Below are 57,671 nucleotides of genomic sequence, written 5' to 3' on the forward strand. Positions count from 1 at the left end.
GTTTATACCCTGTATCGTAAACATCATGCTTAATTCTGGAGATATAGTGAGACCCTGTAGTCTCATTATGTAGCAACTGCCCGTCGCGCAAAAAGGCTCCCTAAAGGGAAGCCTCATCAATTCCAAATATTTCAACGAGCTTTCTGCCAACTCCATCATGGTCGTTGGTATCTGCAACAGCATCTGCCAGAAGCATCAGGGAATCCTTCGCATTACCCATGGCTATCAGCGTTCCTGATGAATCTGCCATCGACAGGTCGTTGTCTCCGTCTCCGAATGAGATCACATCCTCAATGGATATCCCGTGATGATTTGCAAGCATCCTTATGGCAGTTCCCTTGTCGAATTCCCTGGTAGAAATGTCAAATGCACCGGTGAATGGGGAAACTATGTTGAGGCTGCCAATTTGATCAAGCTCTTCCTTTGCTGACTGCAGCTTTGACTGGTCCATTCCCATAAGTGTGGAGAGCACATATTCATCAGAATGCAAAAGAAACTCATTTTTGTCCTGAAGTGTAACTCTTCTCTCGATCTCCTTCGGGAGAACCAGATTAGCTGCCGCATTGACCACAGCAGCCTGAAAGGATTTCGTAACATATAGGGCTTCGATGCCATGGAAGCCGGCAATAAGGCCATACCTTTCAGCGATGTCATAGATCATTCCGAGCTGCTTCTGGTCCTGGAATGTCCTGTGGATGCACGTACCTCCACTTAAGATCAGATTGCCCCCTGAGGCTATTACATCAGCATCAGGCCCGATAAGCGACGCATAATATGCAGCGGAGCGTATCTGCCTTCCAGTACAGACACTAAAGACATGTCCTTCGTTCTGAAGTGACCTTATAACGCTTATATTGTAATCTGAAATCCTCTTGAAGCTTGTAAGAAGAGTTCCATCGAGGTCAGAACATATCAGCTTTCTTGTCATGACCTTTACCTCCTCAAAATCAAAGCAATCAGAACCACTTCTTTTTCTTGAAGTAGATAATCATTGAGACTGCAATGACAATCATTACAATCCAGGTTGCATAATAGCCATATTTCCAGCCAATCTCCGGCATGTACTTGAAGTTCATCCCGTATACTCCTGCGATAAATGTAAGTGGGATGAATATTGTTGAAATTATCGTAAGTACCTTCATTACCTCGTTAAGCCTGAAGCTTACGCTTGAAAGGTTCAGGTCGATAAGTCCTGCAAGAAGCTCACGGTAGGTCTCCGTAGTGTCTATTATCTGGATGATATGGTCATAAACGTCCCTGATATAAAGCTCGGTGGCAGGCCTGATCAGCTCGGTGGAATCCTTCCCGAGCCATGATGTAACTTCTCGTAGAGGCCAGATGTATTTGTGTATGTACATGAGGTTGTTCTTGATTTCCCTTATCTCATGCAGTGTTTCCTTTGAAGATTTCTGCAGTACCACTTCCTCAACCTTGTCGATCCTCTCACCCAGTACCTCAAGCACTTCGAAATATCCGTCAACTATTGCATCTAGAAGAGAATACATAAGATAATCGGCTCCTGATTTCCTGATAAGAGTATTCTGGTTTCTTATCCTGTCACGGATATTAGTAAATACGTCCCCTTTAAGCTCCCCGAAGGATATGACGTAGTTGCATCCAAGTATGAAGCTGATATGCTCAATGACAAGTTCATCCTCGTTATAGTAGATCATCTTGGAGACTATATACAGATAGTCGTCGTAATCCTCGATCTTTGCCCTCTGAATTTTATTTGTAATATCCTCCGTAATGAGTGGATGGATGCTGAAGGTTCCGCTGATGCGTTCCAGTGTAGACTGTGGGCATCCGCCATCTATGTTTATCCATCTTGTGGTGCCTTCCGGAATCCTTCCAAGGTTCTCAAAATCCACACCTTCTTTGTCTTCCACCCAATATTCACTGAACCCATCGTTACTGTAGTCCATTATCTCAAAGATGCAGCCATTTCCTGGTATCACATTGCTTTCCATCGCTATCCCCCCGCCGTTTCGCCTCTCAAGTATATTTTAGCAAACTTCATGAATCTATAGATGCTTTCAAAGAAATAAAGGCGAGTGAGCATTGTTCATTCAACCCCTGCTGAAGCTCGAGACACTTATGTCAGCAAATGTCACAGGTCTTACTGAATTGATTTTGCTGTAAACCTCCTGGCAGGCCACAGCGTCGCAAAGTGCATTATGGTGGTCTTCAAGTGCAAGCCCATAGTACTCGCACACCGAGCTGAGTCCATGTTTCCTGAGTCCGGTATTCGCTGATTTCGATAGCCTGAAGGTACAGACATATCGGAATTCCGGCACAACAATCCTGCTTCTCCTTAGTGACTTCGCGAGCACGTTCAGGTCGAAGGTGGCATTGTGGGCTATGATCACTCCATCTGTAAAATGATGGCTTATCTTATCCCAGAGTTCAGGGAAGACAGGACTCCCTTTTACCATAGCCTTCGAAATTCCATGCAGCCTTGCATTGAACTGGTCAAAATAGTCTTCAGGATCCACCAGATGGTATTCCTTCGATACAATTTCATCGTTCTTCACCCTTATGAGCGCTATTGAACAGATCGAATCATTCTTGGCATTTGGTGTCTCCACATCGATCACTGTATATTCTTTTATCATATTAGTTTCCATTTGAACTCCTAATTTATGAGATGTTGATTTACTCTCTGATTCTACCATTCAATCTCCTCGGGATATTCATGCCCTCGGACCATTATTTCACCCGGAGGGCACTCGTATTGTTTCGCCCCCTCCCTGACTATTATGCTGATTTCCTTATGTTTCATGTCATATTCGAATTCAGCAATCCTTTTGGCAAAGACATTGAGATTTTTCAAACGTTTTTCCTTTGGCATTGAAATGAACTTGAGGTTAAGCAGGTCAATATACTGGGTGGTGAGGGATTCGATAACTGAAAATCTGCCGTTCATAAAATTAAGCCACCTGGAAAAGGACCCTTCTGAAAGGGTTCCTTTCATGCACTCCGCGAATGCTGCCTGCAGAAGCCTGACCTGTGTGATTGTCATATCCCATACTACCTTTTTGTCTAAGGCTTCACTGAATATGTAGGTATTCTTTGTCAGTGCTCTTATCCTTAACTCAACGAGCTTGTTAAGGGCAAGCATCACAAAGAACATTTCCGGGTAAAGACAATTGCAGCTGAAGTATACATTGTTCTTTGGGGCAATTATCGAATGGACTTTCATCAGGTCTTCATCCATTCCGTTCTCTGCAAGCATTATCTCCCTGTCACCCTGGAAAGCGTGCCTGATATCGTAGCACAACCCTAGAATCCTGTTTGACATCTCAAGGTATCTGGAATTCCTGATATCGTCATCGAGGATTGCTATCTCATGGAGAGCGCCGACAAGCACGTACAAATCGTTATAGTCTCCGCTTATTTTGACTCCAGTTATATTTGGTGTTGTCTCAACCTTAATCATATGAAGCCTCCTGAAGGTATTATAATAGATAGTTTATGGATTCTGTACTCAGATCAGAACAAAACACACGCCGGATTAAAGTTAAATCCTGCACATACCATAAATTATACATGAAACAGATTCATTTCAAAAATATTGCACTATGACGGTATAAAAAAATGAGCAACATCAAATGCTGCTCATTTTAAATATCCAATTTGGAGCTGAAGAAGGGACTCGAACCCTCGACCTGCTGATTACGAATCAGCTGCTCTACCACCTGAGCTACCCCAGCATATAGGTAAACGTGCCTTCACACTCATTACCTTTACTATAATAGTGCGTTTTTTGTTTTTCGTCAATTATTCTGAATACTGAATTGCTGTAAAACTACCAGACAATCAGACAATTCCCGAAGATTTTTTCGGCTTTTCAAATGAATATCAATGTCATATGAAGCAAACAGGATGCCACACATTTGTGTAGGCATCCCAATATTCACTCTTTCTGCCTTGTCATTCCGAGTATCATAATTGCCATGGATATAGATATTACGCTTAGCACAAGAGCTGCTCCCTGAGATGCTGCGCTGTCCATGAAGAGGCTCTTAGCGTTGAACAAGTCGATGATGTAGAAAACAAGGATAATGCCCGAGAGGATTATCCCTACGTGTGCTGTCAACCTTTTGATCTTGTCCATCTGTCATTCACCATCCGTTATGAATATGATGTCGCTGGTAAGGCGTCCGCCCTTGTAGGGCTGGTTTGCTATCTCATCACCGAAGGTCATTGTTGATGTCTGTCCCCCATCCAGATTGTATGCAACCTGGCACCCTAGAGATTCCATTGTCGCTGCAAGCTGCTTCAGAGTCATTCCGCTTGAATATCCTGCCTGCCTTCCATCGACTGTAATGAACACATAGTGGCCAGGTTCTATGCAGCCAATAGCGGTCCTTGGATTCGTTCCGCTTATCCTGCTGGAGAAGCTTGTCAGTGCAGTCCCCTCCTCTACAAGCAACGGGCCGAAGTTCCATGCCTGATACGCACCGTTTGCCATCTCAAGGTCAGCATCGAATTCAGCTGCTGAAAATCCCTTCATTGTTCCGTCATAGTATAGGACAAGCACATCTGCATTGGCATCATCCCTGTAGAGCACACCGTTCCTTATTACTACACCGCCGCTTTCAACTCCGTAGTAGTCTCCGTTTATTGCTGCCACAGCATCATTTTCTATCGCCATATCCAGAACCCAGTCTGTAACTGCCTTGCCATAAGTATCTTCAGCAAAAGCAGTCTGCAGGTTTTCAATGCTCCTGACATAAATATCCTGCACGTAATAGGTTACACCATCTTCCTGTACCGTAGTCATGGTCACATTGACATTTTTACTCATATATGAGGTATCTGTCTCAATGATCTCGCCTTCAGTGAACTTGTCAGCAAATGCTTCACCCCAGTCAGTTGTTCCTGTGTCTGATGACACAGCTTTTTCACTTGTATCAGCTGCTGAAGCTGCTGTAGAAACAGCTTCAGTCCCAGATGCGTTAGCCACATATGTTTCAGGGATGAGCAGCCTGTAGGCAGCTATACCGCCAACTATTACCGCTACTGCCAGAATATCCAAAATTATCATAAATGCCGGGTGTCTCTTCTTTTTCATCTATTTAAGCCTCCCTGTGATCGCCGCATCCATTTTCGCCTTGATGCCTTTTTCTTCCCTGAACACCAGATTCCTCTGGATGCGATAGCTTGCAGCATATAGAAGCAGCTCAGTCACAACCTTGGCAATAGCAATGTTGATTCCAAAAGTAATATTGAGCAGGTATAGTAATCCGTAGTTAGCGGCAAGGATCCCGCCTGCCAGTGTGAAATACCTCATTGCCTCAGGAGCGGCACTACCTTTGCTCTTAAATACAAGGCTCTTGTTCAGCATGAAGTTGAATACTGAGCTTGCTGCCCTTGCGCCTGAAACGCTTAATAGAAGTGACAACGACGGCTCAAGTGATGATGTAAGTTGTCTCAGGATCAGAAGAATCGTGAAGTCAAGGGCGAAGGATACCAGAGATGAAAGTCCGAATTTCAATATCCTACCGTAGATCATCACAGAATCCCTTACCGCCCTGAAGTGTGAGGACTCATTTCCCCTTATATAGACCGTCCTTATCGGTACTTCCCGGATAACTGTCTTGCCTTTTGCAGCGGACAGCAGCATATTCATCTCGTATTCATACCTGTCACCTTCAATCCTAAGCATTTCAGGTATCAGCCTGTATGGAATCCCCCTGAGGCCTGTCTGGGTGTCGGTAACCATTTTTCCAGAGGATGCGGCGAATATCCATCTTGTAAGGAGATTTCCGAGCCTGCTTCTAATCGGAACCTTACCATCAAACCGCCTGCAGCCTAATATAAGGCTGCCCTCATTCTCTTCCAGCTCCTTCGAAACCTTCATAATATCCTCCAGCAGATGCTGTCCGTCGGCATCTGCTGTCACAACTCCCGCTATGCTGGGAAAGTGCCTGTGTATGTATTCGAGTCCGGTTTTAAGTGCCCTGCCCTTCCCTCTGTTCGTGGTGTGGTTAAGTACCAGAGCCTCAGTAGGAAGCATGCTGAAGTAGTAATTGTATAGAGTGCCGCTTCCGTCGTTTATAACTACCACCATGAATCCCATGCTTACAAGCTGCCTGGTGAGCCTTACCAAAGCTTCTCCCGGCTTGTATGCCGGTATAAGCACAACTATTCGTCTTCTTGTTTCCATCTATATCCACCTGCCTTGTTTTCTTTGATGTCTAAATCATAACCCTCAAGGCATTTATAATCCCCGAAAAACAGCCTCCAATGTACCGCAAAATCAAGGCAAAAAAAGAAGGCCTTTGAGCCTTCTTCGATTTTTTTATTTGTGACGTATGAATGAACCGTCGCGAAGCTCAGAAAATGCCTTGTCAAGCTCCTCCCTGGTATTCATTACGATGGGTCCTCCCCATGCAACAGGCTCCTTGAGAGGAGCACCTGAGAATATGATCGCTCGTAAGCCTTCGCTTCCTGCAGTGAGATTAACCACTTCACCTTCAGATGTCAGGTTTGCACTCTTTGCAGTGATTTCACCACCATCCATGCTTCCAGAGCCCTTTACCATGTAAAAGAAAAGTGTATTCCTTTGAGGGACTTCTACCTTAAGGCTTCCTCCCGGCCTGATGTCCGCATCCAGCATCAGGGTCTTCACGTAATCTCCCTGTATTGCTCCTTCAACCCCTCTGAATGTACCTGATATTACGGAGACTGTTGCATCAGGCTCCTCTACCTTCGGAACCATTGCAGAAGTTATGTCCCTGTACTTTGGTTCTGTCATCTTGTCCTTTGCAGGAAGGTTCAGCCAAAGCTGGAGCCCCAGCATCCTTTCAGCTTCCTTTGGCATCTCCTGATGGATGATACCGCTTCCGGCTGTCATCCACTGGCAGTCGCCATTGCCGATGACTCCGCTGTTGCCAAGGCTGTCACCGTGCTCAATCCTGCCTTCGATAAGGTAGGTTACGGTCTCAATTCCCCTGTGCGGATGCCACGGGAATCCTTTGATATAGTCCTTCGGATCCCTTGAATCAAATGCATCAAGCATAAGGAAGGGATCGAAGTCTGTTACAGTGTCATGACCAAGTACCCTTACAAGCCTTACACCTGCTCCATCCACTGCATCTGAACCCCTTACAGTCTTGATTAGTTTTCTTTCACCCATATCATTTCCCCCTTTGCAATATTATCCGTTAATGATCTCTACCTGGCAGACTTTCATCGCATCCAGAGCATTCTGGTGGCTTTCAGGCGACACCCCTGCACAGCAGGAAGCATCCACCCTGATCTTAGCCTCAGGCAGAAACGCCTTTATGAGCAGAGCATTGCTTATTACGCAGATGTCAGTGCAAAGTCCAACTAGCTCGACAACGTCAGCACCATCAGAACTCAGGTCCATCGCAAGCTCCTTGGATCCGAAGGTGTCCTTGTCGTAAATCTTCTTTTTCCCTACTGCTGCTTCAAGCACGGTTTTTTCTATCTCCCAGCCTGGCGTTCCGGAAATGCAGTGCATTACAGGAAGGTTTCCTCCCTCATTGGTCTGAAGGTATTCTTCCTTATGGGTATCCCTCGTGAATACCACATCGCCGTTCCAGGTGGAAATCTTCTTTACTACCCTTGGAACTATCTCAACAGCTTCACTGGTACCAAGGGCACCATCGATGAAGTCCTTCTGCATGTCGACTACCACGAGCACCTTTCTCATCCGATCCACCTCCTCTCATTCAATCATACCCTCATGAAAATGTTTTCGCAAGAAAGGGAATCTACCATGAATACAAAACAAAGGGAGCCATATCCGAAATGAATCGGAGATGGCTCCCTATATTTCTAGTTCTCGATCAGAGCATTCAGCTTATCCTTGACCTCAGAGAATGAAAGTCCCTTATCCAGGCAATAATCCTTTATTGGGAGATTCGTAGCCGGCATGGCGGAGCCTAAGATTTCCTCAATCTCTGCCTTGGTTATTCCTGCATCGAGCACCTGTTGGAAGGTCGTAGCGCCCTTTACAAGAGGTTCGACCTCTTCAGTGGCCGCTGCTTCAGTTGGTGCCGTATCTTCTCCTGCCGGCTCAGGAAGTACCGCAAGATGTGATTCTATGTATGCCTTTTCTTCTGCAGTGAGCTTTTCGTTCACCGTGTACAGTATGTCCTTTGCCTGAGCTGGCAAATAGGTGTCATCATACTCAGCGGGCAGTCCCTTGTAGAATGCCACGAACAGCTGTACTGAACCGTTGCCGATCTCATTTGGAAGATTTGGATACATCTCCTCCAGGACCTTTGTCTGTATGGTTGTACCGTCCGTACCTTCAGGTATTCCGAAGGCTTCAAAAAGATCGTCCAGTTCCACTTCAAAAAGATCTGAAACCTCACTGAAGGTGTATGATCCCCTTATGTCTTGGGGATTGTACTGGCCTTCGAATTCCCCTTCCTTGTAGGTAACCGGGACCTTTGTGGATTCAGTTGTCCATACATCGGCAAGGATTGTGGCTCCTATACCGCCGAAGATTACAAGAAAAACAGTTAATGCCATGAATTTTGAAGATATCTTTCTCATGCCTTTACCTCCCCGCCTGCTTTAGGCACTGATATGAACAGTCCGTTCATCAGGTTGACAGTATCAGGTATCGGGCAAGCCTTTTCGGAGGTACACTCCATGCAGCTGATGCAGCGTAGGTCAGTAACCTTGGTCTTGTCTGATATGACTATTCCCATAGGACAGCTGGTGTCGCACTTTTTGCAGCTTATGCAGGTTGACTCGTTTCGCTTTATCCCAAATATCCTTACCTTGTTCGACAGACCAAGGAGTGCACCGTAAGGGCAGGCATACCTGCACCATGGCCTCGAGATAACGAGGGATGCGCCCATTGTCACAAGGAGCACTATGAGACCTGGAATTGCTACCTCGCTGGACCAGAAGGAGAAGAGTGCGTTATAAGGGTCAATTTCAGCAAACATGAGGTATCCCGACCTTGCAGTCACATAGACAACCCAGACGAGCACAACATACCTGAAGTATTTCAGTACATTGTCGACCTTCTGCGGAATTACCTTCCCGAACCTTTTTCCAAGGATCTTCTTGCCAAGCTTTCCTATCCATTCCTGGAATGAACCAAGCGGGCATACCCATCCGCAGAATACCGGCCCGAACAGAATGGCAAGGATGAATACTAGTGTCATCAATATGACTGAGGACATATGTATCTTCGAAATGAAGGTGCCTAAAGTGCCCAGGTTATAGAGTGTTACGACTCCACCGAAGGGACAGATTGCGTGAAGCGAAGCATCGGCGATAAGCGGAATGCCAAGACCGGATTCTGCAAGCGTGTGGTTTATTGCGATAAGTCCGATAAGTGCAAAGAAAAATATCTGTACATAGAGTCTGAGCTTTGATTTCTTTTTCATTTTGACATCTCCCATAAGACAGATTCAGGAATTTCCATGTACTCATATTAATTGGAAGATGTGAGGGATCTGTGAGGGAATGTAGTCAAAAATGGTGAATTAAGAACCATTTAAGCTGACCTGGCTGAAAACCAGAACCTGGCTCCTCCTGAATCGTTGTTCGAGGCACCATATGCGAACCCATGGGATTCGAGGATGCTTTTTGCAATGGCAAGTCCAAGACCTGTGCCCTTCGCCCCTTCACCCTTGCCTTTGTAGTACCTTTCCCATATTCTTGGGAGGTCTTCCTCACTGATCCCCTGCCCGTCATCGACGACACTCATGGTTACTTGGCCAGATGACTTAATTACTTTAACAACTACCTTCTCTCTGCCATGCTTGAAGGCATTTCCAATAAGGTTTACTACCACCTGCTCCATGTACTTTCGGTCAGCCAGGATCATACAGCCCTTTTCAGCTTCAAATTCGAGACGTATTCCAGTCCTTGAAGAAAGGTCCCGGAACCTTTCTGAAACAACTGAAGCTGCTTCTGAGAGGTCCATGATTCCCAGTTCAGGCTTTGAAGCTCCCGAATCGAGCCTGGACATACTGAGGATGTCATCAACGAGCTCGGAGAGCCTGTCAGACTCTTCTATTATGATCCCAAGCTGCCTGTTCCTCTTTTCAGGGTCGTTTCCCGTTACATCACGCAGAGTTTCGGCATAGCCGCGAATGAGGCTTAGCGGCGTCCTCAGCTCATGCGATATGTTTCCGATGAGGTCCTTCCTCAGCCTTTCAGTCTTCCCAAGCTCAATGCCCATTTCCCTCATATCCCTGGCAAGTGCTGAGATTTCATCTTTTCCCCTTACCTCAAGGTCGACATCAAAGTCTCCCTTTGCCATTTTTCTGGCAGCATCTGTTATCTTTAGAATCGGCTTTACGAACCTTCCGGAGAGGATGTAGGACAGAAGGAATGAAACAAAGAGAAGAATTGCCGTAATGTAGAGGAGCTGTACCTTGAGTATGGAAACAGTATCGGAAACAGGGGCTAGAGGTACTGCAGCGGCCAAAGCGCCACTGCCTGCCGGAGTCGCAAGAAACAGGAACTTTCCGCCTGTCCTCGTCTGCTCCTCGGTCTTGTTTATTGTATTGCCATTAAGTGCCTCAGATACAACCTCCATGATATGCTTGTCGAAGAAATTCTGTGTTCCCGAAGATGTTTCACCACCGGCCTTATATACCGAAACACCTGAGTTGTCGAAGACTCCTATCACCAGGTTATAGACCTCGGAAAATTCAGCCATATCAGAGTGAAGCTCAGGATCATCAAAGCCCTTCTGCCCTATCTCGACGGCAATCTCAGCCACCTTGTCCTCCATCAGTCCAATCTGCCTTGTGCTGTAAAAATCCTCAAGGAAGACGACCTGAAAAAGCCAGAGTACAGATAGCATCACTGCCACGAGCACCATCATGCCCTTGAAGAGCCTCAGCGTGATTCCCCTCATGATCCCACCTCCGGGTCAAACTTGTAGCCGGTTCCCCAGACAGTCACTATCATCTTCCTGGATTCTCCGAGCCTTTCCCTCAGCTGCTTGATATGCGTATCGACCGTCCTGTCGTCTCCTTCGAAGTCATAGCCCCATACTGCGGACAGGATATGGTCCCTTGTGAACGCCTTGCCGGGATTCTCAGCAAGGAATGACAGCAGCTCGAACTCCTTCGGTGTGAGCTGCAGAGCCTCTGATGAGTTCATTACCTTTCGCCCATCCAGGTCAATGACCAGGCTTTTGAACTCGAGCCTTCTGCCGGAGGAAATGACTTCCCTCCTTCTTCTCGCTGTCAGAGCCCTGATCCTTGCAAGCAGCTCTTTTGGACTGAAGGGCTTGACCATGTAGTCATCGATTCCCATGTCGAAGCCAAGAAGCTTGTCATACTCCTCTCCACGCGCTGATAGCATTATGATTGGAATGTCCGAAGTCTTCCTTATACCTTTAGCCACGCTCCAGCCGTCCATGCCGGGCATCATGATGTCCAGGACCACAATGTCGTACTTCTTCACCTCCAGCATCTCAAGAGCTTTAAGGCCGTCTCCTGCTTCATCAGGCTCATACCCGCCTCCGGCCATATATTCCTTTATCATATCCCTTATCCCCGGCTCGTCATCAACCAGGAGCACCCTTATCTCTTCCACAAAAGATCACCTCTTACTGATGATTATAGCATCCAAACGCTGCAAGGTTTCAACACAGGGTTCATCACAGGAAAATTTATGGGGACGGTACTTGACTTATACTTGAATCGCTGATATATTGTTAATGAAGGCAGGTGGTAAGGTTGGCACGGACAGCACGTATAAAGGACGATTTCGGAACCTTCCTGATCCGCCAGACCGGAGGCGGTGAGAGGGTGCTCTTTGAGAATGAGGGCGACAGGTACCGTTTCATGGAGATCCTTAAAAGGACCCAGGCAAATTTCAATTTCAAGCTATATGCATACTGTCTCCTTTCAGACAATGAGTACCAGCTTGTACTGGATACCAACGGCAGCGACCTGTCGAAGGTGATGAAGAGCATAAACATAGGCTACGCAATGTACGTAAAGTGCAAGGGAAGGCTATTCAGGGACAGGTACAGGAGCACTCTCATGAATGACAAGGATGAGACACTTAAGACCATAGGTGCTCTGCATGAAAGGAGCAAGGAAGCCACAGAGTGGAACAGCTTCTGCGTCTATGGAGGAAAATCTCCTCTAAAGCTTGACTGGGTGACACCGCTCAAGAAGGAAGACTCAGAACCGATAAGCGCACCAGATGAGGACAAGGAGTGCAGAGACTGTCTCCACACCCTCGAGGAAGCTAAAGTAAAGCTTTCATCGCTTGCACAGGACTCCGGACAGACTATAGAAGAACTGCTTAAAGACCGCGAGCTGCGCAATCAGATGATCCATGATTTCAGGAAGAGGACTACCCTATCATTAAAGGAAATCGGAGTGCTTTTCGGTGGCATAAGCGAATCTACAGTATGCAAGATAATAAAGAACACATAGATGCAGAAGCAGCAGTACCAATTGCTGCGAATGCATCTTCTAAAAGGGACAACCCTCAAGTTCCGTCCCTTATAAAGGAGGAAAACAATGAGTTTCAAGCTTAATCTCGACTTCGGGAGCACATTAGCACAGGCAAGTCAAAACACTCTGAATCCTGAGATTGTATATGACATTCTGGTGGTCGGAGGAGGACCGGCAGGACTAAATGCCGCTCTATATGCCTCACGGAAAGGTCTGACAACCGGTATCCTGACCAAAAGGAAAGGCGGACAGATCCTGGATACCTCTGATGTAGACAATTACCTCGGTATAAAGTCAATTTCAGGCGAAGGCCTGGTACACGAGTTCCTGTCACATGTTGACCAGAACAATATTCCAGTCCTCTCTGATGTTGAAGTTCTTGGAATAACTACAGAAGCCGGAGTACACAGCCTTTCACTTGACAGTGGCGAGATCTACAGGGCAAAATCCCTGATAGTTGCCACAGGCTCAAAGCCAAGGACTCTTGGTGTTCCTGGTGAATCCGAGTATTCAGGCAAGGGCGTATCGTACTGCGCCATATGCGACGGCCCCTTCTTCAAGGGCAGGGAGGTATTCGTAGCTGGCGGTGGAAATTCAGCTGCCGAAGCTGCAATAGACCTTGCCAAGGTTGCTTCGAAGGTAACCATAGTCCACAGGAGCCAGTTCAGGTCAGACAAGGTTCTCACAGACCAGCTGTACTCGAATCCGAAGATAAGCGTGATGCTCGGCACTACAATTACAGAGGTACTTGGAGATGGCACATTCAAAGGGCTGAAGGCCAGGGACAACTCTACCGGCGAGGAAAAGACAATCCCAGGAGACGGACTGTTCGTTGAGATAGGACATGACCCTTATACAGGGCCATTTGGAAAGATCCTACACCTTAACAGCCATGGAGAAATCATTGTAAGCCAGAAGAACGAGACAAACGTGCCGGGAATATTCGCAGCAGGTGATGTTACAGAAGTGCCCTACAAGCAGATAGTCATAGCAGCAAGCGATGGTGCGAAGGCTGCCCTCTCTGCCAGCGAATACCTTAACAGGCTGAAGGCCTGATGAAAAGTTAGAAATATATTAATATAAAATATCGATAAATGGAGGAAATGAAAATGAAAATGTTCAACGAAGAATTGAGAAGCCAGCTAAAGGAGGTCTTTAATGACCTCGGAGGTGATGTTACAATCGCCCTGTTCACAAAGGAAGGCGAATGCTACAGCTGTGAAGAAACCACAGGCTACATGGAGGAGATAGAGGAGCTAAGCGACCTCATACACCTAAAGAAGTTTGACCTTGACAAGAATTCCGAGCTTGCCAGGGAATACAATGTCACCATGGTTCCAAGCATAGTCCTTCTCAATAAGGATGGAAAGTACGAGGGTGTTAAGTTCAATGGAATCCCAGCTGGACATGAGATAAACTCATTCATCCCTGCCCTGCTTGAAGTATCCGGAAGGACTTCGGAGCTTCCTAAGGACCTTGAAGAAAGGATAAGGAAGATCGACAAGCCTACCAATATCAAGGTTTTCGTCACTTTAAGCTGCCCTCACTGCGCAGGAGCAGTACAGAAGGCTCATAAGATGGCACTCATGAATCCATTTATCGATGCTGAGATGGTCGAGGCTGAGACATTCTCTGACCTTTCAAACAAGTTCAACGTATCTGGTGTTCCGAAGATAGTCATCAACGATAAGCATGAGCTTCTCGGAAACCAGCCCATACAGGCATTCCTTGCTGAAATGGAGAGAGTTTAGACTCTGCCGGAATAAGCAAAAAAGGTCAGGATCAGGCAGATGCCTTTTCCTGGCCTTTACTGTTTAATTGGGTCTATGAATGAAACGACCAGTTTTCCTGAATTTCTTCACTTATCTTCTGACAGGAAGTCCAGTGCAATCTGTGCCAGTCCCTTGGAAAGAAGCTTCATGTTCGAATCATCGAACGAGAAATAGGGATTGTGGTGAAGGACCGGATCTGCTTCATCCTTAGCAATGCCTATGAATGCGTAGGCGGAAGGAACATGCTGGCCAAGGTAGGCGAAATCCTCACCGCCCATTGACTGAATCTGGTTGTCAGATACGTTTTCGTTGTCCGCATGCTTTTTGAATGATTCCCTTGCAAGGTGTGCCATGTCATGATCGTTTATGAGGACAGGGAACCTTTTGCCATATGTGAAGCTGGCTGTTGCTCCCATTGACTCGGCAATACCGGTTGCAAGCTTCTCAAGTTCCCTAGGAATCCTCTTTCTCGTTTCTTCGTCAAGAGTGCGTATGGTACCCTTCATCACCACCTTATCAGGTATGACGTTATGTGCTTCACCGCCGTTTATACTGCAGACGGAAACCACTGCCGGAACAAGTGGATCAACTCTCCTGCCCACCATATTGTGAAAGGCCGAAATTACGGCAGCTGACACCGCTATAGGGTCAATTGTGAGGTGAGGCTGAGCGCCATGTCCCCCTTTGCCTTTTATGACAAGGTCGAACACATCAGGCGAAGCCATGATGGGTCCGCCGGAAACAGCTACCTTTCCTTCCTTCATCAGTCCCCACAGGTGGCATCCAAACGCTGCATCCACCTTCGGCGATTCAAGGATGCCTTCCTCTATCATCGGCATAGCTCCACCATCCTCTTCTTCAGCTGGCTGGAACATGAACTTGACGCATCCGTCAAATGAATCCCTAAGCTCAGACAGAATCATGGCAGCACCAAGAAGTCCTGCGGTATGTGCATCATGACCGCAAGCGTGCATCTTCCCCTTTACCTTGGACCTATACGGAACATCAGCCATCTCATCAACGGGCAATGCATCCATGTCCGCCCGAAGCAGCACTGTCCTTCCTGGTCCTCTGCCATGGAGCACTCCAAGTACACCGGTTTTCGCAATCCCTGTCCTTGTCTCTATTCCAAGCTTTCTGAGGGTCTCTGCAACGAGTGCAGACGTCTTCACCTCTTCAAATGCGATCTCAGGCTCCATGTGTATGCTGTGCCGTATGGACACTATCTCGTCATAATTTTTTTCAAGTATCTCCGATATCCTCTTTGACAGATATACCCCTCCCTTCAAATTCAATTACACTGATTATATATCCTTTAGGGCAGTCACTTCAATCACCATACAAGAAAGAATCCGGGCATCGCCCGGATTCTCATATTGTCTTCAGCCCCCGCCTACTGGCGGGAAAACTGAAAGCGTGTCCTTATCCTCAGGAAAATCATCAAGAGATGCATCCCTTCCGTTTCTAAGCAGTATTGCCACATCCTCCTCCATGATTCCCATGGAGCCGAGTATTGTACGGATGGATTCACCCTCCGACACCTCAAGGTTAAGAATCTTACCCCTGTTTTCACGCAGTGTGGCGAACAGCCTTATCGTAAGGTCCAATGGTTCCTCCTTACTTCAGTCCAAGTGCTGAAAGCTTGTCTTCCGATGGAACTCCAGCCTCCGACCAGCCTCTGACCTTGTAGTACTCAGGAAGAGTCTCATTAAGCTTGGTTACCCAGCCCTTTGATGGTCCTTCAACAATCGGCTCCTCAAGAAGTCTCTTTGGAAGTGTATCCTCTGATGCAGCTATGCCTGCCTTCATGTTCCATACTCTCTCAAGATTCCATACTCTCTCTCCAGCCTCGATGAACTCAGTTCCTGTGTATGTTGAGCCGGTGATCGCGTTTATGAGGTCAGCATAGTCGTCTGCACCCATAGCAAAGGATGTGAACAGGCAAAGTCCTGATGAATCTATGGCTGCTGTGAAATCCTGGAACAGCTTGGTCCATTCTGCCTTACCTTCAACTGAGAACCTGTCAAGCTTCTCTGGAAGTCCAAGGATCTCAGGGGAGATCATGTAGCCTCTTACGTGGCATCCGCCTCTGTTTGAGGTTGCATATGAAATTCCGTGTCCCTGTATTCCTCTTGAGTCGTATGCAGGAAGCTCCTGCTTCTTTACTGTCATTGAATACTCTGGAACGCCGTAGCTGTCGCAAAGTCTGTATGAGCCTTCTGCAAGCTTGATTCCGAAGCCTTCAACCGCTCCCATTCTCTTTGTCCATTCTACTATTGCGTCTGCACTTCCCCAAAGAAGCTCAGGTCCGTCGCCAAGCTCTTCCTTGGTGATGTAGCCTCTCTGATAAAGCTCCATTGCAGCGGCGATGGTTGCGCCGGCAGAAATTGTGTCAAGTCCGTACTCGTTGCACCAGTAGTTAGCCTTTATTACGGCTGGAAGGTCCTTTACGCCGCAGTCAGAGCCGAAAGCCCATACTGTCTCGTATTCTGGTCCCTGTCCCTTTATGTCGTCAACTTCGCAGTATCTTCCGCAGCCTATCGGACATCTGAAGCATGGATCCTTTCTTGTAAGATACTTCTCAGCAAGAGTCTCTCCACTTATCTCTTCAGCAAAGGAAAACTGTGACTCCTGGAAATTCTTGGTTGGCAGTACGCCATTCTCGTTGATTATGTTTACGAGCACAGCAGTTCCGTATGCAGGAAGTCCCTGTCCGGTAACGCCGTTATCCCTGATCTTCTTGGTGCATCTTGCAAATACTTCCTTGAGCATTGCAGGATCCTTGACCTCTACCTTCTTAGATCCCTTGACAACGATAGCCTTAAGGTTCTTCGATCCCATAACGGCACCGACTCCTGACCTGCCTGCTGCCCTTCCCTTGTCGTTCATGACTGCAGCCATGAGTGACATTCTTTCGCCTGCCGGTCCTATGCATGCTACCTTTACCTTCTCGCCATGGATTCCTTCGAGAGTATCAGTGGTATCTGCAACAAGCTTTCCCCAAAGCCCTGAAGCATCCTTTATCTCAACTTCGTCATCAACTATGTTCAGGTATACTGGCTTTTCTGATTTTCCTTCAAGGACTATCATGTCATAGCCGGCAAACTTCATCTCTGCGCCGAAGAATCCGCCTGAATTCGAGCTTGCAACCGTTCCTGTAAGAGGTGACTTGGTTATTACCATGTACCTGCCGCCGGTTGGGGTATTGGTTCCTGTAAGTGGTCCTGCAGCGAAGATAAGCTTATTCTCAGGACTGAGAGCATCTACGTTAGCATCAATCTCATCAATGAGCATCTTAGTGCCAAGTCCTCTTCCCCCAAGGAACTTAACTGCATCATCAAGATTCAGCTGCTCCTTCTTGACTGTCCCTGCGGTCAGGTCGACCCTCAGTACTGTACCCTGGTATCCGTAATAGTTTGACATACGATCCCTCCTATGGTTGTTCTGTACTAATATATAAGCAAGAATCATGCCAAATATTGTCAAGCCTGAAAACGTTTGAATTGCAATGGTTTACATTTTGATCAAAAAACAACCGCTCCATAATGGAGCGGTTATGCATATTATTTAGTGTTCCATTCTGGGACCTTGTCCCGAAATGATACATCGAGTCCGTAACCCTCAAGCTTTCGATATAGGGTATTCCTGCCAATCTCAAGTGATTTGGCAGCCTTTGATATGTTCCAGTCCTCATGCTCCAGCATGAAGAGTATATGTTCCTTCTCTATTTCACCGAGGCTTGCTACCCTTCGGGATGGTCCTGAAGCTCCAGCCATCGGCAGATCTCCTCTTCCACGGTTGACCTCGAAGATGTCCGGTGCGCTCTCCGTATTGACAACAAGCTCCACATAGTTCTCCAGTTCCCTGATATTTCCTGGCCAGTCATAATCCATCAGCCTGTCCATCTGGTCCCTTGTGAAATCAATCCTCTTCTTGTTGTGCTTCTTGGAGATTCTACCCATGAAGAAATCAAAAAGTATTGGGATATCAGACCTTCGTTCCTTGAGTGAAGGAAGCCTCAGCGGCAGTACGTTAAGCCTGTAGTAAAGGTCCTTCCTGAACGTTCCCTTCTCAACCTCATCCCTCAGTTCCCTGTTTGTCGCCGCAATGACCCTGACGTTAACTACATTGTCATTGATGCTTCCGATCCTTGAGACAGTACCCTCCTCGATAACCCTGAGAAGCCTTGTCTGAAGGTCGATGGGCATCTCACCTATCTCATCGAGGAACAGTGTCCCTCCGTCTGCAAGCTCAAACTTTCCTGGCATCCCCTTGGACTTTGCTCCGGTAAACGCACCCTCCTCATATCCGAACAGCTCCGATTCGATCAGGTTCCTCGGTATGGCACCGCAATTGAGTGCAATGAACGGTTCCCTTGAACGTGTAGACCTGTTGTGTATGGATTGGGCGAAGAGTTCCTTTCCGGTTCCGCTTTCACCCATTAGAAGCACTGTTGACTTGCTGTCAGAAATCTTCTTTGCAAGGTCCAGGACCTTTACGAAATTCGGGTCCTGTCCAATTATCTTCTCAAAGGTGTATATCGCCCTTCTGCCCATGAGCTTTTCAGCGAGTTTCCTCTGTTTCCTGACTTCCTTAAGGACCATTACAATTGAATCATATTTCCCACGAGTCAGTCTGTAGATGCTTACATTGTACTGCAATCTGTTCTTCCTTGAAAATACGTCAGTATCAGCCTCGTATTCCGTACCGTCCTCGATCAGGCTCCTTCGTATGGAATCCCAGTCCCTGAGTAGCTTCCGGGCATTGATTCGCCTCATGTCGTCCTTGTCGTATCCGAACATGTCGCATGCCATGTTGTTCGTCATGTCTATGTTTCCGCTTAAGTCCATTACAACGACTCCAACCTGGAAGGTGTCGAGTATTGCCTCATGGAACATCTGCCTTTCAGAAAGGTCGCTTTTAGACTTCTCGGATTCCATCATCTTGCTTATGGAATGGGCGGCAGCAACCACCATTCCTAATGTGTGGGAATGGACTCCATCGCTGTAGCCAGTAAGGTCCAGAGTCCCGATCAGATTTCCTTCAGGATCCCAGATTGGCGCTGCTGAGCACGTCCACCTGTGATAGACACTGACAAAATGTTCGCTTCCTGATACCTGAAGAGGAATCCGTTCTTCGATGCAGGTACCCATGGCATTTGTCCCGATGCTCCTTTCATCCATGTATGCACCTGGAACCATATGGAAAGAGAAGGCTTCAGTCAGAATGTTCTCATCACCTATTACGGAGAGTATGCACCCTTCCCTGTCTGTCAGTATCGTGAAGAAATCAGAGCCCCTTACGAACTCGTGAAGGTTGTTTATGAACGGAGCGGCGGTCAGAATGAGGCTGTTGTTTTCCTCCAGCTTCTCGAACAGCTCGCGTCCCTCAAGAATCCGCTTCGAATATACCCTGTCGCTTCCGACCTTGTATCTCCTGCATCTCTCATGGGACCTTTCGATATAGTCCTTTATTCCAGGTACTCTGGCATCAATTGTGCCATATGACTGTTCTTCCAACAAATCCACCTCCGGCAATAGAAAAAACTTGAAGCATATACTCCAAGTTTACAGCAAATGTCTCTAACTTACAACGCAAACCGTTCCATTACGGTACAAAGATTCAACCACCAGCTGTCAGGAACTTTATCCGGTAATCCTTCAGCAGGCCTTCGAAGACTTTATCATCCGCTTCAATCGTTACCTCGACCTCAGGAAACGTTATGGTTTTAAGCATATACACAGTCTGAGGGCCGATTTCCGCCATCCAGCCTTCGCCTTTGAAAAGCATGGTCCCATCAGATTCTTCCGAGGATATCCCTCCGAGCCTTGAAAAGTATTCAAGAAACTCCTGCCTTTCCTTTCCTCTCATGAGGAATGTCTTCTTAGTCATATGCATCCTCCAATTATAGATAGACTGATCCTTTACCCGTCCCGTATCGTATTTTCCAGTCAGGTGTGCCAATATAGCGGTCATAAAGGTCGTCAGCAGTCCTTATCAGAACATCCTTCAGCTCCAAGGTATCTATCCAGTCATCTGGAATGACTTCAACACCATACCTGGCACCCAGAAGGTTTCCTGTTATCGCACCGGTACTGTCGCTGTCACCGTCGTGATTGACAGAAGCTGCAAGAGCTTTCCTGAAGTCACTTCCATATCGTATGGCACAGTAGGTTGAAATCGCCAGGGCTTCTTCTCCGACCCAGCCTTCTCCAATTTTTGCTATGGCATCCGCATCATTGGATTTAGAATCTGCCAGATCTATTGACAGTCTGAGCTTCGCTGCTGTTTCCAGGGAGCCATCCCACAACTCAATTACATCAATGGCTTCCTCAGCTGCTTCCCTGATACCAGAGCCAGATATTATCGAGGCAATCATGAAGGCTAATGCCCCACCGGGTAGATATCCCGATGGATGGCCATGTGTTATCGCAGCGAATTCAACACCTTTTAGAAATGCTTCACCTTTCTCATAGAAGAGACCTGCCGGTGCAGTCCTCATGACTCCTCCGCAGCCTTTGCTCCAGTTGTGAGGAGACTGCCATGTACCCTTGATGCCTGATAACAGCGACTGCAGGCAGGTGTTCCCTGGTGCTCTCTTGTTATGGAGATCCACATGGTCGAGCAGCCAGCCTTTCATTTCAGGCTTTAGCCTCTTTTCCCCCTGAGTGAACAGCCATCTTCCATATGCGCTGAAAACCTCATCTGAAGGTTCGCTCACTTTCCCCTGTCGTCTCAGCATCTCGCTGCAAACTATGCCTTCAGCCGTGAAAAGCGCCATCTGCGTATCATCTGAAATCAAGGCTTTTCCGCCTTTTGAAACGACAAGGTCGGTTATCCCGTCCTTCCCGTACTTCTTTTGAATCATATCACGGCTCATGAATTCAATGGGATATCCCAAAGCATCTCCTATTGCTCCCCCCAGAAGGCATCCTCTGTAAAGGTCTCGCTCTCCCATACAACCACATCCTTTCGTTATCCTTAGGATATCAGGACAGGTATACCACTAACCGGACATCAGAGGAGCTTTGCAGAATGAAGCGGCAAATATTCAAGGACACCGCTGCGGCTGGTGCTCTCAAATACCGTGATCTCAGTGACTTCTGCCATCCCGATTCCTGATAGAGGAGAAACATCAACCGTATCGAGTGGCTTTTCAAGCTTTGCTTCCCTCGCAAGAGTCAGGTGAGGGGAATACGGTCTCTCCTCTTTCATGAAGCCAATCTTCCCGAATTTTTCAGAAAGCCTGTCGTACAGCTCGTAAAGCTCTTTACTGCCTTCCATTCCAAGCCAGATTATCTTCTTTCTCCCTGACGGGAACTGGCCAAGCCTTCCTATTGCAAGTGAGAAGAATTTGGTTTCAGCAGCAACCTCATCAACAGCTCTGAAGACATCACTAAGCTTAGCTTCATCGACTTCTCCCAGGAAATTCAGCGTCAGATGAAGATTCTGCGCCCGCGTGAACCTTCCTTGGGCAATATTCCTGAGGCTTCCCTGCACCTTCATTATCGCTTCCTTTTGTCCTTCTCCGAAGTCAATCCCAATGAAGATCCTCATTGTTCTTCCTCCACATCCATGAGGACAAATTCCTCGATCTCGAAGTTTTCAAGTACATCTTCAAGCGAGCTTTTCCTGACGACAGCAATGACATCCTTGCCGCACAGCAGCGCCTCAGTGAATGCATCATATAAGCCCATGCCGCGGAGTTCCAAGGGGCCTATCTCATCGATGATTATACCTTCGCACCTTGGATCCCTGCATATCTCATCAATTACCTCATCAGCCCACTCGAAGGCATCAGGATCAAAGAACAGATTCCCTGACTGAAGCCTGAATACCTTGGATTCCTCCTTTACTGCAAGCATCCTCTCTGTCCCATCGGAAAGCCTCTTAAGGGTATATCCCATCAATTCATCACCCACAAATACCTTGAGTGACACAATCCCGTCATATCCCAGGTCCTTCAGGTCATCCCAAAGGACAAGTACCCTTGCAGTCTTTCCCTTGTCAATACCTCCAGTAACTATCCAAACCATACTATCACCTGCCAAAAAATCGATTCATGATTACATTATACTTTGTAATGCAAGATAAAGCTTCAGAATACACCACTTTTCACTTTTTCAGGAAATGCAAAGGGACCGTCAGACTGACGGTCCCTGGGAAACTGATACTATTCTATTACTGTGTTGAGTATCTTTTCCTTCTGCTTTGTTCCATATGTCCTGATGAACAGGGCATATCCTGCGGTAAGAACACCTGCTGCTATGTACGAAGCCGTGTAGCTTGCAGGATCCATTCCAAGCTTGGTCTCAAGACCTAAGCCTATCGGTGCATGGATTATGTAGCTAGTGACCACGAAGCAGTAGAACATTCCAGGAATAAGCGATATGAGGTAATTCTTCCCGTGGATGAGAAGGTATACCGATATCATCGCAAGTGCGAATACTGCTATTGTCTGGTTTGTGAATGCGAAGTATCTCCAGAGGATGTTGAATCCTGCAGTATTTGACTTAGCATAGTAGAGGATTGCTATAGCTGGTACGAATATGCCTGCTGTAAGCGTTACTCTCTTAGTGTAATTGACCTGGTCGATGTGGAAGGTTTCAGCAAGCATTAGTCTAAGCGACCTGAATGCTGTGTCTCCTGAAGTTATCGGAAGTACTATTACGCCTGCTATTGCAAATATTGCGCCTATAGGTCCGAGGAATTCCCTTGAAACAAGACCGATCATGAGTGTTGCGCCAGTCTTTATGTCTGTTCCTCTTCCGAAGAGTATCATTGCACCGGCTGCCCAGCACATTGCTATGAAGCCTTCAACAAGCATCATGTTGAAGAATGTCATTCTGCCTTCCTTCTCGCTCTTTACAGCTCTGCCTATGAGGGTAGCCTGTGTCGAGTGGAAGCCTGACATGATTCCGCATGCTACTGTTATGAAGAATACTGGTACGAACGGAAGCTTTGAAGGATGGTTTCCAAACAGTTGTGAGAAATTGAGGTTCTGAAGGTTTGCTCCACCGTCAAGCATGATTCCAGCAAATATTCCAATTGCTGAGAATATGAGGATAGCTCCGAATATCGGGTATACCCTTCCTATTATCTGGTCAATCGGGAAAAGTGTAGCTATAAGATAATATAGGAATATTGCTGCATATACTATCCATGTTGTTGGATTCTCGAACAGAGGCTTCTGCCCGATAAGCTCATTTACTATGAGGTCTCCAGGTGTATATACGAAAACTGCTCCAACAAGAAGCATGAGTATCCATACTACTATGTTGTATACATTGAAGACACCCTTTCCAAGGTACTTCTGTATGAGCTTAGGCATCTGGGCTCCACCGTTTCTCATTGAAATCATTCCTGAGAAATAGTCATGAAGTGATCCAGCGAGTACGCAGCCTACAGGTATGGTTATGAAAGCTATAGGCCCGAAAAGTATTCCCTGTATAGGCCCGAGGATCGGTCCTGTACCTGCTATGTTCAAAAGCTCTATAAGACTGTTCTTCCATTTTTTCATTACGACGAAGTCAACTCCGTCTGCCTTAGCTACTGCCGGTGTCTCCCTGTCATCAGGTCCGAATACTGTTTCGCAATACTTTCCGTAAGCCAATCCACCTACTAACAGAATTGCAAGTCCAACCAAGAAAGTTAACATAATAATCCCCCTTATGAATTATTAAGAATAGTGCTTGTGACCCTTTGTCACATACCGATACGGAAAATTGCCCTGTCTGTCTTTTTTTCCAGGATGGTTCTAAGGTGCTTCTTTTCTTCCTTGAGGATAGTCTCCAGATCCCCTTTGGCTAGGTCCGGATAGACTCTGGCAAGCTCTGTTACGAACATCACAGAATCCGTCTCTACCCTCTCGGCGATATCGAAGACCTGACTCTTGTCAAAAAGCGCCCTTGCTTTGGCAACAACCGCTTCGGAATCGTTGAGAAAATTATTATCGATCAATAAATCCAAGTACCTTGCATCATCCTCATCCAGTTCCACGTCGCCAACATCAGGGACCTTGCCGAGCAGAGCAACGTAGATCATGTTGTGCCTCTCTTCATCTTTTGCAAGATTTTCGAAGAACTGTACACCAATTCCCTTGTTTACCTCCTTAGCCATAGTCCTGTAAAGTTCCGCCACCTTGATCTCATTGTCAGCTATAAGCTTGACGAGTTTGGTACCGTTCCATTTGACAGACATTATTACCCCTCCTTTCAAAACTTCTTAATATTATTTTAACTATTTATGAACTCAATTGTCAATGGTATGACCATAATCGTTTACATTTTACGACTATTAAATTTATATCTAACATGCTCAATGAATCAGTCCAATTGTCATATTTTTGCCAATTAAACAATTAATACCCTGAAGATTTCATATCAGAAAACTTCAGGGTATATATTCATGCTAAATGTATAAATGATTGAAAATCACAGAATGTTCGACTCAGGCTTTCAGGCGGATTAATTCAAAATATGCAAACCTTCGAAATGCGTTTTCAGGAATGTTTATACACACTCAAAATCTATCCAAACCGACTTCTGGTTATGCTGCCAAGAGTTCCATGAACTCCTCGCCTGTTATTGTCTCCTTCTCAAGAAGGAACTTTGTCAGGTCATGGAGCTTCTGCTTGTTCGCTTCAAGTATGTCCGTTGCCTTTATGTGGCATGACTTTATTATCGCCAATATCTCTTGGTCGACCTTGGCTGCGGTGTCGGCTGAAACCATAAGCTGAGTATCTCCTCCAAGATAAGGATTTACCACAGTCTCAAGCGCCATCATGTCGAAATTCTCGCTCATTCCGTACCGTGTGACCATTGCCCTGGCAATCTTTGTTGCCATCTCTATGTCATTTGAAGCGCCAGATGTGACCGTCCCGAAGATCAGTTCTTCAGCTGCACGTCCTCCCATGTATGTTGTGATCTTGTCGAGAGCCTGCTCCTTTGTCAGAAGCACCTGCTCCACTTCGTCAATCTGCATGGTGTAGCCAAGAGCTCCAGATGTCCTTGGTATTATGGTTATCTTGTGGACCGGGGCAGAATCCTTCTGCATCGCCGCAACAAGGGCATGCCCAATCTCATGATAGGATATTGTAAGCTTGTCCTTCATGCTTATTACCGCATTCTTTCTCTGATAACCTGCTATTACTACCTCAACCGACTCCTCAAGGTCCTCCTGTATGACAGTCTTCCTGCCGAGCTTTACAGCTCTCAGGGCACCTTCGTTTATAATGTTGGCAAGGTCTGCTCCGGAGGCTCCGGATGTCGCTCTTGCGATCACATTGAAGTCAACTCCTGCATCGAGCTTTATTTTTTTCGCATGTACCTTGAGTATCGCTTCCCTTCCTGCAAGGTCTGGAAGCTCCACCGGGATCCTCCTGTCGAACCTTCCGGGTCTGAGAAGCGCCTTGTCTAAAGTCTCGGGCCTGTTGGTCGCAGCAAGGATGACAACTCCCTTGTCGGCTGAAAATCCATCCATCTCTGAAAGGAGCTGGTTCAGTGTCTGCTCCCTCTCATCATTACCGCCGATTCCGCCGGAATCCCTTTTCTTGCCTATAGTGTCTATCTCGTCTATGAAGACTATGCAGGGAGCCTTCTCCTGGGCCTGTTTGAAAAGATCCCTGACCCTTGCTGCACCCATACCTACAAACATCTCAACGAACTCAGAACCTGAGATCGAGAAAAACGGAACCTTTGATTCTCCGGCTACGGCCTTTGCAAGCAGAGTCTTTCCTGTTCCGGGAGGTCCTACCAGGAGAGCTCCTTTAGGTATGATGGCTCCAATATCTGCATACTTTTTGGGATCATGCAGAAAGTCCACAATCTCCCTTAGAGCATCCTTAGCTTCATCCTGACCAGCCACGTCCGCGAAGGTCTTGCCTGTCTGGGCTTCAACATAAACCTTGGCACTGCTCTTTCCGAATGACATTGCATTTCCCATTCCACCCTGGTTAAGCTTTCCGGAAAGCTTCTGTCCAAGATAAAGGAATAATCCTATTGGGAGTATCCATGTGAGGAGGAATGACATGATCGGTGACGCCTCCTGCGGAATAACCTTGCTGAAGCTTACGCCCTTGGCGTAAAGCCTGTCCACAAGCCCTGTATCTTCCATCCTGCCTGTCATGTACACGGCATCCTTGCCCTGCGCATCAGGTGCGTTATAAAGTATCTTGGTTTCCTGTATTTCAACTGTCTTGACTGACCCTGAATCTACCATGGAAAGGAATGTTCCATAATCCACTTCGCTTATTGAAGCGTTCATGATGGCCGGAACTACGAACGTATTGAACAGCAGCATTATAATCAGTACTATGCTGTAGTAGAACATCAGTGATTTTTTTGGCGGTTTAATCTCTTTCATCAATTTTCTCCTTTGTCATTTCGATAATCATTACCGAGAGCTTCTCAAGACCTTCTACCATAAGCATCAGGTCCTCACGATTCAGAGGCATGCCCTTTTCCATTCTCCCTGTAAGCCAATCGTCAAGCTTGGAGGCTATTTCCTGGCCTTTAAGGGTAAGCTGCATCAGCACCTTCCTGTCATCAGACGGATCTCTTCCCCTCTCCACAAGCCCTCTCTTCTCAAGGACCTTGCAGATGTTTGTCAGGTTTCCTCCTGCTATGGATGCTGAATCAGAAATCTTGCCCATGCTGGCAGATCCTTCAATATTCATGATCATAATGATCCTTGCCTGGTTGGGTGTAAGGTCTTCTAAGCTTCCCATCCTGTCAAGACAGCCGTCCATGGCCTCGTTAAGCTTTCTCGTGCTTTGAAGAAGCTTTGCCTTGAATTCGTTCATCTCCATCATTATCCCTCAATTTGCTTATAATTTATAAATATTATAGTTCATAGTAAAACTATACCCCCGGAAATCATCTTCCGGGGGCTTTTAATCGATTTTTAACTTTACAGCCAGGTCTCATAAGGTCTGAGTGAGTCCTCCACTATCTTTCCGAAGCTTTGGGAAGCACCCCAGTCGAACCTGAAGAGTCCTTCTCCGCCTCCACCGCCTACATAGTGGACCCTTGTGGCACCGGCAGCGTCGTCGATTGTTACAGTCAGTGTAAGTCTGTTGCCAACCCTGTAGAAATGCTTCTCGTATACCATTACCACTACCCTTCTGTCACTGAACCTGACCTCGTAGTGATCGAGCTTTTCTCCTGTAATGCTTCCGTTGATCACGGCATCATCAAGTGTTTCTATGGCTTCATCAATATCGAGTGAAACATGTATGGTGGTTTCCATCTTTCCCTCCTAATCCTCTATCTTTACGATCCTTCGCTTGGCCTTGTAGGTACGTCTCTTTTTCTTTACAACAGGCTCAGGCGTCTCTTCAGGCTCCTTTGGAATATCAGATTTGAGTGACACCCACATTGATGTACCCTTGCCTTTCTGATGTATCTCAAGGAAATCGAACTTCTTGAGGAACTTAGACAGCTTGGTGTCTCCGTAGTTCCTGACGTCGAAATCCGGATACCTTTTAACCAGCCGGTTTCCGATTTCTCCCATGTTCATGCTCTGGTCCTCTGCATCGACCTCATTCATCATCCTTATGATTGCGGACTTTATGACGCTGATGTCAGTCATATACTTGCCAGTCTCGGTCTGTTCCTGAGGCTTTGTGCCGTTTGTTGCGACCTTGGTATCAGGTTTTCCTTCAACAGGCTTTGATTTCATATCCTGATTGGATCCTTCTTCAAGTGCTTTCTTCTCTGACTCAGCCAGTACATCAAGATACTTGAACTGGTTGCAGGCAGCAATGAATGGTTTGGGGGTCTTCTTTTCTCCCATTCCTACCACCATCATGCCAGATTCTCTCAGTCTTGCTGAAAGCTTGGTGAAGTCGCTGTCCGAGGAGACAATGCAGTACCCATCTACATTACCCGAATAAAGGATGTCCATGGCATCGATTATCATGGCAGAGTCTGTCGCATTCTTGCCTACTGTGTACCCGTACTGCTGTACCGGAGTCACGGAATTTTCAAGAAGGACGTCCTTCCAGGATGCTACCTGTGGTTTGGTCCAGTCTCCGTATATCCTCTTGTATGTGGCTACCCCATAGTTTGAAATCTCATCAAGTATGAACTTTATGTACTTCGCCGATACATTGTCGGCGTCGATAAGTACTGCAAATTTTCTATCGTCAATCATATTTTGCCGCGCGTTTTTTGCAACGCGCACTCCTTTCCGTGTGTTACCTAAGTATCAGTATAGAGCATTTTTTTGTACTTCGCACGAATTTTGTAAACGATGAGATAGATTTGAGGCTGTACCTTCAGAGCCTTAAGGGTTAAAATGGGAGATATACTTTGATGGGAAGTGGTCGCATGATAGCAGTAATAGCAGGTACACCAGTGGATACGTCAATGGGAAAAAGCCTTCTTGAGGAACATGGATATGAGGCGAAGCCTTTTCCGATTTCAGATACACCTGAAGAGCAAAGCATACTCCAGGTCCTTTATCCTGAAAGGCTCCGAAAGATCATAGAAGATAAGGTGGATGAGATCAGGGCTCAGGGAATGGGCACGGTTTTCGTATATTGCAATTCCATTTCAGCGGCAGTTGACATGGAGGACATAGGTAACAAGAAGGGGGTCAGGATGATCACCCCTCTGATGGTCTACAGGGACCTCGGTAAGAGCTACAGAAGCCTTGCGGTTATCGCCGCAAACAGCCAGAGCGCCTGCGGCATAGAGAAGGCACTCCAGTCCGGCAAAAGCGACACTAGAGTCACTGGATTGGGTTCTTTGGAGCTCGTTGATGCGGTGGAGACAGGAATGGACCCTGAGAAGATAGTTGATGCATTTGACCTTGAAAGCCTAATAGGATTCTTCAGATCCTCAGGCTGTGAAGCCCTTGTTCTTGGATGCACCCATTTTTCCTGGTTCAGGGACGCTTTGGTGAAAAAAAGTCCTATAAAGGTAATAGACCCTGCGCTTATGATGCTGGAAATGCTCGAAAATTGAGCATTTCCAGCATTTCCAGCGTTACGGATGTTTTGATTTCAATTGAATTGTGGTATCATTTATTCAAAATGGTAAACGTTTAGAATAGCACGAAAGAAACATTCGAGGAGTGATAAAGATGAAGCTTGAAGGAAAAGTAGTAGTTGCACAAGGCGGCGGACCTACAGCCGTAATCAACCAGTCCCTGGTGGGAGTTGTTCTCGAATCAAGGAAGTTCCAGCAGATAACCAAGGTGTACGGAGCGGTCAACGGAGTCAAGGGAATAGTGAATGAAGACTTCCTCGACCTTACCCAGGAAACCACCCATAACCTTGAACGGGTGGCTGTAACACCATCATCTGCCCTGTTCTCAACAAGGGACAAGCCTGATGAGGCGTACTGCCAGGAAATATTCAAGGTTTTCAAGGCACATGATGTAAGGTACTTCTTCTATATCGGCGGAAACGATTCTGCGGATACAGTAAGGATAGTAAATGAGCAGGCTGAGAGATCCAACTACGAATTCAGGGCCATTCACATACCAAAGACCATAGACAATGACCTGGTGATAAACGACCATACTCCGGGATACCCTTCTGCAGCTAAGTTCGTGGCACAGGCCTTCATAGGCATAAACCTGGACAACAGAGCTCTTCCAGGAGTACACATTGGTGTTGTCATGGGCAGGAACGCCGGATTCCTTACTGCAGCTGCTTCAATCGCGCAGAAGTATCCCGACGACGGACCTCACCTGATATACCTGCCTGAAAGGGCATTCAAGACCGATGAATTCCTTGCTGATGTCAAGTCGATATACGACAAGTACGGAAGATGCGTCATCGCGGTCTCAGAAGGCATCCAGGATGAATTCGGAGTGCCCATAATAACAAAGCTTGAAGAAAAGGAACGTGATTCCCACGGCAACCTGCAGCTCTCAGGAACTGGAGCGCTGGGAGACCTGCTTTCGAAGCTTGTTAAGGACAACCTTGGAATAAAGAGAGTCAGGTCCGACACATTCGGATACCTTCAGAGGTCTTTCCTCGGCTGCGTCTCTGATGTTGACCAGAGGGAAGCCAGGGAGGTCGGTGAGAAGGCTGCCCAGTTCGCAATATGGCACAACATAGACGGGTCAATAACTATACACAGAACCGGCTTCTACTCAGTAGACTATAAGCTGTCAAAGCTCAAGGATGTTGCAGGACTTACCAAGCTCATGCCTCCTGAATTCATCAATGCAAGGGGCAACAATGTGACAAATGAATTCAAGTATTACCTTACTCCCCTTCTCGGGACCGGGATGCCTTCCGCAAGCATGCTGAGAGCGCCAAGAGCGGATAAGCTTCTCATAAAATAAGGATGGTGGACTGATGCTGTTTTATGCTGACAAGGATAAATGCACGCTTTGCGGCGACTGTATGAAGGCTTGCCCAAGGTATATTGTCAAACCAGATGAAGATGGATATCCTCAGGTTTCTGAGGAAGATGAATGGTACTGCATACGCTGCGGTCATTGCGTAATAAACTGCAGGTTCGAGGCTGCTAACCTCTCCTTCTACAAATGGGAGGATGCTGAAGACCTTTCGGCTTCAGATTTTCCATCTCAGGATGAAGCGAGGAGGCTTATCTGCACAAGGAGAAGCACAAGAAGCTTTAGGAGCGACAAGGTGGAATCTCAAGCCCTGATGAGGCTTATGGACATGACAAGGTATGCCCCTTCTGCTTCAAACAAACAGCCTGTAAGATGGGTAATCGCTGAAAAGAAAGAGACCATGGACGAACTTAGAAGGCTTTATGAAGAGAACCTCAAGACAGACTCCGGAATGATCACAGACAAAAGATATGCGGTTCAGGAGGATCAGATCAAATCAGGACTTGACCCCGTATTCAGAGGTGCCCCCATGCTCGTAGTCGCTTTGATACCCTCATCACATGAGTGGCCAGAGGATGCAGCAATCGCACTTTCCTATTTCGAGCTTTCAGCTCATTGCATGGGAATCGGCACCTGCTGGGCTGGCTTCATAACAAGAGCCTTGAGGAAGAACCAGGAAATGAGAAAACTCCTTGGTATAGCAGATGATGAATGGGTTGGAGGAGCTACATTATTCGGATACCCTTACCTTAAGAATCCAGACCGGCTTCCGCTGAAGAAGGAACTGGAGCTTGACCTCAGGTAACCACACAGGAAAATTTGAAGCCCGTCATCAGCTCAATGAGCCGATGGCGGGCTTCGTTTCATATCAAGTTCCTTATGATTTCAGCGATTGCGCTTTCTTCATTGGATACAGTTACAATATCGGCGATATCCTTGATTTTTTGATTAGCATTTCCCATAGCGATACCAACATCTGCAGAAGTAATCATCTCAAGGTCGTTCATGTAGTCCCCGACTGCGTATATCCTCATATTTGACCCCATGATCCCTCTAAGCTTTTCAAGCATGAAGCCCTTCGTAGCTGTTGGAGGTAGTATTTCAAGATATACATCCGACGAGTACACATGATGAACATCATCCTCTATTTCCATCTCAATAAGCTTTTTTTCAATTTCCTTGAGCTCATCTGCCTTTCCATAGGCCAGGATCTTAAGCCATTGTTTGTTCAGGACTTCCTCGAAACCTGAATACAGAGCTGGCTGATGGTCAGAAAATATTCCTGGATTACCCTTTTCTTCTGAAGATACGATATGGCACGAGTCAGGGGTATATATGTGCATCATAACCTCAGGATGGACGTAAAGACAATATTCTACCCATTCCTTTAGCCTTTCTACAGGCAAATAGACTGCATCAAGGAACATGTCCTTCTCACTGTCATAAAGGGCACACCCGTTGTATAGGATGCAGGGCGCGTTGATATCAACGCCATCCATGAATTTCCTGAAATTCTGATGGCTTCTCCCGGTAGCCACTCCAAAGAGGCCCCCATTTTCAATAAACTCTCTTATCGCAATTTTGTTATCCTCTGACACTATGCCGCCATTGTCCAGCAGAGTGCCATCAAGGTCGCTCAGCAGCAGCTTTCCGCTGTATCTACCCATTTGTCACCTTCCTTTATTGAATACCTTTTTTCTTTGTGTATGTCATAGGAGACATTGAAGTGTATCTCTTGAATACAGTACAAAAGTGCTTGTAATCAGTAAATCCTGTCATTTCAGAAATCTCGTAGACCCTGTATCTGCCTGTCGACAGAAGTTTGACTGCCTGTTGTACTCTGAAAAGGTTCAGGAAGTCCAGGAATTTATGGCCGGTGACCTCCTTGAATTTCCTTGTCAGGTAACTGGAGGAGACCAGAAGGTCATCAGATATGCTCTCTATGCTTATCTTTTCCCTGTAGTCACTCTGAATCCTTCTTATCGCCTCTGCCACATAACCGCTCTCTGACTTATCCATCTGAATGTACTTTGCAAGGTCAAAGGAATCCTTCTTCGCATTCTCAATGGCAGCCACAGCTGACCTTTCGATTTCAATCTCCTCATGCACCCTACCCATGAGCGCTCTGACCTTATCCTCATCAACAGGCTTCAGGAGATAGTCGCAGGCTTTTAGCTCAATCGCCTGCCTGGCATATTCAAATTCCGCATAGCTGGTAAGTATGATGCTCTTGAACCTGAGCTTGGAGGATGCCTGTCTCAGCATTTCAATGCCATCGAGTCCTGGCATCTTAATGTCAGTTATCACCACATCCGGCTTAAATTCGAGAATCATTTCCAGGCCTTCAATACCGTTCCTGGCATCAGCCACTACCATACAGTCCATTCCGACCCAGTCCAGTGTTGATACAAGTCCTTTTCTTATGATATCCTCATCTTCTGCTATTATTACCTTAAGCAACCCGTTCATCCCTCCTTGCAGGCAGAATAATCCTCAGCATTGTCCCCTTTTCCTTTTCGCTGAAAATTTCCACTCCGTACTCCGGTCCGTATGCAAGCTGTATTCGCCTGTGTATGTTGTAAAGCCCGGAATGTCCGCTTCTGTTGGTCTGCTGTTCCAGGAGCCTTCTAACCTCATTAAGGTTATCCGGTTCCATCCCGGTCCCGTTATCTTCACAGGTTATCTCAAGAAGTCCGTCCGATACTTTTCCATTAATTGTCACTTCAAGGCAGTCCCTTCCGCCAAATCCATATTTGACTGCATTTTCAATCATAGGCTGAATGATAAGCTTTGGGATCACACAATTCTTTGCATCCTCTGAGATATTTATGCTGTAGCTGAACCTATCGCTGAATCTTGCCTTAAGTATGCTCATATAGTTTTCTGTATATGCTGCATCCTTTTCGAAGGTCACTGTTTCCTCCTGTGTATCAATGCTGTACCTAAGCAAGGTGGATAAATTCAATATCATTTTGCTTGCTGAATCCGGATCAAGCTTTGACATGAACCTGATGTTTTCAAGCGTATTGAACAGGAAATGCGGGTTGAACTGGGACTGAAGCTGCCTTGACTGTGACACGGCAACAAGCTTTCCCATTTCCTTGTTTTTCTCGATCTGCTCCTTGAGGCTGTCGACCATTATGTTGTAGGAGTCGCTGATTACCTTGAACTCATCACTGGCAACAGAGTCGATATATGAGTCAAGGTCTCCGCCTCTTACCCGCTCCATGGCATCTATTATCGTATACAGGTCTTTGGTCTTCTTTGCAGCCATGTTCTTCGTGCTCATGTATACAAAGGCAATTAGCATAACGAATATCAATAGGAGAACAATGGAAATGGACTCGAAGAATCTGGTCTGGCTTCCCATAGAAGCTATGGAATGCACAACCAGCCTGCCATCAAGTATTCCCTTTGATATGATATAGTATTTGTCATTGTCGTCCTCATGGATTCCATCGGAATCCGGGTTTACTATGTATCTTTCCATTGAATCGAGCAGACTGTAATTGTTGCCTGTAAGCACCCAGCCATATTCATCAGCTATGACAGTCTGTGATTTTAGCCTTGCTATTTCCATTCCAAATTGGATGCTGTCCATTACGAAAATAACGTAACCCATGACCTCGCCGTCAAAGACCATGGCTTTGCCAAGCAGCAGCTTCATTGAATCAGAGTTATCATCTCTTACTAGCTTGAGCTGGACCTGGTCAGGCTGATTTCTCATGGACCTGAATATTCCCCAATCCAGGTAATTTCCCATGTCCAGAAAATGCGGGATTTCCGAAGTGCCGCTTACTACGCTTTCCATATGTCCATTGAAGACATACAGGTAGCCTCTTCTGTCCAATTTGTTCGAAATATCATAAATTTCCCTGAAAATAGCAACACGCTGGTCTGCAGTCATGCCCTCCAGGATATACCTTTCTTCCGAGATCATCTCGATCACTGAAGAATATGATTCAACGGCAGTTCCAAGGCTATCTGAAATTTTAACATTGTCATCGCTTGTCGACCTTTTAAGGTCATTTTTCCAGACTGCCCATGACGCGGTTAATCCCAATACTGTGAGGAGAGCGACTGGAACCATGGCATAAAGGAAAAACATCTTCCTGATGTCCTTGAAATAGCTGTGCCTTACTTTTCCCATCATTGCCCTCCCCTTAATCATCTTAGTTTCTGACCAGACAATTATACTACAGCTGCACCTAAAATTATAAGCTGATCTCCTTTTTCCCTGAAACCTTGAAGAACAGCATCAGTGAAGCGACTGTAGTAAGCGTAAGTATACTTGCAAGTGCAGCTGCAGTTCCATAACTTGCTCTTATTACCTCCGTATATATCGCAACAGACATTGTCCTTGTGCTTCCTGTATAAAGTATTACGGATGCCGACAGTTCATTGATTATGGTGATCCAGCTGAGTATCGCTCCTGACATTACACCAGGGAGCATCATGACCGCAGTTACCTTGAAGAAGGTTCTCAAGGGTGAATCCCCGAGGCTGATGGCAGCTTCCTCCATGCTTGGGCTTATCTGGTAAAGTATTGCAGCGCTGGACCTTAAAGTGTAAGGCAATCTTCTTATGGTAAATGCCACTATTATGATGATTGCCGTACCGCTTAGAAGCAGAGGCTTCTCATTGAATGCCAGAAGAAGTGTTATTCCAAGAACAGACCCGGGTATGATGTACGGGAACATCGTCATCGAATCAATAAGGCTTGTGAATTTACTCTTCCTTCGTGTTGTCAGATATGCTATGAACATTGCGAGGAATATGATGACTACAATGGCAACCAGCCCATAAAGATAAGTGTTCAATATCGGCTTTGCCAGGTTCCTGAAAATGGTCCTGTAGCTGTCGAGTGAGAAGCCTTCTGCGAACATCGCACCCCTTGTCGCCTTGAATGATGTATAGACTACTGTAAGCTGAGGTATTATCGACAGGAACACAATGACATAAATCGGGGCATGTAGGAAAAGATTGCTGATTCCCTTGAGCTTCTTCGCCTGTATAGGTCTCAGCGAGCTCATCGTAAATGATTTCCTGTTGACTACATATTTCTGTCCCAAAAACATTGCACCCGTGATAATGACCATTATGACAGCAAGAGCCGCAGCAAAGTTTGCCTGGCCTCCGGTTTCTGAGATGAATTCACTGTAGATAAGGACCGGCATTACCGTATAGCCCTCACCGATAAGCATTGGAGTTCCGAAGTCCGCAAGTGAATTCATGAATACGAGGAGTGAACCTGCAAGTATAGTCGGAGTCACAAGCGGGAGAACTACTGTGAATATCTTCCTTATCCCGCTGCATCCAAGACTCTCTGCAGCTTCACTTAGGGATGCGTCAACCTTCTTAAGGGCTCCTTTGGTATACATGTAAATATAGGGATAAAGCTTCAGAGAAAGTACCAGGAGTATTCCACCGAATCCATATATTGAAGGTGCTGTTATTCCAAATATCGAAGAAAGCAGCTTCGTCAGTATTCCGTTTCTTCCTCCGAGCATTATCCAGGAGTATGCTCCAATGAATGGAGGTGAAAGCATGGATATGATGATAAGCACATCCACCAGGCCTTTTCCTTTCAGCTCGTATACCGTGGTGAAATAGGCCATGGGTGCTCCGATCGCTACAGCAATTAGCGTTGTGCAGGTAGAGACCAGGAAGCTGTGCCCAAGTGTCCTGTAATAGTATTTCTTAGTAAAGAACCTTGTAAAATTATCCAGCGTGAATTTCTGGGTCTCCGGGTCCTTGAAGCCGCTCGAAAACAGTGAGAACAGGGGATACACCAGGAATATTGCAAATAGAACAGCTATTGCAATTGTTATAACTGTCCAGAAGTCGAATCTGAACTTTCGCTTAGTCATCACCGGCCTCCTTCATGAGGCTTCTTTTGCCGTCTTCAGTGAATACATTTATCTTTTTAGGATTGGGCTTAAGTGTCAGCATGTCACCTACTGATGATATGCCTGAAGCCATTCCAATATCCTGCGAATATTCTATGGACGGCTGATTTGGAAGTATCATATTGTCACTGAAATCAAGCTCATAATTAGTGTACTTTCCAAGGAATGTCCTGCCCTTTATCCTGACCGTCAATCCAGCGCTGTCAATTGAGAATTCTTCTGGCCTTACCGAGATTGTGACCTTCATGCCAGGAACACATTCATCAGAAAGGTTATCCATATGTGTGCGGTAGCCATCTGCGAACTCCACGTATTTTCCTTCAGTGTCCTGTCCGACTATACCTCTGAACAGGTTTGAATGTCCAATGAAGGTTGATACGAAGACATTTGACGGTCTTGTGTAGATATCCTTTGGAGCGCCAACCTGCTGGATAACCCCAAGATTCATCACTGCTATCCTGTCAGATATAGCAAGTGCCTCTTCCTGGTCATGGGTTACATAGACTGTAGTAATGCCTACCTTGTCCTGTACCTCCCTTATTGCGCCTCTCATTTCGATCCTCAGCTTCGCATCCAGGTTTGAAAGAGGTTCATCCATCAGCAGCACGCTTGGATGTATGACTATGGCCCTTGCAAGTGCAACCCTCTGTTGCTGTCCTCCGGAAAGCCTTTCAGGAAGCCTGTCCTGCATCTCGCTGATCCTTACAACATCAAGGATGTCATCCACCTTTTTCTTCATGTCAGCCTTGGGAATCTTTCTTATCTTAAGCCCATATTCGACATTCTGTCTCACCGTAAGATGAGGAAATATTGCATAATTCTGGAATACCATACCAATGTTCCTCTTATGGGCAGCTATGTCGTTGATCACAACATCATCAAAGCTGATTTCACCGCCCTCTATGGAGTTAAATCCGGCTATCATCCTGAGGAGTGTCGTCTTTCCGCATCCTGAGGGTCCCAGGAGAGTGAAGAATTCACCGTTTCTTATTTCAACAGACAGATCCGGTATAATGACAGACTCTCCATATTTCTTTACTACCCTGTCAATCTTGATGGAATTGCTCATACCTTTTGCTCCTTACCGCTATATAAAAGCTTGATTCATTTATTCCGCCATCTTAGAATTCAAGCCCACAACAAGAGTTGTGGGCTCTACTGATTTCAGCTATTCCCTTTTGTTATTTGCTTATGAATATCTCGTTGAATTTAGTCAGCCATACAGACTTATTTGCAGTTACGACTGCTTCTTCATCGAATATGATATTGATGTCTTCCTTCTTTGTCAGATACTCAGGTGCAGGAACGTCTGTCCTTACTGATCTTCTGTTCAGCTGCTCTACGATAATCGTCTGAGCTTCCTTGCCTGTTATGAAGTCGATGAACTTCTTGGCATTGTCCATGTTCTTCGCACCATTAATTATGTATATTCCGTCAGGCTTGGATATTACTCCCTCTTCCATATATACAAGCTCAACAGGTGCTCCGTCCTTGACATACTTTGCTCCGCCTTCTTCAAACGTGAGTCCTACGACATATTCCCCGTCAGCAACGCCCTTGTAAACCGCTGATGAACCGCTGAGAAGCTTTCCGTCAAGATTTTCAGCAAGCTTTTCTACATACTCCCAGCCCTTGTCAGGGTCTCCCTTGCCCATTGCATAGAGCATGTTTATGAGATGCTCATAGGATGAAGATGATTTCGAAGGGTCTGCAAATGCGATCTTTCCTTTTAGCTCCGGATTCAGAAGGTCTTCATACCCTTTTATCTCTATGCTTCCGACAAGGTCTGTATTGACCATGAGAACACTTGGAATGTCTGTGAACCTTGTAAGAGAGCCTTCAGTATTCTTGAATGCTTCCTGCACTGAGCCTTCATTTGCAGATGTATATTTCTCGAATAGAGACATCTGCGGCTTCATTGTTGAAAGGGAACCTCCCCAGAATATATCACCCAGAGGATTCGATTTCTCAGACTCTACCCTCTTGAGCAGTTCTCCGGTTCCGGCTGCGATTACTTCAACCTTTATGCCAGTCTGTGTCTCGAATTCGCTTACAAGCGGATTTATGAACTCAAGTGGATGAGGACAGTAGATAACCAGGTTTTTCGAGACAGCAGCCGGTGCTGATGTTGAAGAAGGTGTTGTAGGAGTTTCTGTTTTGCTTCCGCATGCAGCAAGCGAAGCTGCTGTAATCACGGAAAGGCAAAGTGCCAGTACTTTTTTCATTGCTAGGTCCCCCTTAGGATTTATGATGATGTAATCGTATACTATTTGGATGATTGCCAGAAACCCATTTTTCAGGACAATTGTCTTAAAAAATGAACCTGGGAAAATTATGAATTCCAGAGAAAAAGCCTTCCAAAGCCCATTATAGGGCTCTGGAAGGCAATTTTACCAACGCTTTTTTTCACATGTCCACAGAAACTGTGAGGACAGCAATGACGATCTCAATGGTTTCTCCTGCTCCAAATACAGGTACCTGGAGCCCGTGCGCATTAAGGCCGCCCTTCACCACCTCAATCTCCCTGTTTCCAACCGGCACCGCCTTAAGTACAGCAGCCTTATCAACCCTTTCCGGGTCTGTGCAGCCTATCTTGACATGGACATGCATTTTAAGCACATCCTTCTCCAGTATATCCTCTATACCGCAAAGGCAGGACCTGGATACTGCGTCCTTGACTGCCTTGACCGCTGCCTTTGTTATGTCACCGCCATGAAGGTCGGCACCCATTCCAATTTCAATCACGTATCTCTTAAGCATTGACATACCTCCGATTACACTGGTTTGACACTAGGACCTATTCCAGTATCTGATCAGGCTTTTCAAGGATCTCACAAAGGGTCTCAAGATAAAGCGATGCCGGATAGCCGTCGATTATCCTGTGGTCTACTGTGAGGCTAATATAAAGCCTGAACCGGTCAGCTATCTCTCCATTTAGCCTTTCAAGCCTTGGCACCACCGCTCCCACACAGAGTATGGCAACCTGCGGAGGGTTTATTATGGCTGTTGCCACCTCTATCTTCATCTTGCCTACGTTGGTTACCGTGAATGTTCCGCCAACCATGTCCTCTACTGCAAGAGCTCCGGTTCTTGCCTTATCAGTAAGGTCCCGTGTGACTGCCATGATCTCACTTACCGAAAGTGAATCTGTATTCCTTATGACCGGTGTCATGAGCCCGTTTGGAATTGCTACAGCCATGTTGATATTGATATCCTCGTAGGTCCTTACAATCCCGTTTTCATATGTAGAGTTAAGGGCAGGATGCTTTCTGAGAGCAAGGGCTGCAGCCTTCAGAACCATGTCATTTATGGAAGGAGCCTTCTCGCCCTTAGCTTCTGCTTCCTTCTTGCTTTTTTCGTGAAGCTCCATTAGCTCAGTCACATCCACTGCCCTTGAAAGCATTATCGCCACATTTTCATGTGCGCTGATGGACATTCTTTCAGCTATTATCTTTCTGAGTCCCCTTACCTTCGTTTCTGTAAATTTTGCTTCTGACATATCTTCTCCTCCCGTTGGAATTGGTTTCCGGAGACGTCTTTGTCTCCGGAAACCTCTAAGCTTAAAGCTTTATCCGAGAGCCTTCCTTATTCCCGCAATGATGTCATCCTCGTCTACGAGCCATTCCTTTTCAAGTACAGGCGAGAACGGTATAGGGGTATCAGGTCCGCAGACCCTTACAGGCGCTGCCTTCATGAATTTGAACGCATGCTCTGCGATCTCAAGGCCTATCTCAGTAACTGAGTTACCAAAGCATGGTGCCTCATTTACAAGTACTACCCTTCCTGTCTTCTCCACTGACTTTGCAATTGTTCCAATATCAAGAGGCTTCAGGCTCCTTGGGTCGACAACCTCTACGCTGATACCCTCTTTGGCAAGCTTCTCTGCCGCCCTTAAGGATTTGTGCAGCATCATCTGGGTGGCAATTACTGTGACATCGGTGCCCTCCCTCTTCACGTCGGCAGAGCAGATCGGAACTGTATAATCGCCGTCCGGAACAAGTCCCTTAACACCGTACAGCAGCTTGTGCTCATAGAAGAGAACAGGGTCACTGCCTCTTATTGCTGTCTTCAGCAGTCCCTTGTAGTCTGCTGGAGTGCTTGGAATGAGGATCTTCAAACCGGGTATGTTCATGAAGAGTGCTTCAAGGCACTGTGAATGCTGAGCTGCAGCTCCTATGCCGGCTCCGTTTGGAACCCTCAGCACCATTCCGCAGACCTTTCCTTCCTCCTGCATTCCTGCCATGTACCTTGATTTTGTCGCCTGATTCACGATGTAGTCAGCGGCGACTGATGTAAAATCGGAGAACATGAGCTCAGGTACTGCCTTCATTCCCATGTAAGCGGCTCCTGTTGAAAGCCCCATGATGGCCGTTTCTGAGATTGGTGAGTCTATGACCTGCTTAGGGAACCTCTGGATAAGGCCTGCAGTTACGCCGAAGCAGCCTCCGAACTTACCTACATCCTCACCTATTACGAAAACCTCCGGATTCCTTTCCATTTCTTCCGCAAGAGCCTCATTGATGGCCTGTGCTACAGTTATTTCCCTCATTTCAGAGCACCTCCTTCAAGCTCGAAGTAGACATCTGTGTATACTTCGGAAATGTCAGGATACGGGCTTTCCTCAGCGAACTTCTGAGCGGCATCGATTATAGCTATCTGCTCGTTCTTTACCTCAAGCAGCTTCTCAGGAGAAGCTAACCCCTTTTCAAGGATGATCGTCTCCAGCCTCTTGATAGGATCCTTCTTCATCCACATATCAAGCTCTTCCTTCGGCCTGTAGGTTACAGGATCTCCTTCGAAATGTCCCTGATGCCTGTATGTCTTGAATTCAAGGACACACGGTCCTCCGCCTTCCCTTGTCCTCTTGAATGCTTCACCAGTTGCTTCTATTACTGCAAGGACATCATTACCATCAACGGAAATTCCCGGCATGCCATAGCTCTGGGCTCTTGCCGAAAGGTCCTGGATATTGGACGAGTCCTTGCTTGACATCGATATTCCGTAGCCGTTGTTGACTATGATGAATACTGTCGGAAGGTTCAGTACGCTCGCAAGGTTCATTCCTTCATGGACGTCACCTCTGTTGGCAGCACCGTCACCGAATATGGTTATCGCTATGTTTCCGTCATTCCTGAACTTGTGGGAGAATGCATAGCCGTTTATTATGGTCTGCGCATCTCCAAGGATTCCATTGCAGCCAAGCGCTCCGTTCTTAGGCGAACAGGCATGCATGGACCCTCCCTTTCCCTTGTTTGAACCGGTTGCTTTTCCATAGAGCTCAGCCATCAGTGCATTGGGACTTATTCCAAGTCCAAGAAGAAGTCCGTGCTCCCTGTGGCTTGTACCCACGCTGTCCCCAGACTTTATATTGTAGTGCGTCCCTGCCATGAACGCCTCCTGTCCTATCCCCAGATGTATGAATCCGGGAAGGACACCCTTTGCGAAAAGGTCGGAAAGCCTTTTTTCAAAAAGCCTAATCAGCCACATTTCGCCATACAGCTTTATGAGATCCTCATTTGCTACTTTCACAGTCTTACCCCCTATTAAAGTCAAATTCCCCGGGAAGAATCCTCCCCGCAGCGCCTGTAGAAGCTGAAGCCTTCCAAAACATCCTTCGACCCTTCGCCGCACTCAATGAAGAAACCGCTGCCCGATGCCACCTTAAGTGTCTCATGGATATCGATGACCACAGGTCCGTCGGGGCTTAGTTCAAGCTCGATCCTGTCACCTTTGTTGAAAGGCACTTCCCTCTCACCGTCGAGGGCTACCATCCCCTCAGGTGCCTTCACCAATATCCTCTCATGAGGAACAATTTCCCTGTATCCTTTAAAGGCAATCTTGCTCATGACTCCAGGAGCCATGGGCACCCATGTCTCTACGCATCCTTTATCACCAAGCTCCACATATACACCGTTAGGGTCTGTCTCCTCCACAGGATGAACGCTGCCTGCAATGGCTGACATTCCAAGACAGTCTGGTTTGGCTACGGTAACCATAAGCTCACTGATGGCTGAAGGGTCGTACAGGGCCCTTGCACCGACATAGAGGTCGCTGGTTATTGCAGCATCCACAAGGGCGATATCAGTGAAAACCCCATTCTTGTATACCTTTATGCACTTTCTTCTGCTCATCTTGAGCCATTCTTTTTCCTTGTCCCTCTCTGCAACCACGGCTGCCATTCCTGCAAGGGTACCCTCCATCATCCTTGGAAATACATTGTTGGTACCTGTTGAAACAGGAATAAGCGGCACTTCACCGCAGGACTTGGCAACAGCCCTGTTGGTCCCGTCACCGCCAAGGGTTATTATGCAGGATGCTCCCATTTCATTGAGCATCCTCGCTGCATTGGTTGAATCTGCCTGGTCATTCTCAATAAGGATATCAAGATATTTTATCTCCACATCTATCTTCATGCTTCTTTTGAGATGCTCGCAGGCTTTCTCGATTATCTGGAATGCATCGGGCATCACGCATATTTCCCTAAGCCCGGAAGCGTGGATCACGGACAGTATCCTCTGTATGATGTTGACCTTCTCCATGTTGTCGAATACGGTTGCCTGTGCCACAAGTCTCCTTATATCCTTTCCTGAGGACGGATTGGCGATTATACCTATCATATCAAGACCTTCCTATGAAAACTCTGAAATATCATCCCCGGGTTCGCCAAGCAGTGCAATTACAGTGCCTATAGGAACCTCTTCGCCTTCGTCAACAAGCAGCTTAAGCACAGTTCCGCTAACCTTTGCCTTGACCTGATTCGTTATCTTCTGGCTCTCCACCTCGCACAGCTCCTGATCCTCCGCAACAAGCTCGCCTTCCTTCACCAGCCATTCACTGAGCCTGATATCCGCTTCCATCATTCCAAGCTTTGGCATGATTACCTTTTCTACCATTTCCATACCTCCTCTTCATGTTTTCTCACAATTGACTACAGTTTCAGGTTAACAATACGGAAATTTATTGTCAAACTACTGACAATATTGCGATAATTCAAATTATCTGATAAATCGAGCTGTACTATCATTATTGATGAAATGACAAAACCGAAAGACTCACAATGTATTAAAAGTACGCAGATCATATCAAGTATAGACATGTATTCTTGAAATGATTGACTTGGATTAGACTTTCCTCAAAAAATAATATACATTTCCCCACTGGTTTACAGTAATTTCAGATATCGCACCGTTTATACATTTTATTCATGGTCCATTAATATTCTTTCCAAAGAGGTAAACTTAATTATAGAACTGATTTTTCTTCAAGGTCAGTCTTTGTTGTTTGAGAATTTCAGAGGCTTCCAATGTTTTCTCAAAGAAAAAAGGATGGTCTCCCATCCTTGAATCTGTCCGTCCTATTGCCTGAATACCTCAGCTGCAACAAGAACTCCTGCCCTTGCGTCCTTGCAGTAGTAGTCGGCTCCTATTGACTTGGCATAGCTTTCGGTAAGAACCGCGCCGCCTACGAAGACCTTCACACCAGGAACTTCCTTCCTTAATGCCAGGATCGTCTCCTCCATGGAGGAGACTGTCGTAGTCATTAGGGCTGAAAGGCCAACCAGTTTTACGCTCCTTGCCTTTACTGCCTCGACGATAGCTTCTGTCGGCACATCCTTGCCAAGGTCAATTATCTCATAACCATAGTTCTCAAGGAGTACCCTTGCCAGGTTCTTGCCGATGTCGTGTATGTCACCCCGGACCGTTGCCATGACAATCGTGCCCTTTGTTTCAAGTTTCTCGCTTCCTGCTGTCAGACGCGCCCTGATGGTCTCGAATGAGGTTCCGGCGGTCTCTGCCGCCCTTATGAGCTGTGGAAGGAATATTGTCTTTTCCTCGAACAGCCTTCCCACCTCGTCAAGTGCAGGCACGATATGGTTATCGACAACTGAGAGTGGAGGTTCCTTTTCAAGAAGTGATTTCGTTATCTCAAGGATTCCTTTGGAATCCCCTTCGAGGAGCATCTCCCTGAAGGACTTTGAAGCTCCCTCCTTCCTGATTTCTTCCTTCTTCACAGGATTCAGCTTATTATTGTAGGCGATGTAGTCTACAGCTCCATCATCTATACCGGCAAGCACGTTGAACGCCTTAAGTGTGTCAACTATCCCTTCCGCACCCGGGTTGATTATTACGGTATCAAGCCCTGAGGTAAGTGCCATCGCAAAGTACGTCCTGTTGATAAGCGCCCTGAAGGGAAGCCCGAAGGATACGTTGCTTAGCCCCAGTGTAGTAAGTGCCCTGGTTTCAGACTTGACCCACCTCATGGCATGAAGTGTCTCCATTACTGCCTTCTGCTGAGCCGATGCCGTAAGCACCAGGCAGTCTATGAGCAGCCTTCCTTCATCTATTCCGTACTTCTTTGCTTCATCTATTAGATTTTTCGCTACCTTTGTCCTTCCTTTCGCATCGTCAGGAATCCCTTCATCGTCAAGGCACAGCGCAACAACAAAGGCACCATACTTCTTGACTATCGGGTATATGGATTCCATTGAAGACTTCTTGCCGTTGACGGAATTGACAATTGCCACTCCCGAATATCGCCTCAGAGCCTTCTCAAGGACCTCCGGCTTGGTCGAGTCGAACTGCAGAGGAGCATCAACAAGACCGCTCATCCCATCTATTATCTGTGTCATATAGCCTGATTCGTCTATCTGAGGTAGCGATGTATTGACATCAAGCACCTCAGCGCCTTTCTGGACCTGCTCGAAAGCTACTTTAACAGCAGCCAGAGGATTGCCTGCCACGAACTGCTCCTTGAGCGCTTTGTTTCCTGAAGGGTTTATCCTTTCTCCGATAAGGGTGACCTTACCGTCAAGGCATACTGACCTCTGGGCGGAGCAGACAAATCTCTTGAGTGACTTTTGCTCACGCTTTTTATAGCTTCCTCTTGCGTCAAGAAGCCTTGCCGTATATAGAGGTGTAGTCCCACAGCATCCTCCAATGACTGATACTCCAATCTCAGCGAAAAGCTTCGCTGATTCCAGGAAGTCCTCCGCTGTCACTGAATATCTGGATACTCCGTGTTCTGTTATGGGAAGTCCGGCATTTGCCTGAACCATCACAGGAGTATTTGTAGCCGAAAGTACCCTCTGAACTATCGGAAGGAGCTCCTTAGGCCCAAGGGAACAGTTGACGCCAAGTGCATCGACTCCCAGAGCATCAAGGGACATGGCCATTATTTCAGGGCTTGTTCCTGTGAGCGTATTGCCATCGTCCGAGAAGGTCATGGTTGCAAATACAGGAAGGCTTGAATTCTCTTTGGCAGCAAGTACTGCCGCCCTCATCTCACCAAGGTCAGACATGGTCTCGATAAGTATAAGGTCAGCCCCCGCCTTCTCTCCTGCAACTACCTGCTCTTTGAACAGGTCGTAAGCCTCCTCGAAATCAAGAAGGCCGATTGGCTTCATCATTCGTCCTACAGGCCCCATATCCAATGCAACAAGGGTTTTTGTACCCTTTGCTGCATCCTTTGCAATACCTACGGCAGCTGTAATGACCTCTTCCGTGGAATGGCCTGTCTCATAAAGCTTATAGGAATTGGCCCCGAAGGTGTTGGTGGTTATGATGTCAGCTCCGGCTTCAATATATTCGGCATGTATCTTCTTTATGAGCTCAGGCCTTTCGAGGTTCAGAAGCTCGGGATTCTGTCCCGGCTTCATTCCATAGGCCTGAAGCATGGTTCCCATGGCTCCGTCGAATAGGAGCATGTCTTCCCCAAGTCTCTTAAGTTTGTTCATCAGTTGCACTCCCCTGTCTTCTTGACGTGCAGTCGTCTTTCAGGCTGCAGTCATCGCAGCTTTCATTGCCGCAAAAGTGGTCATTTCGCTTTTCAGTTTCTCCATCAAGTATCCCAAGTATGGCAACAATTGACTTCCTCGGTGTCATCAGCATGGTTTCAGTGAGATGGATCCCTATCCTTTTTTCAGCCTTCAGTTCCTCGAGGATCATCTTGTTTGTATCAAGAGGCAGGTCCCCGTAGCCTGGTGCGAACCTGAAGGTTAACGTCTGGTTCGGCTTGAGGTTGCCCTCGATCTCCTTCTGGCAAAGGTCTGCGTAGCCTTCAACAAGAGCTGATGCGCAGGCATCGGCAATCATCCCTGCTGTGGCAGACTGAAGCTTCTTGAGCTGGATGATGCGTTCAGCCTGGGGTCCTATGGTACATGCCATGATATAGGCCGTCTTTGCATTAGAAAGTATCCTTCTTATGTTCCTGCCGGTAAGCTCTATTCCGGTTCCGGCAAGTCTTATGCAATCCTCTGAAAATTCAAGGTCATAGCTTCCATAGGTCCATTTGCCCTTTGCAGATTCTTCAAGCTCTTTTATTATCTCAAGCATCTCTCCCATTGTCTTGTCATCAGGAGGATTAGCGCCGTATCCAAGATACCTGGCCGCTTCCTTAAGGTCCGCTATCATCTTGATGCTTCCTTCTTGGCTCCTGAATACCTCACCGTGGATATGCTTTCCATTATCCTTCTTGTCGGCTCTGGCTTGTTCATGGTATATATGTGCACACCCTCGATTCCAAAGGAAAGAAGGTCGACAATCTGGTCAACTGCATAGGCTATTCCCGCTTCCTGCAGTGATTTCGGGTCATGCTCATACCTGTCAAGGATCCTCAGGAATTTAGGAGGCATGTTGCAGCCTGATATCTCCTGGATCCTCTTGACCTGGTTGATGTTGAGCACTGGAAGTATTCCTGCAATTACAGGCTTCTCGATACCCACAAGGTCCATCTTCTCCCTAAACTGGTAGAAGAGCTCATTGTCGAAGAAAAGCTGGGTGACAAGGAAATCAACTCCGTGGTCAACCTTCTGCTTGAGGTACTTCAGGTCATCAACCTTGTTCCTTGTCTCCACATGTCCCTCAGGATAGCATGCCGCACCTATTGAAAATCCGCCGAAATCCCTGATTTCATCAATCAGCTCATAGGCATATTTGTATTCAGGCTTCCAGTTCTTGTCCTGCATGAAGGAATCAGGTATGTCACCGCGAAGTGCAAGTATGTTCTCTATCCCGCTGTCTTTGATATCCTGCAGCATTTGGCGGATAGTATCCTTAGTCGAGGTCACGCAGGTAAGGTGGGCTATGGACTCTATGCCGAAATCCTTCTTCACCCTCGATGCGATCTCAACTGTATGTCCCTGTGATGAGCCGCCTGCTCCATAGGTGACGGATATGAAGTCGGGGGAAAGTCCCCTCAGCTTTTCAAGTGTCTCAAAAATCGTCTCCATCGGATATGTTGTCTTTGGCGGAAATATTTCGAAAGACACCGTAGTGTTTCCTTTTCCAAGCATGTCCCTTATTTTCATTAGTTTCCCTCTCCCCTTTTGACTGACGCTTAGTGCGCTTATAAAAAAACTCCGCCTGTTGGCAGAGTTAAATCACGACATTCTCATCTCCCGGCCATAACCGCTGGATTTGGCACCACGCCTAAAGGCAGGTTGCCGGATTTCATAGGGCCAGTTCCCTCCATCGCTCTCGATAAGCAGACATCTGTCCGCGTCAAGTATATGTTTTTACAAGATTATATACAAATTGTTCATACCCTGTCAAGAATATTGACAGCATTCTTCAAGGTTTCGTCCGGATTGCCTGAATTGTCCAGGACTATGTCGGCATAGCTTCTGTAAAGGGAGATCCTTTCCTCATATAGCCTCCTGATGCGGCTGGCGTCATCCTTTAGAAGCGGTCTGCCGGAAAAATCCGTTCTCTTCATTATCGTATCTACCGGAGTATCCAGGAATACGACCTTTCCGCTGCCCTTGAGAAGTGTTATTCCACCCTGTCTCAAGACCGCACCACCGCCAGTTGATATCACGGTATTCTCAAGAAGAGACGCCTTCATACAGACTTCTTCCTCCAGGTCCCTGAAATAGCTCTCGCCTGATTCCCTGAAAATGTCGGTTATGCTCCGTCCTGTCTCCTCCTCGATTATGCAGTCGAGGTCCCGAAAGTCCATTTCAAGAGCCAGTGCAAGACTTTTTCCGATCGTTGTCTTCCCGCTGCCAGGCATTCCTATCAATATGATGTTCATACTTTTCAGGCACCCCCGTCGGCCTTGTAGCTTCCGAGTATCCTGAAGCTTTCGCTGTTTTCAATAAGCTCCGCCACAACATCATCCATGTTCCCGTAGGCAAGGCTTCCTGTGAAGTCCGTAAAGAACCTGTATTCCCAGCCCTTTCCCGCAACAGGCCTGGATTCTATCTTAAGGAGGTTCAGGCCCCTTGATGTGAAGCAGGAGAGCATCCTGTGGAGGCTGCCGACTTCATGCCTAAGGGTGAACATGACACTTATCTTGTCGCTGCCCTTCCTTGATTCCATGGCCTTGGACACTATAACGAACCTGGTGTGGTTGTGCTCGTTGGAATTTATCCCTTCTGAAAGAATTGAGAGCCCGTATATCTCTGCTGCCCGCCTGCTTGCTATTGCAGCCTTTGACACATCCTTGGACTCAGCGACTTTCTTTGCGCTTTCTGCAGTGTTTTCCATGATATTGCGCCGCCACGCAGGATGCTTCGCAAGGAAGCCCTCTGACTGAAGGAATCCCTGCTCGTGGGAATATACGTCCGACAGGGTATCGAGACTTGCTCCCTCTGGTGCCATGAGACAGTGTCCTATCCTAATGGTCTTCTCTCCTACCATGTAGCAGTTGTATTTAGACATAAGGTCGAAAACCTGCACAATCGAACCCGTTGAATTGTTCTCGATAGGCAGGACTCCGTAGTCCGCTTCTCCTCTGTCCAAAGTCTTGAACACATCCTCGAAGGTCGTCACGTTTGACTTTTTGACAGACTCACCGAAGAAGTTTATGCAGGCTTCCTCACCGTACGCTCCGGGCTGTCCCTGATAAACCACGGAAGGGTCAGGTATCTCGTCACGCATGGCTTCCATGGCAGACTTGTATGCGTTGTAATCCGGATGTACACCAGGTCCCATGAGCATGTGCTGTTCATGCCTGCTGTGGCTCATGAGAAGCTCAAAGAATCTGGTTGCTCCTGATTCAAGACCTGTTCCTTTTACTTTATCTATCTTCTCCTCAAGCAGCAGCTTCTCCCTTTCAGGGTCGAATACCTGCATACCCCTTACCTTCTTGTATTCACCTATCCTCTTTGCTACATCCATACGCCTGGCGTAAAGGTCGAGAAGCTTTTCATCTATTTCGTCTATTTCACTTCGCATAGCCTTGAGTTCATCCAATGCATCCACCTCCTAAAGTCCCAGCACCTCACAGATTGCAAGCGCCGCTGCTGCCTCGATAACCGGTACAGCCCGGTGCACTATGCACGGGTCGTGCCTTCCTTCAATGGCAATTTCCGAGTCCTCCAAAGTCTTCATGTTCATTGTCTTCTGGGGAAGACCTATGGAGGATGTGGGCTTTATGACAACCGAGAAAACCACAGGCATGCCGTTGGTTATGCCTCCGTTGATTCCACCGTTGTTGTTGGTGGAAGTGATTACCTTGCCGTCCCTGTACAGGAACTGGTCGTTAGCCTCGCTCCCCTTCATCCTCGCCATATCGAACCCGGTGCCGAATTCTATTCCCTTGACCGCCGGTACTGCAAACATACTGAGTGAAAGAAGGCTCTCAACGCTGTCTCTGCCCGGAGTACCCTTACCTGCCGGAAGGCCGTCTATGACGCACTCGATTATCCCGCCGACTGAATCATGTTCATCCTTAGCTTTTCTTATCGCTTCCTTCATAAGCTCGCCTTTTGCGTCATCAACTACAGGAAATCCCTTGTCTGCGACACCCTGAAGTATTGACGGGTCAGCTTCAGTGAGCCTTGATGGAATATCCTCAATTCCTGCTATCTCCCTGATCCTTGCCCTGACGGTTATTCCTGACTCCTTAAGCATAAGCTTTGCAACTGCTCCTGCAAATACCAGAGGAGCCGTTATCCTTCCTGAGAAGTGGCCGCTGCCCCTGTGGTCGTTGAAGCCCTGATACCTTATGTAACCTGAATAATCGGCATGACCGGGTCTCGCAAGTACCTTCATGGCTTCGTAGTCGCGTGAACGGGTATCGCTGTTCTCTATGATTCCACAGAGAGGTGTTCCGGTCGCCCTGCCCTCGAATACCCCTGAAAGGATCTTGACTGAGTCAGCTTCCTTCCTAGGCGTAGACAGGTCGTTCTGACCAGGCTTTCTCCTGTCCATCTCTTTCGATATGAAGTCCATGTCCATTGCAAGGCCTGGTCTGACGCCCTCCAGCACCACTCCAATTGCAGGACCATGGCTCTCCCCGAATATCATATGCTTCATGCTTCAACCCCCCTGATGAGCCCGATAAGTCTCAAAGTATCCATTTTCCTTATGACTGCCTTTCCGATATCCTCAATGAATATCAGGTTTATCTCCCTGCCCTCTGCCTTTTTGTCAATGCCAACAGCCTGGGAGTACTCCTCAAGTCCGATTTCAATGGAATCCGGCAGGCCATAAGTTCTGATAAGGTCTCTTATCTCATCAGAGCAGCCCTTCCTGGTTATTCCAATCTCTTCCCCGATTTTTGCTATCTTCACCATGCCTGCAGCTACCGCCTCGCCATGGGTATATCTTGAGTATCCGCCTGATTTTTCATATGCATGACCAAGCGTGTGCCCGAAGTTAAGGACCATCCTGCCGCCCTCATCCTTCTCGTCTCCTTCGACTATCCTTCTCTTGATGTCGACGCAGGTATAAACTACATCCTCAATCTCGGACATTATGCCTGTTCTTCCGCCTAAGGCAGAGAGTCTTCTGAAAAGATCCGCATCCTCTATGGCACCATACTTGATGACTTCTGCCATTCCATCCGAGAATACCCTGTCAGGTAGAGTATCCAGGCAGTCGGTATCTATTACCACAGCCTTTGGCTGATGGAAGGCTCCCGCAAGGTTCTTTCCTGCGTTAAGGTTTACCGCTACCTTTCCTCCCACGGAGCTGTCAACCTGTGACAGGAGAGTGGTTGGAATCTGAACGAAATCTACGCCGCGAAGCACTGTTGCAGCTGCAAAGCCTGCAAGGTCGCCTACCACTCCGCCGCCAAGGGCAACGATGATGTCCTTCCTGGTAAGGCCTCCGTCAAGAAGCTTCTCGCAAACCTCTGAGTAGACCTCCATGGACTTGCTGCCTTCTCCCGGTGATACGACAACAGTGAAGCAGTCGAAGCCTGCTTCCTTAAGGCTTTTCCTGACCCTTCCGCCATAAATTGAATCAACATTAGAGTCTGTTATGACAGCTGCCTTCTTTCCTCGTGCAACAGACCTTACAGTCTCGCCGGCAGTTTCAAGGATTCCAGAGCCTATTTCAATCCTGTATTCTTTTCCTGGCAGTCTAACTTCTAGCGTCTTCAAGCTAAAGCCTCCTACATTCCGGGATGGAAAGCCTGTACCAAAGGGAAAGACTTCTTCATGAAATCGTCGAACTGCTTGGGATTGAGGCTCTGCTGTCCGTCAGAAAGCGCATGCTGCGGGTCGTTGTGAACCTCTATCATGAGGCCGTCAGCTCCTGCCGCTATTGCAGCCAGGGCAAGGGATTCTACCATCCAGCTCATTCCTCCGGCATGGGAGGGATCGACTATTATAGGGAGATGGCTCATCTTCTTAATTGCAGGAATGGCGCTTATATCCAAAGTGTTTCTTGTATAGTTCTCGAAGGTCCTTATCCCTCTTTCGCAAAGGATGACATTGTTGTTTCCTCCGGCCATTATGTACTCAGCGGACATGACCCACTCCTCATAGCTGTTGGAAAGTCCTCTCTTGAGGACAACAGGCCTTGACATCTTTCCGACTTCCTTAAGAAGGTCGAAGTTCTGCATGTTCCTTGCTCCTATCTGTATGACATCTACCTTTTCCTCGAAGATCTCGCATAGCTTCGGGGACATCAGTTCGCTTACTATCGGAAGACCTGTTTCAGCCTTGGCCTTAATGAGAAGGTCCAGTCCCTCAACTTCAAGTCCCTGGAAGGAGTAAGGCGAGGTCCTTGGCTTGTAGGCTCCGCCTCTAAGCATCTTGGCTCCTGAAGCCTTCACCGACCTTGCGACTGATATGATCTGGCTTTCGCTTTCAACGGAGCATGGCCCTGCGATTACCGCGAAATGTCCTCCACCTATCTTCACACCATCGACATCCACTATAGTAGACTCCGGATGGAACTTCCTGTTTGCAAGCTTGTATGGCTCCTGTACTCTCAGTACCTTTTCCACATGGTCCATAAGCTCCAGGGCTCCGAGGTCAAGTGACTTCGTATCTCCTATAAGCCCAAGTATAGAGCAGCCTATGCCGTTTGTTACTCCAACACGGAATCCCATGTCATTGAATTCCTCAACCATCGCGTTAATGTCCTCAAGGCTTGTTCCCTGCTTCAATATCAATACCATTATTAATTCTCCCCTTATTCTTCAAATTTTGAATGTTCGCCGACTCCAGTCTTTAGCCAAATATCCTGGGCGGCTTGTATATGCCCCTTGAAAACGCATAGCCAAAAAAGGCGTACGTTACCTTTCTGTTATCTGATAAAAAATGCACTATACCTTCTGCCATGCAGCTTCCTCCTTTTCCATATTAAAATGCACGAGGCCCCATTGCATAATACAATGAGGCCTCTGCCCCTTCCGCTCATGGAAGGGCATCTATGCTTATGGTCCGTCTGTCAGACCCTCATCGTATTTTCACCATCAAAACCAGCCCAGACCATAAAATAGCCAAGGCTGAATATAAAGGCGAAAAATACTGAGGGACTTGCTAAACGTCTCATGTGCATCACTCCAAATGTGGTTTATCCCATTATAGTTTCCTTATTCGGAAAATTCAACACATTTCTTTGCCTGAACGTAAATAATACGAAAAATATGATGACAATCACGCAAATCCTTCGTGAATGTTATCACGGTGCCTTAGTGCTGGTAAATATCACGTACAATAAAACATTGAACTACACAACCTTTTACGATTAGGAACAAAAATCTCCCCGATGCTTCGGGGAGATTTTTATGGATCCCTATCCTCTTTTCCTTAGCCTGGTCCATAAGGCCTTGATCCTATCAGTGCCGTATATGAGCACAGCGCAGCCAATCGCAGCTACGATGGCGAGAACCAGGAATGCGGTGGCTATGAGTTCAAGCTCCACTACAGAAGACGTTGAGCCAAGCTCCATAAACAGATACCTTATAACAATATTTCCGTCAGGTACCGAATCAAGGTATGTGACATACCTTTCCATAAGCGACAAGGATAAAAGACCGAGTATGATTCCAAAAAAATTCTTAAGCATTTTCCCATCTCCTTACCGACCTATATTATTCCTGCTTAAGCCTGAAATCAATAGCAAATTGAAATTTTGAAAATGACAACGCTTACCTGAGCAGAGCCTGTTCCAGGGCATTTGCTGACCTGCTATTTGGTCAAAAAAGTTGACGAAAGAAGCCTGAGGCCATATAATAATATTTGTCGTCGGGGTGTAGCGCAGGGGTAGCGTACTTGACTGGGGGTCAAGGGGTCGCAAGTTCAAATCTTGTCACTCCGACCATGACATGAAAAAACAGCCTAAATTGGCTGTTTTTTCATGTCCTTTTTTATTTCGGTTCAATCTGCAATCGGACAGCTTTCCTATCTTCCGATAAGGTGCAGTGCATTTTCAAGGTCTTTCTTATGTACATAGACATAGTATGTCTTAAGAAGGTCCGGGTCTGTTCCGAAGGTTCCAGTCCTACCCCTGCCCTCGATATTGCTCACCACCCTGTAAGTACGATATATCCCGTTTGAAGCCAGGTCATCCATAACTCTGTTGAAATCCCTCATGCTGGCTCCCACGAACACTTCTCTTTTGTTCCAGAACATGATCATCTGTCTTCCTCCACTTCTGCAGTAATTACAGCCTTTGCCTTCCTTGTCATGAATACATGAAGCAGTCCCATGTATATTATCATGAGGCCAAGAGTCATGAACGCCATGCCTGAAGACCTTGGTGCGAGACCGATGAGTATGAGCATGGGGGCACCGAAAATAATGGCGAAGCTGCTTCCTCCTACAAGGTTGTTTGCTGCTGGCGTATCGAAATAGGGATCCATTTCCCTTAATAGAAGTATCCCTGAGCTTATGGTTCCTGTCATCATCCCGTACATCCCAAGCATTCCTTCGTTTTCATAGCCAGGATAGATCTTTTTGCTCATCCAGATGAGGTAATAAAGGGTGATTATTGCACCTGAAAGCGACATGAGGATGAATGGCAGCCATAGTCCGGAGAGGTCCATTATGTCAATTGACCCTATACCCGCCACGATCATAAGATCGAACGCCATACCTGAAATCCTTGAGAGCAGATAGCTGTTCTGGTATTGGAGCCTTATTACCTTCCTCTGCTGCAGCTTCTTCATGATTGTCTTCAGGAGTATTGCAAGTGCTGATCCGACTATGAAGTTGAAGCCCCAGAGAAGCGATGAAAGTGTTGCGCCTAATGAACCTGAAAGATTTCCAAGTAAAGAGACAAGACCCCTTGTAACAAGGTATGTTGCCAGGTAAACAAGAAATACCAGGGCAATCTGCACAGAAAACCTGTCAATGGATTCAGAGATGGGCATCTCGTTGTCGTCCTGGAACATCTCTATTGTAACTGACCCTGATATCTCCTCGTAGGTCTGCCTTTTGAATACTCCCTTCCTGACCAGCAGGTTGAGATATATTATCCCTACGATGCAGGCTGAAAGATAGCCTGCTGCGGCAAGGGACAATCCGAATGACCTTCCTCCTGCAAAGCCCAATGCCTCATATGTGGTTCCAACGTTGTTCGCCTGTCCGGGACCCTGTCCATAGCCCATCGGAAGTAGGATTCCAGCTGCCTTGAACATCCCAGGCATGACTGTATAGGAAAGTCCGAGTGAAATGACAAGTCCTATTATTCCCTGAATCAGATATGAGCTTACTATGAGCGCTCCTGTCTTGGGCATCTCTGAAGCACCCTTCCCTTTGGTGTCGTCAGCAACCCTCAGTGACAAGGCTATGAACCCTATCGCTATCCCGTGATATGTGATCATTTCAAGGATTCCGGACTCGATCCCCAGAACCCTGGTGCCCCTTAGAATAAGCAGAATGAAGCCTGCAAGCACTGCAGTAGGCATGAGAGTGTTCCTTATTAGCGTTACCTTCTGTCTAAGTATATTGGATAAAAGTAGTATTCCGGATATTATTCCAAGCTGGACCGTAAAATTCCAGAGTCCTGCATTTGCCGATGAGAAATCCACTATATGTCCCTCCCTCTGATTGTCCTGTATAACAAGAGATATTTCCATGCGTTGAGTATTGATTCACTTTTTAGCTCATAGTTAATTCTGTCGCAGGAAAACACCAGGTCCTGACTTCCATGTATGGCCATGTCAGGTATGGAGGATATCTGAAAGCAGGATTCTCCTATCCTCAGATTTTCCTGTGTCATGCTGATTCTCCCGCTTGAGTGGAGCAGCCTTTCGTGTGCCGGGCCGATCGCATATAGGCTCACCGGACCATCTGAGAAGATGCTTCCTGTGACTTTTCCTTCTGAAAGCTTCCTCACTTCTTCCCTTTGCCACATGTCCCAGTCAGTGACTGAGTCAAAAGGCAGGTCTTTACCATGCAATGATCCGCTGCTGTCTATGCTTGCCTTAAGGCCGCAGCTGCATTTTATGGAATCCTCCTTGCTCATAAGATCACCTGTAATTTTACACTGAGGACAAAGGAACAGAACCCTTTCAAGGTGTTCAGCGAGATGCTTGCCTTTGTATTCTGCCTTGTCTGTTCGCTGGCGCTCGTACGCATCCTCATAAAGGTCATTCTTAATGGCTTCATTGACCTCGCTTGCAGTCATTGCCTTAAGTGTCTCAGGCTCATAAACCTTTACTATTCCAGCCTTCATCCTGCCCTTCCTGTATGTATCGCTCCATCTGGGGCTTGTAAAGTAGCCGCCCTCGATTCTAAAGGTAACAAGTGCCACATTTGAATTTCTTGCCAATTTTCCGATTACAGGCTCAATCCTTTCTGTCCGTCCTGAAAATGACCTGTCGCCTTCAGCGAATATCGCTATGTTGTGCCCGGCCTTTATTCTATCTAGTATCTCCATTACAGTCCCCGAAGCCGGAGCACCCTTGAATATGGGTATCGGTGAAGCAAGGTATTCAATGACATTGGAAGCTGCACCCCAGCTGAATATGTGCTCGCTTGCAACAAAATACATGTGGTCCCTTATGGAAGCAGCTGCTATCAGAGGATCCCAATTGGTATTGTGGTTAGACAGTAACAGGAACTGCCTTTCTATTGTTTCCTCCCCTGCTTCAAGCCTAAGTTTGGATTTAACCAGAGGCTTCAGAAGATTTCTAAGTACTTTGTATACAAAAACATGCCGTGCCGTACCCTTAACCTGCATTTGTCCCACCCTCAGTCACACTGACGGCTGAAACAAGCTCATATGCTCATTTCAGCCTCTAACCTAATAATATATTCTTTATTTGCGCCTGTACATCAGGCTAAGGGCTTGCAGAGAAAAATATATGTTAATTCGATGTTAGATATATGAAAAAAACATTGGACGATACAATCAGAAAATATTTCAAGAAAATGCTCGAAAAAAATATTCAAAGACTTTGCTCAGATAAAAGATCCAAATAAAAGTTAAGGCGCAGGCTAATGCCACCTAAATGGCCTAGTCTGCGCCTATTTGTCTAAACATTTCCTTCATGTACGTAATCGAGCTTTTCACGAGCTATCCCAGCGAGCCTGTACACAGTATCAATTGGAGTCGGTGGCCTGTCTGTCATTTTCCATGCAGGGAAAAACCTTGTCACATGGAGAGGAATCCTTTTATCGACTGATGCCAGCCATGAAGAAAGCTCCCTCATCTCTTTTTCGCTGTCATTAAGGCCCGGTATGATAAGGGTCGTGACCTCAACGTGGCTTTTCCTTGCAGCAAGCTCTATCGACCTCTTGACAGGCTCAAGGGTTCCTCCAACAAGCTTGTAGAAGTCCTCAGTGAAGCCCTTAAGGTCAATGTTCCATGCATGTATCATTGGAAGCAGATCCAGAAGTGGCTCCTCATTGACATAACCGTTCGATACCACAACATTCTTCAGTCCCTTTTCCACAATGAGCCTGGAACAGTCCCTGACGAACTCGAAGCCGATTAACGGTTCGTTATAGGTGTATGCAAGACCTATGTTCCCGTTCCTTACAAGCTCCACAGCCTTTTTCACCAACGCTTCCGGAGATGTATATCCTTCACCCTCCGGAACGAAGGATTGGGATATGG

Annotated in this window: 58 protein-coding genes, 2 tRNA genes and 1 riboswitch (1 of these 61 running past the window's edge); of the genes, 7 read left to right on the forward strand and 53 right to left on the reverse strand. The window is 46.8% G+C overall.

From position 1 onward, the window contains the following. Positions 1-100 precede the first annotated feature (100 nt). The 14 genes from J2Z34_RS11825 to J2Z34_RS11890 form a co-directional block, all read right to left on the reverse strand. Complete coding sequence (locus J2Z34_RS11825; RefSeq protein WP_209460078.1) at positions 101-928, reverse strand: HAD family hydrolase; 828 nt, start codon at positions 926-928, stop codon at positions 101-103. A gap of 28 nt (positions 929-956) precedes the next feature. Continuing rightward, positions 957-1,970: a magnesium/cobalt transporter CorA gene (gene corA / locus J2Z34_RS11830; RefSeq protein WP_209460079.1), complete on the reverse strand. Its 1,014-nt coding sequence runs from the start codon at positions 1,968-1,970 to the stop codon at positions 957-959. A 99-nt stretch (positions 1,971-2,069) separates the two neighbouring features. Next, positions 2,070-2,627 (reverse strand): 3'-5' exonuclease, encoded by a 558-nt coding sequence (locus tag J2Z34_RS11835; protein WP_209460080.1) that lies wholly within the window; start codon positions 2,625-2,627, stop codon positions 2,070-2,072. 41 nt (positions 2,628-2,668) lie between these two features. Next, positions 2,669-3,439, reverse strand: a complete 771-nt coding sequence (locus tag J2Z34_RS11840; protein ID WP_209460081.1) for a DUF6904 family protein — start codon at positions 3,437-3,439, stop codon at positions 2,669-2,671. A gap of 198 nt (positions 3,440-3,637) precedes the next feature. Next, positions 3,638-3,713: transfer RNA gene (locus tag J2Z34_RS11845), tRNA-Thr, on the reverse strand. Between the two features lie 203 nt (positions 3,714-3,916). Continuing rightward, on the reverse strand, positions 3,917-4,117 hold the full coding sequence (locus J2Z34_RS11850; RefSeq protein WP_209460082.1) for a hypothetical protein: 201 nt from the start codon (positions 4,115-4,117) through the stop codon (positions 3,917-3,919). Between the two features lie 3 nt (positions 4,118-4,120). Continuing rightward, entirely contained in the window at positions 4,121-5,077 is a 957-nt protein-coding gene (locus J2Z34_RS11855) for a phosphodiester glycosidase family protein (RefSeq protein WP_209460083.1), read from the reverse strand. Next, positions 5,078-6,172 (reverse strand): bifunctional glycosyltransferase family 2/GtrA family protein, encoded by a 1,095-nt coding sequence (locus J2Z34_RS11860; protein WP_209460084.1) that lies wholly within the window; start codon positions 6,170-6,172, stop codon positions 5,078-5,080. Between the two features lie 135 nt (positions 6,173-6,307). Beyond that, positions 6,308-7,144: a pirin family protein gene (locus J2Z34_RS11865; RefSeq protein ID WP_209460085.1), complete on the reverse strand. Its 837-nt coding sequence runs from the start codon at positions 7,142-7,144 to the stop codon at positions 6,308-6,310. 21 nt (positions 7,145-7,165) lie between these two features. Continuing rightward, on the reverse strand, positions 7,166-7,684 hold the full coding sequence (locus tag J2Z34_RS11870) for a cysteine hydrolase family protein (protein ID WP_209460086.1): 519 nt from the start codon (positions 7,682-7,684) through the stop codon (positions 7,166-7,168). Positions 7,685-7,809: 125 nt separating this feature from the next. After that, positions 7,810-8,535 carry a hypothetical protein gene (locus tag J2Z34_RS11875; protein WP_209460087.1) on the reverse strand — a complete coding sequence of 242 codons (726 nt, stop codon included), beginning with the start codon at positions 8,533-8,535 and terminating at the stop codon, positions 7,810-7,812. Next, positions 8,532-9,383, reverse strand: coding sequence for a 4Fe-4S binding protein (locus J2Z34_RS11880; protein WP_209460088.1), 852 nt, complete (start codon positions 9,381-9,383; stop codon positions 8,532-8,534). The genes J2Z34_RS11875 and J2Z34_RS11880 overlap by 4 nt, the downstream gene beginning before the upstream one ends. A 110-nt stretch (positions 9,384-9,493) precedes the next feature. After that, on the reverse strand, positions 9,494-10,867 hold the full coding sequence (locus tag J2Z34_RS11885; protein ID WP_209460089.1) for a sensor histidine kinase: 1,374 nt from the start codon (positions 10,865-10,867) through the stop codon (positions 9,494-9,496). Beyond that, the gene (locus J2Z34_RS11890; RefSeq protein ID WP_209460090.1) at positions 10,864-11,553 is read right to left on the reverse strand and encodes a response regulator transcription factor; all 690 of its coding nucleotides are present in this window, start codon (positions 11,551-11,553) and stop codon (positions 10,864-10,866) included. Before J2Z34_RS11890 ends, J2Z34_RS11885 begins: the two co-directional genes overlap by 4 nt. A gap of 143 nt (positions 11,554-11,696) precedes the next feature. Here J2Z34_RS11890 and J2Z34_RS11895 point away from each other — a divergent pair, with 143 nt between their 5' ends. From J2Z34_RS11895 to pdo, 3 genes are all read left to right on the forward strand, one after another. Next, positions 11,697-12,407, forward strand: a complete 711-nt coding sequence (locus J2Z34_RS11895; protein ID WP_209460091.1) for a hypothetical protein — start codon at positions 11,697-11,699, stop codon at positions 12,405-12,407. A gap of 87 nt (positions 12,408-12,494) precedes the next feature. Next, positions 12,495-13,484 carry an NAD(P)/FAD-dependent oxidoreductase gene (locus J2Z34_RS11900; RefSeq protein WP_209460092.1) on the forward strand — a complete coding sequence of 330 codons (990 nt, stop codon included), beginning with the start codon at positions 12,495-12,497 and terminating at the stop codon, positions 13,482-13,484. 53 nt (positions 13,485-13,537) lie between these two features. Beyond that, a complete protein-coding gene (gene pdo, locus J2Z34_RS11905; protein ID WP_209460093.1) occupies positions 13,538-14,179 on the forward strand; it encodes a protein disulfide oxidoreductase in 642 nt (213 codons plus the stop codon). Positions 14,180-14,286: 107 nt separating this feature from the next. On the opposite strand, the gene J2Z34_RS11910 is transcribed toward pdo, so the two are convergent. From J2Z34_RS11910 to J2Z34_RS11975, 14 genes are all read right to left on the reverse strand, one after another. Then, a complete protein-coding gene (locus J2Z34_RS11910) occupies positions 14,287-15,495 on the reverse strand; it encodes a M20 metallopeptidase family protein (protein ID WP_209460094.1) in 1,209 nt (402 codons plus the stop codon). Positions 15,496-15,582: 87 nt separating this feature from the next. Next, positions 15,583-15,807: a MoaD/ThiS family protein gene (locus tag J2Z34_RS11915; protein ID WP_209460095.1), complete on the reverse strand. Its 225-nt coding sequence runs from the start codon at positions 15,805-15,807 to the stop codon at positions 15,583-15,585. A 10-nt stretch (positions 15,808-15,817) separates the two neighbouring features. Continuing rightward, on the reverse strand, positions 15,818-17,623 hold the full coding sequence (locus J2Z34_RS11920; RefSeq protein ID WP_209460096.1) for an aldehyde ferredoxin oxidoreductase family protein: 1,806 nt from the start codon (positions 17,621-17,623) through the stop codon (positions 15,818-15,820). Between the two features lie 140 nt (positions 17,624-17,763). Continuing rightward, entirely contained in the window at positions 17,764-19,719 is a 1,956-nt protein-coding gene (locus tag J2Z34_RS11925) for a sigma-54-dependent Fis family transcriptional regulator (RefSeq protein WP_245250710.1), read from the reverse strand. A 103-nt stretch (positions 19,720-19,822) separates the two neighbouring features. Beyond that, positions 19,823-20,092 (reverse strand): MoaD-like domain-containing protein, encoded by a 270-nt coding sequence (locus J2Z34_RS11930; protein WP_209460097.1) that lies wholly within the window; start codon positions 20,090-20,092, stop codon positions 19,823-19,825. A 13-nt stretch (positions 20,093-20,105) separates the two neighbouring features. Further along, a complete protein-coding gene (locus J2Z34_RS11935; RefSeq protein WP_209460098.1) occupies positions 20,106-21,158 on the reverse strand; it encodes an ADP-ribosylglycohydrolase family protein in 1,053 nt (350 codons plus the stop codon). A gap of 59 nt (positions 21,159-21,217) precedes the next feature. Continuing rightward, positions 21,218-21,757 carry an RNA 2',3'-cyclic phosphodiesterase gene (gene thpR / locus J2Z34_RS11940; protein ID WP_209460099.1) on the reverse strand — a complete coding sequence of 180 codons (540 nt, stop codon included), beginning with the start codon at positions 21,755-21,757 and terminating at the stop codon, positions 21,218-21,220. Continuing rightward, positions 21,754-22,236, reverse strand: a complete 483-nt coding sequence (locus tag J2Z34_RS11945) for a nucleoside-triphosphatase (RefSeq protein ID WP_209460100.1) — start codon at positions 22,234-22,236, stop codon at positions 21,754-21,756. The genes thpR and J2Z34_RS11945 overlap by 4 nt, the downstream gene beginning before the upstream one ends. A gap of 137 nt (positions 22,237-22,373) precedes the next feature. Further along, entirely contained in the window at positions 22,374-23,858 is a 1,485-nt protein-coding gene (locus J2Z34_RS11950) for a carbon starvation CstA family protein (protein WP_209460101.1), read from the reverse strand. A 47-nt stretch (positions 23,859-23,905) separates the two neighbouring features. Beyond that, on the reverse strand, positions 23,906-24,400 hold the full coding sequence (locus J2Z34_RS11955) for a ferritin family protein (protein ID WP_209460102.1): 495 nt from the start codon (positions 24,398-24,400) through the stop codon (positions 23,906-23,908). Between the two features lie 348 nt (positions 24,401-24,748). Then, a complete protein-coding gene (gene ftsH, locus J2Z34_RS11960; RefSeq protein WP_209460103.1) occupies positions 24,749-26,563 on the reverse strand; it encodes an ATP-dependent zinc metalloprotease FtsH in 1,815 nt (604 codons plus the stop codon). Next, a complete protein-coding gene (locus J2Z34_RS11965) occupies positions 26,550-27,008 on the reverse strand; it encodes a MarR family winged helix-turn-helix transcriptional regulator (RefSeq protein WP_209460104.1) in 459 nt (152 codons plus the stop codon). Before J2Z34_RS11965 ends, ftsH begins: the two co-directional genes overlap by 14 nt. Positions 27,009-27,109: 101 nt before the next feature. Then, complete coding sequence (locus tag J2Z34_RS11970) at positions 27,110-27,448, reverse strand: DUF6054 family protein (RefSeq protein WP_209460105.1); 339 nt, start codon at positions 27,446-27,448, stop codon at positions 27,110-27,112. A 9-nt stretch (positions 27,449-27,457) separates the two neighbouring features. Further along, positions 27,458-28,354: an NYN domain-containing protein gene (locus tag J2Z34_RS11975; protein WP_209460106.1), complete on the reverse strand. Its 897-nt coding sequence runs from the start codon at positions 28,352-28,354 to the stop codon at positions 27,458-27,460. Positions 28,355-28,515: 161 nt separating this feature from the next. Between J2Z34_RS11975 and J2Z34_RS11980 the strand changes: the two genes are divergently transcribed. The 3 genes from J2Z34_RS11980 (at position 28,516) to J2Z34_RS11990 (ending at position 31,322) form a co-directional block, all read left to right on the forward strand. Continuing rightward, entirely contained in the window at positions 28,516-29,169 is a 654-nt protein-coding gene (locus tag J2Z34_RS11980; RefSeq protein WP_209460107.1) for an aspartate/glutamate racemase family protein, read from the forward strand. 118 nt (positions 29,170-29,287) lie between these two features. Further along, the gene (locus tag J2Z34_RS11985; RefSeq protein ID WP_209460108.1) at positions 29,288-30,502 is read left to right on the forward strand and encodes a 6-phosphofructokinase; all 1,215 of its coding nucleotides are present in this window, start codon (positions 29,288-29,290) and stop codon (positions 30,500-30,502) included. A 13-nt stretch (positions 30,503-30,515) separates the two neighbouring features. Next, on the forward strand, positions 30,516-31,322 hold the full coding sequence (locus J2Z34_RS11990; protein WP_209460109.1) for a nitroreductase family protein: 807 nt from the start codon (positions 30,516-30,518) through the stop codon (positions 31,320-31,322). 58 nt (positions 31,323-31,380) lie between these two features. On the opposite strand, the gene J2Z34_RS11995 is transcribed toward J2Z34_RS11990, so the two are convergent. The 21 genes from J2Z34_RS11995 to J2Z34_RS12095 form a co-directional block, all read right to left on the reverse strand. Next, positions 31,381-32,184: a Cof-type HAD-IIB family hydrolase gene (locus J2Z34_RS11995; RefSeq protein ID WP_209460110.1), complete on the reverse strand. Its 804-nt coding sequence runs from the start codon at positions 32,182-32,184 to the stop codon at positions 31,381-31,383. Positions 32,185-32,197: 13 nt separating this feature from the next. Beyond that, positions 32,198-32,977 (reverse strand): response regulator transcription factor, encoded by a 780-nt coding sequence (locus J2Z34_RS12000; protein ID WP_209460111.1) that lies wholly within the window; start codon positions 32,975-32,977, stop codon positions 32,198-32,200. Next, positions 32,970-34,667, reverse strand: a complete 1,698-nt coding sequence (locus tag J2Z34_RS12005; protein WP_209460112.1) for a sensor histidine kinase — start codon at positions 34,665-34,667, stop codon at positions 32,970-32,972. The genes J2Z34_RS12000 and J2Z34_RS12005 overlap by 8 nt, the downstream gene beginning before the upstream one ends. A gap of 64 nt (positions 34,668-34,731) precedes the next feature. Further along, positions 34,732-36,387, reverse strand: a complete 1,656-nt coding sequence (locus tag J2Z34_RS12010; RefSeq protein WP_209460113.1) for an ABC transporter permease — start codon at positions 36,385-36,387, stop codon at positions 34,732-34,734. Beyond that, on the reverse strand, positions 36,380-37,495 hold the full coding sequence (locus J2Z34_RS12015) for an ABC transporter ATP-binding protein (protein ID WP_209460114.1): 1,116 nt from the start codon (positions 37,493-37,495) through the stop codon (positions 36,380-36,382). The genes J2Z34_RS12010 and J2Z34_RS12015 overlap by 8 nt, the downstream gene beginning before the upstream one ends. 112 nt (positions 37,496-37,607) lie before the next feature. Then, positions 37,608-38,651 carry an ABC transporter substrate-binding protein gene (locus tag J2Z34_RS12020; protein WP_209460115.1) on the reverse strand — a complete coding sequence of 348 codons (1,044 nt, stop codon included), beginning with the start codon at positions 38,649-38,651 and terminating at the stop codon, positions 37,608-37,610. Positions 38,652-38,832: 181 nt separating this feature from the next. Continuing rightward, complete coding sequence (locus J2Z34_RS12025) at positions 38,833-39,186, reverse strand: Lin0512 family protein (protein WP_209460116.1); 354 nt, start codon at positions 39,184-39,186, stop codon at positions 38,833-38,835. Between the two features lie 37 nt (positions 39,187-39,223). Next, positions 39,224-39,925, reverse strand: coding sequence for a 2-oxo acid dehydrogenase subunit E2 (locus tag J2Z34_RS12030; RefSeq protein WP_209460117.1), 702 nt, complete (start codon positions 39,923-39,925; stop codon positions 39,224-39,226). Positions 39,926-39,994: 69 nt separating this feature from the next. Beyond that, positions 39,995-40,975 carry an alpha-ketoacid dehydrogenase subunit beta gene (locus tag J2Z34_RS12035; protein ID WP_209460118.1) on the reverse strand — a complete coding sequence of 327 codons (981 nt, stop codon included), beginning with the start codon at positions 40,973-40,975 and terminating at the stop codon, positions 39,995-39,997. After that, positions 40,972-41,955, reverse strand: coding sequence for a thiamine pyrophosphate-dependent dehydrogenase E1 component subunit alpha (locus tag J2Z34_RS12040; RefSeq protein WP_209460119.1), 984 nt, complete (start codon positions 41,953-41,955; stop codon positions 40,972-40,974). Before J2Z34_RS12040 ends, J2Z34_RS12035 begins: the two co-directional genes overlap by 4 nt. A gap of 20 nt (positions 41,956-41,975) precedes the next feature. Continuing rightward, entirely contained in the window at positions 41,976-43,043 is a 1,068-nt protein-coding gene (locus tag J2Z34_RS12045) for an ATP-NAD kinase family protein (RefSeq protein WP_209460120.1), read from the reverse strand. 12 nt (positions 43,044-43,055) lie between these two features. Beyond that, positions 43,056-43,319, reverse strand: coding sequence for a biotin/lipoyl-containing protein (locus J2Z34_RS12050; RefSeq protein WP_209460121.1), 264 nt, complete (start codon positions 43,317-43,319; stop codon positions 43,056-43,058). A 461-nt stretch (positions 43,320-43,780) separates the two neighbouring features. Next, positions 43,781-46,159: a homocysteine S-methyltransferase family protein gene (locus tag J2Z34_RS12055; protein WP_209460122.1), complete on the reverse strand. Its 2,379-nt coding sequence runs from the start codon at positions 46,157-46,159 to the stop codon at positions 43,781-43,783. After that, entirely contained in the window at positions 46,146-46,835 is a 690-nt protein-coding gene (locus tag J2Z34_RS12060) for a vitamin B12 dependent-methionine synthase activation domain-containing protein (protein WP_209460123.1), read from the reverse strand. Before J2Z34_RS12060 ends, J2Z34_RS12055 begins: the two co-directional genes overlap by 14 nt. Continuing rightward, complete coding sequence (gene metF / locus J2Z34_RS12065; protein ID WP_209460124.1) at positions 46,832-47,731, reverse strand: methylenetetrahydrofolate reductase [NAD(P)H]; 900 nt, start codon at positions 47,729-47,731, stop codon at positions 46,832-46,834. The genes J2Z34_RS12060 and metF overlap by 4 nt, the downstream gene beginning before the upstream one ends. A gap of 80 nt (positions 47,732-47,811) precedes the next feature. Then, a riboswitch (SAM riboswitch) is annotated at positions 47,812-47,910 on the reverse strand. Between the two features lie 51 nt (positions 47,911-47,961). Further along, positions 47,962-48,456 carry a shikimate kinase gene (locus J2Z34_RS12070; RefSeq protein WP_209460125.1) on the reverse strand — a complete coding sequence of 165 codons (495 nt, stop codon included), beginning with the start codon at positions 48,454-48,456 and terminating at the stop codon, positions 47,962-47,964. Positions 48,457-48,461: 5 nt separating this feature from the next. Next, a complete protein-coding gene (locus J2Z34_RS12075) occupies positions 48,462-49,619 on the reverse strand; it encodes a bifunctional chorismate mutase/prephenate dehydratase (RefSeq protein WP_209460126.1) in 1,158 nt (385 codons plus the stop codon). A 12-nt stretch (positions 49,620-49,631) separates the two neighbouring features. Then, positions 49,632-50,684, reverse strand: a complete 1,053-nt coding sequence (gene aroC, locus J2Z34_RS12080; RefSeq protein ID WP_209460127.1) for a chorismate synthase — start codon at positions 50,682-50,684, stop codon at positions 49,632-49,634. After that, the gene (aroB, locus tag J2Z34_RS12085) at positions 50,681-51,754 is read right to left on the reverse strand and encodes a 3-dehydroquinate synthase (RefSeq protein WP_209460128.1); all 1,074 of its coding nucleotides are present in this window, start codon (positions 51,752-51,754) and stop codon (positions 50,681-50,683) included. The genes aroC and aroB overlap by 4 nt, the downstream gene beginning before the upstream one ends. 11 nt (positions 51,755-51,765) lie before the next feature. After that, positions 51,766-52,779 (reverse strand): 3-deoxy-7-phosphoheptulonate synthase, encoded by a 1,014-nt coding sequence (gene aroF, locus J2Z34_RS12090; RefSeq protein WP_209460129.1) that lies wholly within the window; start codon positions 52,777-52,779, stop codon positions 51,766-51,768. 620 nt (positions 52,780-53,399) lie between these two features. Further along, positions 53,400-53,672, reverse strand: coding sequence for a hypothetical protein (locus tag J2Z34_RS12095; RefSeq protein WP_209460130.1), 273 nt, complete (start codon positions 53,670-53,672; stop codon positions 53,400-53,402). Between the two features lie 180 nt (positions 53,673-53,852). On the opposite strand from J2Z34_RS12095, the gene J2Z34_RS12100 reads away from it, so the two are divergent. Continuing rightward, positions 53,853-53,927: transfer RNA gene (locus tag J2Z34_RS12100), tRNA-Pro, on the forward strand. Positions 53,928-54,007: 80 nt separating this feature from the next. Here the strand turns inward: J2Z34_RS12100 and J2Z34_RS12105 are convergent. The 4 genes from J2Z34_RS12105 to amrS form a co-directional block, all read right to left on the reverse strand. Continuing rightward, complete coding sequence (locus tag J2Z34_RS12105) at positions 54,008-54,244, reverse strand: hypothetical protein (protein WP_209460131.1); 237 nt, start codon at positions 54,242-54,244, stop codon at positions 54,008-54,010. Next, a complete protein-coding gene (locus J2Z34_RS12110) occupies positions 54,241-55,638 on the reverse strand; it encodes a sodium/glutamate symporter family protein (protein WP_209460132.1) in 1,398 nt (465 codons plus the stop codon). Before J2Z34_RS12110 ends, J2Z34_RS12105 begins: the two co-directional genes overlap by 4 nt. Beyond that, on the reverse strand, positions 55,638-56,792 hold the full coding sequence (locus J2Z34_RS12115; protein WP_209460133.1) for a 1-acyl-sn-glycerol-3-phosphate acyltransferase: 1,155 nt from the start codon (positions 56,790-56,792) through the stop codon (positions 55,638-55,640). Before J2Z34_RS12115 ends, J2Z34_RS12110 begins: the two co-directional genes overlap by 1 nt. Positions 56,793-57,087: 295 nt before the next feature. Beyond that, positions 57,088-57,671: the 3' portion of an AmmeMemoRadiSam system radical SAM enzyme gene (gene amrS / locus J2Z34_RS12120; protein ID WP_209460134.1), read on the reverse strand. 244 nt of this gene lie beyond the right edge of the window; only the last 584 of its 828 coding nucleotides appear in the window; its start codon lies off the right edge, out of view; it ends in the stop codon at positions 57,088-57,090.

This window comes from Youngiibacter multivorans (genome assembly GCF_017873395.1).
GTDB lineage: Bacteria > Bacillota > Clostridia > Clostridiales > Clostridiaceae > Youngiibacter > Youngiibacter multivorans.

Coding starts and splice junctions, on each gene's coding strand:
- J2Z34_RS11825 (WP_209460078.1), bottom strand. CDS start 928: ATGACAAGAAAGCTGATATGTTCTGACCTCGATGGAACTCTTCTTACA.
- corA (WP_209460079.1), bottom strand. CDS start 1,970: ATGGAAAGCAATGTGATACCAGGAAATGGCTGCATCTTTGAGATAATG.
- J2Z34_RS11835 (WP_209460080.1), bottom strand. CDS start 2,627: ATGGAAACTAATATGATAAAAGAATATACAGTGATCGATGTGGAGACA.
- J2Z34_RS11840 (WP_209460081.1), bottom strand. CDS start 3,439: ATGATTAAGGTTGAGACAACACCAAATATAACTGGAGTCAAAATAAGC.
- J2Z34_RS11850 (WP_209460082.1), bottom strand. CDS start 4,117: ATGGACAAGATCAAAAGGTTGACAGCACACGTAGGGATAATCCTCTCG.
- J2Z34_RS11855 (WP_209460083.1), bottom strand. CDS start 5,077: ATGAAAAAGAAGAGACACCCGGCATTTATGATAATTTTGGATATTCTG.
- J2Z34_RS11860 (WP_209460084.1), bottom strand. CDS start 6,172: ATGGAAACAAGAAGACGAATAGTTGTGCTTATACCGGCATACAAGCCG.
- J2Z34_RS11865 (WP_209460085.1), bottom strand. CDS start 7,144: ATGGGTGAAAGAAAACTAATCAAGACTGTAAGGGGTTCAGATGCAGTG.
- J2Z34_RS11870 (WP_209460086.1), bottom strand. CDS start 7,684: ATGAGAAAGGTGCTCGTGGTAGTCGACATGCAGAAGGACTTCATCGAT.
- J2Z34_RS11875 (WP_209460087.1), bottom strand. CDS start 8,535: ATGAGAAAGATATCTTCAAAATTCATGGCATTAACTGTTTTTCTTGTA.
- J2Z34_RS11880 (WP_209460088.1), bottom strand. CDS start 9,383: ATGAAAAAGAAATCAAAGCTCAGACTCTATGTACAGATATTTTTCTTT.
- J2Z34_RS11885 (WP_209460089.1), bottom strand. CDS start 10,867: ATGAGGGGAATCACGCTGAGGCTCTTCAAGGGCATGATGGTGCTCGTG.
- J2Z34_RS11900 (WP_209460092.1), top strand. CDS start 12,495: ATGAGTTTCAAGCTTAATCTCGACTTCGGGAGCACATTAGCACAGGCA.
- pdo (WP_209460093.1), top strand. CDS start 13,538: ATGAAAATGTTCAACGAAGAATTGAGAAGCCAGCTAAAGGAGGTCTTT.
- J2Z34_RS11920 (WP_209460096.1), bottom strand. CDS start 17,623: ATGTCAAACTATTACGGATACCAGGGTACAGTACTGAGGGTCGACCTG.
- J2Z34_RS11930 (WP_209460097.1), bottom strand. CDS start 20,092: ATGACTAAGAAGACATTCCTCATGAGAGGAAAGGAAAGGCAGGAGTTT.
- J2Z34_RS11935 (WP_209460098.1), bottom strand. CDS start 21,158: ATGGGAGAGCGAGACCTTTACAGAGGATGCCTTCTGGGGGGAGCAATA.
- thpR (WP_209460099.1), bottom strand. CDS start 21,757: ATGAGGATCTTCATTGGGATTGACTTCGGAGAAGGACAAAAGGAAGCG.
- J2Z34_RS11945 (WP_209460100.1), bottom strand. CDS start 22,236: ATGGTTTGGATAGTTACTGGAGGTATTGACAAGGGAAAGACTGCAAGG.
- J2Z34_RS11950 (WP_209460101.1), bottom strand. CDS start 23,858: ATGTTAACTTTCTTGGTTGGACTTGCAATTCTGTTAGTAGGTGGATTG.
- J2Z34_RS11955 (WP_209460102.1), bottom strand. CDS start 24,400: ATGTCTGTCAAATGGAACGGTACCAAACTCGTCAAGCTTATAGCTGAC.
- ftsH (WP_209460103.1), bottom strand. CDS start 26,563: ATGAAAGAGATTAAACCGCCAAAAAAATCACTGATGTTCTACTACAGC.
- J2Z34_RS11965 (WP_209460104.1), bottom strand. CDS start 27,008: ATGGAGATGAACGAATTCAAGGCAAAGCTTCTTCAAAGCACGAGAAAG.
- J2Z34_RS11970 (WP_209460105.1), bottom strand. CDS start 27,448: ATGGAAACCACCATACATGTTTCACTCGATATTGATGAAGCCATAGAA.
- J2Z34_RS11975 (WP_209460106.1), bottom strand. CDS start 28,354: ATGATTGACGATAGAAAATTTGCAGTACTTATCGACGCCGACAATGTA.
- J2Z34_RS11980 (WP_209460107.1), top strand. CDS start 28,516: ATGGGAAGTGGTCGCATGATAGCAGTAATAGCAGGTACACCAGTGGAT.
- J2Z34_RS11985 (WP_209460108.1), top strand. CDS start 29,288: ATGAAGCTTGAAGGAAAAGTAGTAGTTGCACAAGGCGGCGGACCTACA.
- J2Z34_RS11990 (WP_209460109.1), top strand. CDS start 30,516: ATGCTGTTTTATGCTGACAAGGATAAATGCACGCTTTGCGGCGACTGT.
- J2Z34_RS11995 (WP_209460110.1), bottom strand. CDS start 32,184: ATGGGTAGATACAGCGGAAAGCTGCTGCTGAGCGACCTTGATGGCACT.
- J2Z34_RS12005 (WP_209460112.1), bottom strand. CDS start 34,667: ATGGGAAAAGTAAGGCACAGCTATTTCAAGGACATCAGGAAGATGTTT.
- J2Z34_RS12010 (WP_209460113.1), bottom strand. CDS start 36,387: ATGACTAAGCGAAAGTTCAGATTCGACTTCTGGACAGTTATAACAATT.
- J2Z34_RS12015 (WP_209460114.1), bottom strand. CDS start 37,495: ATGAGCAATTCCATCAAGATTGACAGGGTAGTAAAGAAATATGGAGAG.
- J2Z34_RS12020 (WP_209460115.1), bottom strand. CDS start 38,651: ATGAAAAAAGTACTGGCACTTTGCCTTTCCGTGATTACAGCAGCTTCG.
- J2Z34_RS12025 (WP_209460116.1), bottom strand. CDS start 39,186: ATGCTTAAGAGATACGTGATTGAAATTGGAATGGGTGCCGACCTTCAT.
- J2Z34_RS12030 (WP_209460117.1), bottom strand. CDS start 39,925: ATGTCAGAAGCAAAATTTACAGAAACGAAGGTAAGGGGACTCAGAAAG.
- J2Z34_RS12035 (WP_209460118.1), bottom strand. CDS start 40,975: ATGAGGGAAATAACTGTAGCACAGGCCATCAATGAGGCTCTTGCGGAA.
- J2Z34_RS12045 (WP_209460120.1), bottom strand. CDS start 43,043: ATGATAGGTATAATCGCCAATCCGTCCTCAGGAAAGGATATAAGGAGA.
- J2Z34_RS12050 (WP_209460121.1), bottom strand. CDS start 43,319: ATGGTAGAAAAGGTAATCATGCCAAAGCTTGGAATGATGGAAGCGGAT.
- J2Z34_RS12055 (WP_209460122.1), bottom strand. CDS start 46,159: ATGAACAAACTTAAGAGACTTGGGGAAGACATGCTCCTATTCGACGGA.
- J2Z34_RS12060 (WP_209460123.1), bottom strand. CDS start 46,835: ATGATAGCGGACCTTAAGGAAGCGGCCAGGTATCTTGGATACGGCGCT.
- metF (WP_209460124.1), bottom strand. CDS start 47,731: ATGAAAATAAGGGACATGCTTGGAAAAGGAAACACTACGGTGTCTTTC.
- J2Z34_RS12070 (WP_209460125.1), bottom strand. CDS start 48,456: ATGAACATCATATTGATAGGAATGCCTGGCAGCGGGAAGACAACGATC.
- aroC (WP_209460127.1), bottom strand. CDS start 50,684: ATGAAGCATATGATATTCGGGGAGAGCCATGGTCCTGCAATTGGAGTG.
- aroF (WP_209460129.1), bottom strand. CDS start 52,779: ATGGTATTGATATTGAAGCAGGGAACAAGCCTTGAGGACATTAACGCG.
- J2Z34_RS12095 (WP_209460130.1), bottom strand. CDS start 53,672: ATGCTTAAGAATTTTTTTGGAATCATACTCGGTCTTTTATCCTTGTCG.
- J2Z34_RS12105 (WP_209460131.1), bottom strand. CDS start 54,244: ATGATCATGTTCTGGAACAAAAGAGAAGTGTTCGTGGGAGCCAGCATG.
- J2Z34_RS12115 (WP_209460133.1), bottom strand. CDS start 56,792: ATGCAGGTTAAGGGTACGGCACGGCATGTTTTTGTATACAAAGTACTT.